The organism is Brevundimonas sp. C43, from assembly GCF_030732185.1.
Lineage (GTDB): Bacteria > Pseudomonadota > Alphaproteobacteria > Caulobacterales > Caulobacteraceae > Brevundimonas > Brevundimonas diminuta_C.
Window position 1 is genome coordinate 388,409 of the sequence record NZ_CP132231.1, and the last position, 57,671, is coordinate 446,079.

43 protein-coding genes, 1 pseudogene and 1 riboswitch (1 of these 45 cut by a window edge) are annotated in these 57,671 nt (G+C 64.4%); of the genes and pseudogenes, 32 read left to right on the forward strand and 12 right to left on the reverse strand.

Annotated elements, in window-relative coordinates:
* The first annotated feature begins 6 nt into the window (after positions 1-6).
* The 10 genes from Q9R14_RS02040 to Q9R14_RS02085 all read left to right on the forward strand — a co-directional run bounded on the left by Q9R14_RS02040 (position 7) and on the right by Q9R14_RS02085 (position 11,262).
* A complete protein-coding gene (locus tag Q9R14_RS02040; RefSeq protein ID WP_306004106.1) occupies positions 7-1,587 on the forward strand; it encodes a cytochrome ubiquinol oxidase subunit I in 1,581 nt (526 codons plus the stop codon).
* Positions 1,588-1,611: 24 nt separating this feature from the next.
* Positions 1,612-2,760 (forward strand): cytochrome d ubiquinol oxidase subunit II, encoded by a 1,149-nt coding sequence (gene cydB / locus Q9R14_RS02045; protein WP_306003305.1) that lies wholly within the window; start codon positions 1,612-1,614, stop codon positions 2,758-2,760.
* Positions 2,761-2,779: 19 nt separating this feature from the next.
* Positions 2,780-2,929 carry a cytochrome bd-I oxidase subunit CydX gene (gene cydX, locus Q9R14_RS02050; RefSeq protein WP_017504187.1) on the forward strand — a complete coding sequence of 50 codons (150 nt, stop codon included), beginning with the start codon at positions 2,780-2,782 and terminating at the stop codon, positions 2,927-2,929.
* Positions 2,916-4,292 (forward strand): oxygen-independent coproporphyrinogen III oxidase, encoded by a 1,377-nt coding sequence (hemN, locus tag Q9R14_RS02055; protein WP_306003306.1) that lies wholly within the window; start codon positions 2,916-2,918, stop codon positions 4,290-4,292. The genes cydX and hemN overlap by 14 nt, the downstream gene beginning before the upstream one ends.
* A gap of 128 nt (positions 4,293-4,420) precedes the next feature.
* Positions 4,421-5,077 (forward strand): OmpW family protein, encoded by a 657-nt coding sequence (locus Q9R14_RS02060; protein ID WP_306003307.1) that lies wholly within the window; start codon positions 4,421-4,423, stop codon positions 5,075-5,077.
* Between the two features lie 89 nt (positions 5,078-5,166).
* On the forward strand, positions 5,167-6,138 hold the full coding sequence (locus Q9R14_RS02065; protein ID WP_306003308.1) for a GAF domain-containing protein: 972 nt from the start codon (positions 5,167-5,169) through the stop codon (positions 6,136-6,138).
* Between the two features lie 137 nt (positions 6,139-6,275).
* Entirely contained in the window at positions 6,276-7,793 is a 1,518-nt protein-coding gene (locus Q9R14_RS02070) for an aldehyde dehydrogenase family protein (protein WP_306003309.1), read from the forward strand.
* Positions 7,794-8,150: 357 nt separating this feature from the next.
* A complete protein-coding gene (locus Q9R14_RS02075; protein ID WP_306003310.1) occupies positions 8,151-8,414 on the forward strand; it encodes a hypothetical protein in 264 nt (87 codons plus the stop codon).
* A 109-nt stretch (positions 8,415-8,523) separates the two neighbouring features.
* On the forward strand, positions 8,524-10,056 hold the full coding sequence (locus Q9R14_RS02080) for a phospholipase D-like domain-containing protein (RefSeq protein ID WP_306003311.1): 1,533 nt from the start codon (positions 8,524-8,526) through the stop codon (positions 10,054-10,056).
* 126 nt (positions 10,057-10,182) lie between these two features.
* Positions 10,183-11,262, forward strand: coding sequence for a serine hydrolase domain-containing protein (locus Q9R14_RS02085; protein ID WP_306003312.1), 1,080 nt, complete (start codon positions 10,183-10,185; stop codon positions 11,260-11,262).
* Between the two features lie 185 nt (positions 11,263-11,447).
* Here the strand turns inward: Q9R14_RS02085 and Q9R14_RS02090 are convergent, their stop codons facing one another.
* On the reverse strand, positions 11,448-11,945 hold the full coding sequence (locus tag Q9R14_RS02090) for a hypothetical protein (protein ID WP_306003313.1): 498 nt from the start codon (positions 11,943-11,945) through the stop codon (positions 11,448-11,450).
* Positions 11,946-12,205: 260 nt separating this feature from the next.
* On the opposite strand from Q9R14_RS02090, the gene Q9R14_RS02095 reads away from it, so the two are divergent.
* The 6 genes from Q9R14_RS02095 to Q9R14_RS02120 all read left to right on the forward strand — a co-directional run bounded on the left by Q9R14_RS02095 (position 12,206) and on the right by Q9R14_RS02120 (position 20,427).
* Positions 12,206-12,634, forward strand: coding sequence for a DUF2975 domain-containing protein (locus Q9R14_RS02095; RefSeq protein WP_242076949.1), 429 nt, complete (start codon positions 12,206-12,208; stop codon positions 12,632-12,634).
* On the forward strand, positions 12,634-12,876 hold the full coding sequence (locus Q9R14_RS02100; RefSeq protein WP_306003314.1) for a helix-turn-helix transcriptional regulator: 243 nt from the start codon (positions 12,634-12,636) through the stop codon (positions 12,874-12,876). Before Q9R14_RS02095 ends, Q9R14_RS02100 begins: the two co-directional genes overlap by 1 nt.
* 858 nt (positions 12,877-13,734) lie before the next feature.
* A complete protein-coding gene (locus tag Q9R14_RS02105) occupies positions 13,735-14,070 on the forward strand; it encodes a hypothetical protein (RefSeq protein WP_306003315.1) in 336 nt (111 codons plus the stop codon).
* Between the two features lie 797 nt (positions 14,071-14,867).
* A complete protein-coding gene (locus Q9R14_RS02110; protein ID WP_306003316.1) occupies positions 14,868-15,077 on the forward strand; it encodes an IPTL-CTERM sorting domain-containing protein in 210 nt (69 codons plus the stop codon).
* Positions 15,078-15,606: 529 nt separating this feature from the next.
* The gene (locus Q9R14_RS02115) at positions 15,607-17,118 is read left to right on the forward strand and encodes a tryptophan halogenase family protein (RefSeq protein WP_371929748.1); all 1,512 of its coding nucleotides are present in this window, start codon (positions 15,607-15,609) and stop codon (positions 17,116-17,118) included.
* A 225-nt stretch (positions 17,119-17,343) separates the two neighbouring features.
* Positions 17,344-20,427, forward strand: coding sequence for a TonB-dependent receptor (locus tag Q9R14_RS02120; RefSeq protein ID WP_306003317.1), 3,084 nt, complete (start codon positions 17,344-17,346; stop codon positions 20,425-20,427).
* 63 nt (positions 20,428-20,490) lie between these two features.
* Here Q9R14_RS02120 and Q9R14_RS02125 read toward each other — a convergent pair whose 3' ends face one another.
* Both Q9R14_RS02125 and Q9R14_RS02130 read right to left on the reverse strand, forming a co-directional pair.
* Complete coding sequence (locus Q9R14_RS02125) at positions 20,491-21,897, reverse strand: tryptophan 7-halogenase (RefSeq protein WP_306003318.1); 1,407 nt, start codon at positions 21,895-21,897, stop codon at positions 20,491-20,493.
* A complete protein-coding gene (locus Q9R14_RS02130) occupies positions 21,894-23,423 on the reverse strand; it encodes a tryptophan 7-halogenase (protein ID WP_306003319.1) in 1,530 nt (509 codons plus the stop codon). The genes Q9R14_RS02125 and Q9R14_RS02130 overlap by 4 nt, the downstream gene beginning before the upstream one ends.
* A 137-nt stretch (positions 23,424-23,560) precedes the next feature.
* Between Q9R14_RS02130 and Q9R14_RS02135 the strand changes: the two genes are divergently transcribed.
* From Q9R14_RS02135 to Q9R14_RS02150, 4 genes are all read left to right on the forward strand, one after another.
* Positions 23,561-24,604: a LacI family DNA-binding transcriptional regulator gene (locus Q9R14_RS02135; RefSeq protein ID WP_371929749.1), complete on the forward strand. Its 1,044-nt coding sequence runs from the start codon at positions 23,561-23,563 to the stop codon at positions 24,602-24,604.
* A gap of 152 nt (positions 24,605-24,756) precedes the next feature.
* The gene (locus Q9R14_RS02140) at positions 24,757-27,282 is read left to right on the forward strand and encodes an exo 1,3/1,4-beta-D-glucan glucohydrolase (RefSeq protein WP_371929750.1); all 2,526 of its coding nucleotides are present in this window, start codon (positions 24,757-24,759) and stop codon (positions 27,280-27,282) included.
* Positions 27,283-27,313: 31 nt separating this feature from the next.
* Positions 27,314-28,618, forward strand: coding sequence for a cation:proton antiporter (locus Q9R14_RS02145; RefSeq protein WP_306003321.1), 1,305 nt, complete (start codon positions 27,314-27,316; stop codon positions 28,616-28,618).
* Between the two features lie 47 nt (positions 28,619-28,665).
* Entirely contained in the window at positions 28,666-30,096 is a 1,431-nt protein-coding gene (locus tag Q9R14_RS02150; protein WP_306003322.1) for a sugar porter family MFS transporter, read from the forward strand.
* A gap of 62 nt (positions 30,097-30,158) precedes the next feature.
* Here the strand turns inward: Q9R14_RS02150 and Q9R14_RS02155 are convergent, their stop codons facing one another.
* Positions 30,159-32,015 (reverse strand): glycoside hydrolase family 9 protein, encoded by a 1,857-nt coding sequence (locus tag Q9R14_RS02155; RefSeq protein WP_306003323.1) that lies wholly within the window; start codon positions 32,013-32,015, stop codon positions 30,159-30,161.
* 207 nt (positions 32,016-32,222) lie between these two features.
* Between Q9R14_RS02155 and Q9R14_RS02160 the strand changes: the two genes are divergently transcribed.
* From Q9R14_RS02160 to Q9R14_RS02180, 5 genes are all read left to right on the forward strand, one after another.
* Complete coding sequence (locus Q9R14_RS02160) at positions 32,223-33,467, forward strand: MFS transporter (protein ID WP_306003324.1); 1,245 nt, start codon at positions 32,223-32,225, stop codon at positions 33,465-33,467.
* Positions 33,468-33,737: 270 nt separating this feature from the next.
* Positions 33,738-34,316 carry a sigma-70 family RNA polymerase sigma factor gene (locus Q9R14_RS02165; RefSeq protein ID WP_306003325.1) on the forward strand — a complete coding sequence of 193 codons (579 nt, stop codon included), beginning with the start codon at positions 33,738-33,740 and terminating at the stop codon, positions 34,314-34,316.
* Complete coding sequence (locus Q9R14_RS02170) at positions 34,313-35,257, forward strand: FecR domain-containing protein (RefSeq protein ID WP_306003326.1); 945 nt, start codon at positions 34,313-34,315, stop codon at positions 35,255-35,257. The genes Q9R14_RS02165 and Q9R14_RS02170 overlap by 4 nt, the downstream gene beginning before the upstream one ends.
* Before the next feature lie 145 nt (positions 35,258-35,402).
* Positions 35,403-38,393, forward strand: a complete 2,991-nt coding sequence (locus tag Q9R14_RS02175; RefSeq protein WP_306003327.1) for a TonB-dependent receptor — start codon at positions 35,403-35,405, stop codon at positions 38,391-38,393.
* A gap of 77 nt (positions 38,394-38,470) precedes the next feature.
* Positions 38,471-39,583: a pectinesterase family protein gene (locus Q9R14_RS02180; protein ID WP_306003328.1), complete on the forward strand. Its 1,113-nt coding sequence runs from the start codon at positions 38,471-38,473 to the stop codon at positions 39,581-39,583.
* Between the two features lie 64 nt (positions 39,584-39,647).
* On the opposite strand, the gene Q9R14_RS02185 is transcribed toward Q9R14_RS02180, so the two are convergent.
* On the reverse strand, positions 39,648-42,161 hold the full coding sequence (locus Q9R14_RS02185; protein ID WP_306003329.1) for an ABC transporter permease: 2,514 nt from the start codon (positions 42,159-42,161) through the stop codon (positions 39,648-39,650).
* Positions 42,158-42,850, reverse strand: coding sequence for an ABC transporter ATP-binding protein (locus Q9R14_RS02190; protein WP_306003330.1), 693 nt, complete (start codon positions 42,848-42,850; stop codon positions 42,158-42,160). The genes Q9R14_RS02185 and Q9R14_RS02190 overlap by 4 nt, the downstream gene beginning before the upstream one ends.
* A gap of 192 nt (positions 42,851-43,042) precedes the next feature.
* On the opposite strand from Q9R14_RS02190, the gene Q9R14_RS02195 reads away from it, so the two are divergent.
* The 3 genes from Q9R14_RS02195 to Q9R14_RS16345 all read left to right on the forward strand — a co-directional run bounded on the left by Q9R14_RS02195 (position 43,043) and on the right by Q9R14_RS16345 (position 44,499).
* Entirely contained in the window at positions 43,043-43,627 is a 585-nt protein-coding gene (locus Q9R14_RS02195; protein ID WP_306003331.1) for an arylesterase, read from the forward strand.
* 102 nt (positions 43,628-43,729) lie between these two features.
* Positions 43,730-43,942: a hypothetical protein gene (locus Q9R14_RS02200; RefSeq protein WP_306003332.1), complete on the forward strand. Its 213-nt coding sequence runs from the start codon at positions 43,730-43,732 to the stop codon at positions 43,940-43,942.
* 173 nt (positions 43,943-44,115) lie between these two features.
* A complete protein-coding gene (locus tag Q9R14_RS16345) occupies positions 44,116-44,499 on the forward strand; it encodes an integrase (RefSeq protein WP_371929777.1) in 384 nt (127 codons plus the stop codon).
* Between the two features lie 360 nt (positions 44,500-44,859).
* On the opposite strand, the pseudogene Q9R14_RS16350 reads toward Q9R14_RS16345, so the two are convergent.
* The 4 genes and pseudogenes from Q9R14_RS16350 to Q9R14_RS02220 all read right to left on the reverse strand — a co-directional run.
* Positions 44,860-44,978, reverse strand: a pseudogene (locus Q9R14_RS16350) (hydantoinase/oxoprolinase N-terminal domain-containing protein); the annotation flags it as partial.
* Positions 44,979-45,276: 298 nt separating this feature from the next.
* Positions 45,277-46,068, reverse strand: a complete 792-nt coding sequence (locus tag Q9R14_RS02210; protein WP_306003334.1) for an acyl-CoA thioesterase — start codon at positions 46,066-46,068, stop codon at positions 45,277-45,279.
* Positions 46,065-47,126, reverse strand: coding sequence for a methionine synthase (locus Q9R14_RS02215; RefSeq protein ID WP_306003335.1), 1,062 nt, complete (start codon positions 47,124-47,126; stop codon positions 46,065-46,067). The genes Q9R14_RS02210 and Q9R14_RS02215 overlap by 4 nt, the downstream gene beginning before the upstream one ends.
* A 29-nt stretch (positions 47,127-47,155) precedes the next feature.
* Positions 47,156-48,142, reverse strand: coding sequence for a DUF1852 domain-containing protein (locus tag Q9R14_RS02220; RefSeq protein WP_306003336.1), 987 nt, complete (start codon positions 48,140-48,142; stop codon positions 47,156-47,158).
* Positions 48,143-48,249: 107 nt separating this feature from the next.
* A riboswitch (cobalamin riboswitch) is annotated at positions 48,250-48,457 on the reverse strand.
* A gap of 915 nt (positions 48,458-49,372) precedes the next feature.
* On the opposite strand from Q9R14_RS02220, the gene Q9R14_RS02225 reads away from it, so the two are divergent.
* The 4 genes from Q9R14_RS02225 to Q9R14_RS02240 all read left to right on the forward strand — a co-directional run bounded on the left by Q9R14_RS02225 (position 49,373) and on the right by Q9R14_RS02240 (position 56,517).
* Positions 49,373-52,678 (forward strand): DEAD/DEAH box helicase, encoded by a 3,306-nt coding sequence (locus Q9R14_RS02225; protein ID WP_306003337.1) that lies wholly within the window; start codon positions 49,373-49,375, stop codon positions 52,676-52,678.
* A gap of 136 nt (positions 52,679-52,814) precedes the next feature.
* Positions 52,815-54,173, forward strand: a complete 1,359-nt coding sequence (locus tag Q9R14_RS02230) for an alpha/beta hydrolase (RefSeq protein ID WP_306003338.1) — start codon at positions 52,815-52,817, stop codon at positions 54,171-54,173.
* Positions 54,170-55,714 (forward strand): GMC family oxidoreductase, encoded by a 1,545-nt coding sequence (locus Q9R14_RS02235; RefSeq protein WP_306003339.1) that lies wholly within the window; start codon positions 54,170-54,172, stop codon positions 55,712-55,714. Before Q9R14_RS02230 ends, Q9R14_RS02235 begins: the two co-directional genes overlap by 4 nt.
* Complete coding sequence (locus tag Q9R14_RS02240) at positions 55,714-56,517, forward strand: SDR family oxidoreductase (protein ID WP_306003340.1); 804 nt, start codon at positions 55,714-55,716, stop codon at positions 56,515-56,517. Before Q9R14_RS02235 ends, Q9R14_RS02240 begins: the two co-directional genes overlap by 1 nt.
* 58 nt (positions 56,518-56,575) lie before the next feature.
* Here the strand turns inward: Q9R14_RS02240 and Q9R14_RS02245 are convergent, their stop codons facing one another.
* Positions 56,576-57,469, reverse strand: coding sequence for an SDR family oxidoreductase (locus Q9R14_RS02245; RefSeq protein WP_306003341.1), 894 nt, complete (start codon positions 57,467-57,469; stop codon positions 56,576-56,578).
* Positions 57,462-57,671, reverse strand: partial view of a glycoside hydrolase family 15 protein gene (locus Q9R14_RS02250; protein ID WP_306003342.1) — the 3' end only. Its footprint extends 1,638 nt past the window's final position; 210 of the gene's 1,848 nt are visible here — the last part of the coding sequence; its start codon lies beyond the right edge, outside the window — the gene reads right to left on this strand; the stop codon is at positions 57,462-57,464. Before Q9R14_RS02250 ends, Q9R14_RS02245 begins: the two co-directional genes overlap by 8 nt.

Sequence of the window (57,671 nt, forward strand, 5' to 3'; positions counted from 1 at the left end):
GCCATGATCGACCTCGCGGTCGTCGACCTGTCCCGGCTGCAGTTTGCGCTGACGGCCCTTTACCACTTCCTGTTCGTGCCCCTGACGCTGGGGCTGTCGTTCATGCTGGTCATCATGGAGTCGATCTATGTGATGACCCGCCGACCCATCTGGCGGACGATCACTCGGTTCTGGGGCGTCTGCTTCGGCATCAACTTCGTGCTGGGCGTCGCGACCGGTATCACCATGGAGTTCCAGTTCGGCATGAACTGGAGCTACTACAGCCACTATGTCGGCGACATCTTCGGCGCGCCGCTGGCCATCGAAGGGCTGATGGCCTTCTTCCTGGAGGCGACCTTCGTCGGACTGATGTTTTTCGGCTGGGACAAGCTGAAGCCGCACGCCCATCTGTTCGTCACCTTCATGGTCGCGCTGGGCACCAATCTGTCGGCTCTGTGGATCCTGATCGCCAACGGCTGGATGCAGAACCCGGTCGGCGCCGCCTTCAATCCCGACACCATGCGGATGGAGGTCACGGACTTCATGGCCGTGGTGTTCAACCCGGTGGCCCAGGCCAAGTTCGTCCACACCGTTTCGGCCGGCTATGTCTGCGCCTCGGTCTTCGTGCTGGGCGTCTCGGCCTTCTATCTGCTGCGCGGCAAGCACGTCGGCTTCGCCAAGCGATCGATGACGGTGGCGGCGGCCTTCGGCCTGGCCTCGTCCTTGTCGGTCGTCGTGCTGGGGGACCAGTCCGGCTACGCCCTGACCGATAACCAGAAAATGAAGCTGGCCGCGCTGGAGGCCATGTGGCGCACCGAACCCGCGCCGGCGGGTCTGACCCTGATCGGCATTCCGTCGATGAAGGATCGCGAGACCCATTACGGCGTCCACGTGCCGTGGATCATGGGGCTGATCGCCACCCGCACCATCGACAAGCCGGTCGAAGGCATCTTCGAACTGGTCGCCACGGCCGAGGACCGCATCGAATCCGGTGTCATCGCCTACGACGCGCTTGAGAAGGTCAAGGCGAACCAAGCCGATCTTGTCGCGCGCGGCGTGTTCGAGACCCATCGCCGCGACCTCGGTTATGGCCTGCTGCTGAAGCGCCACGTCGCCGATCCGCGCCTGGCCTCGCCCGAACTGATCAAGCAGACGGCGTGGGAGACGGTGCCGAACGTGCCGGCCCTGTTCTGGAGTTTCCGCATCATGGCGGGCGTCGGGATGTTCATGATCGCCATGTTCGGCACGGCCTTCGTGCTGTGCACTCTGCGCAAGCATCAGACGAAGTGGTTCCTGCGCCTGGCCGTCCTGGCCATTCCGCTGCCGTGGATCGCCATCGAGTTCGGGTGGATCCTGGCCGAGTTCGGTCGCCAGCCCTGGGCGGTGGAGGGCGTGCTGCCCACCTTCCTGGGCGCCTCGTCCCTGACCGTGCCGCAGCTATGGGCCACGATTATCGGCTTCACCCTCCTGTATGGCGCTCTGGCGGTGGTCGAGGTGCGGCTGATGCTGTTCGCCATCAAGAAGGGGCCGTTCCACGAACAGGAGATGTTTGGCGAACCCAGCCCCGAAGCGCCGACCGAGCGCGTTCCCGCGCCCGCCGTGGCCTGACCCAAGACCTTAGGACATCCGACAATGGATCTTCCCCTCGACTTCGCCACGCTTCGCCTGATCTGGTGGGGGCTGCTGGGCGTGCTTCTTATCGCCTTCGCCCTGACCGACGGTTTCGACCTGGGTGTCGGCGCCCTTCTGCCCTTCGTCGCCAAGACCGACGAGGAGCGCCGCATGGTGATCAACACCGTCGGCGCCACTTGGGAAGGCAACCAGGTGTGGTTCATCCTGGGCGGCGGCGCCATCTTCGCCGCCTGGCCGTTCGTCTACGCCGTCAGCTTCTCGGGCTTCTACCTGGCCATGTTCCTGGTGCTGTCCGCGCTGATCCTGCGGCCGGTGTCGTTCAAATATCGCTCGAAGCGGGCGTCGCCGAAGTGGCGGTCGTTCTGGGACTGGTGCCTGTTCATCGGCGGTTTCGTCCCGGCCCTGGTGTTCGGGGTGGCGGTGGGGAACGTCCTTTTGGGCGCGCCCTTCCATCTGGATGGCGATCTGCGGTCCTTCTACGACGGCACGCCGCTCGGCCTGTTCACCCCTTTCAGCCTGATCGCCGGCCTGTTGTCGGTGGCCATGCTAGTACTGCACGGCGCGGCCTGGCTGTCGGTCAAGGCGGAGCCCGGCCCTGTTATGGAGCGGGCGCGCCTGTTCGGCACGGTCGCCGCTGTGTTGGCCCTAATTCTGTTCGCGGTCGGCGGACTGTATGTCGCTTACGGCGGCCTGGGCTACCGGATCACCGGCGCGCTGGACGTCAACGGCTTTTCCAACCCGCTGCGAACGACGGTCCAAGCCGCGCCCGGCGCCTGGCTGGACAACTATGGCCGCTATCCGTGGATGCTGATCGCACCGGCCTTGGGCTTCCTGGGCGCGCTGGTCGGTCTGGTCGGGATGTGGCGGCGGTCCGCGACGCTGGCGTTCGGCGGATCGTCCCTGTCGGCCGTAGGCATCATTTCCACCGTCGGCCTGTCGATGTTCCCCTTCATCCTGCCCAGCTCGGTCAATCCGCAGTCCAGCCTGACAGTTTGGAACGCGTCATCCAGCCATCTGACCCTATTCATCATGCTGATTTGCACGCTGATCTTCCTGCCTCTGGTGCTGCTCTACACCGCCTGGGTCTATCGCGTGCTTTGGGGCCGGACCTCGACCGCTGCACTCAAGACCAATCCCGACCTGTACTGACCCTTAGGAGCACAGAACCATGTGGTATTTTTCCTGGATCCTGGGGCTTGGCCTGGCCGTCGGCTTCGGCGTGCTGAACGGCCTGTGGCACGAGTTCCATCTCTTTGACGAAGGCGACGCCGGCCTGTCCACGCCCGACGCATCGAAAGAGGGCGATGTCCCCCTCTAGCCCCTCGCGCGCGTCCGTTCGCGACCTGATCGCGCGCTATGACGCCAATGCGCCGCGCTATACCTCCTATCCGACGGCGGCACAGTTCACGCCCGCCGTCGGACCCGGCGAATGGGCCGATTGGCTGGGGCGCCTGCCCTCCGATCGGCCGGTCTCGCTGTATCTCCACCTGCCGTTCTGCAAGCGGCTGTGCTGGTACTGCGGCTGCAACACCCGGGCGGTGAACCGGGCGTGCGTCATTTCCAGCTATATCGATCTGCTATTGCGTGAGGCGGATTTGGTCCTGGCCCGGATCGGCCGGCCGGTCCGTGTCGGCTCGATCCATCTGGGCGGCGGCACCCCGAACATGCTGTCGCCGGACGATCTGGAACGACTATTCGCCGGTCTGTCCGCGCGGTTCGACCTGGGCGACTGTTTCGAGATCGCCGCCGAGTTGGACCCCGAAGTCCTGACGCAGGAGTGGGTCGAGGCGGCGGGCCACATCGGCCTGAGCCGCGCCAGTCTGGGGGTGCAAGACCTGTCGCCGCGCGTGCAGGCGGCGGTCAACCGGCCCGAACGTTTTGAGACCATCCGCTGGGCGGCCGAAGCCTTGCGCGGGCAGGGCGTGACCTCCCTCAACCTGGATCTGATGTACGGCCTGCCGCTTCAAGCCGTCGAGAACGTCATCACCACCGTGGGCCAGGTCACGACGCTGAGGCCGGAGCGGATCGCCCTGTTCGGCTATGCCCATGTGCCGTGGATGAAACCGCATCAGCGGTTGATCAACGACGCCGATCTGCCGGACGGCGAAGCGCGCCTCGCTCAGAGCCAGGCGGCGGCGCGCTATCTGGTCGGCAAGGGATGGCAGGCGATCGGACTGGATCATTTCGCCCTGCCGCACGACGGGCTGGCCGCGGCGGACCGGGCCGGACGGCTGCGTCGCAACTTCCAAGGCTACACCACCGACGCCGCAGAGGTGCTGATCGGCCTGGGCGCCTCGTCGATCAGCCGCACGCCCAGAGGATATATTCAGAACCAAGCGCAGGAACGCGACTGGCGCCGCGCTGTCGAGGCCGGCGACCTGCCGGTCGCTCGAGGCGTCGCCCTGACCGAACGCGACATGTTCGTCAGCGAGATCATCGAGCGGCTGATGTGCGACTTCGTCGTCGATATCGCGCCCATCGTCCGGCGTCGCGGTCGAGACCTGTCGGACGTCGCCGGCGCCTGGTCCCTGCTGGAGCGCATCGTCGACGACGGTCTGGTGCGGATCGACGGGACGGTGGTGGCGGTGACCGACCTGGGCCGCCCCTTCGTCAGGGCGGTTTGCGCCGCCTTCGATCCCAATGCGGCGGCTCTTCAGCAAAGGCATGCGCGGGTGGTGTGAGTGGACAGATTGTCCACCCGCTGAACGATTTGCGCTGGATCAAGGCTGAGGCGTCCACCGGGGCGCACACCCCGCTCAGACGCCTGACAAAGGCCGCACGAGGCGGCCAAGGCCTCAGGAATCAGAAGATGAAGACCAAGACCCTGCTGCTTGCCGCTGCCGCCTTCACCGCCTGCGCGGCGCCGGCCTTCGCTCAGACATCCGTCGCCTGGGAGACCCCCAAGAAGGGCGACTTCCTGGTGAGCGGGCGCGTCACCGACGTCTCATCCCAGGCCGATGACGCCATCGCCACGGCGTCGGGCGCGGACACGGGCCTGAAGGTGAATGTGGACGACAGCGTCATGCCGACCCTGGGCTTCACCTACTTCCTGACCGATCACTTCGCGGTCGAGGCGATCCTGGGCACGACCCAGCACGAAATCCGCGCGCAGGGCGGCGCAACGGACGTGGCCGTGCGTGAGACCTGGGTCCTGCCGCCGGTGGTCACGCTGCAGTATCGCCCGCTGAGCCAAGGGAGCTTCAGCCCCTATGTCGGTGCGGGCGTGAACTACATGCTGTTCTACAGCGGCAAGGACAAGAACGGCTTCACCGTCGATCTGGACAACGGTTTCGGCTACGCGCTTCAAGCGGGCGCGAACGTCGGCATTCAGGGGCCCTGGAGCCTGAACCTTGACGTCAAGAAGGTCTGGTTCGAGACCGACGCCAAGATCAACGACGGCGCCCTGAAGTCCAGCGTGAACCTCGATCCGTGGGTCTTGTCGTTGGGCGTCAGCCGCAAGTTCTAGCCGAAGCCTCCACGGGTCAGCGACCTTTGTCCCATTGACTGGAACGCCGATGCGGCGCTCTCTTTCCGAAAGAGCGCCAGGGAAAATCAATGGTCGCGCAAACGGGAAACGGCCACGGCAAGCTGATCAAACAGGCGCTGGACGCCGCCGGCGGTGAGGCGCGTTCGGCCCTGGCGGCGTCATGGCGACGATCGATGTCGCTTTATGGGCTCGATCCCGAGGATGAAGGCCGGCCGAACACCCTGACAGACCAGGAGTTGCGCGAAGCCCGTGACGCCCTAGAGCCGATGACAAGGGCGGCTCAGGACTCGCTTGACCGCCTGTTCCTGGCCGTCGGCGATACCGGATGCTGTGTTCTTCTCACCAACGCTGAAGGGGTGACCTTGGAACGGCGAGGCGCAGCGGCGGATGATGAGATCTTCCGCCGCTGGGGCTTGTGGCCCGGCGCGGTCTGGTCTGAGGCGGTTGAGGGTACAAACGGCATCGGCACGGCTTTGGCCGAGCGTCGGCCGCTGACCATCCATCGCGATCAGCATTTTCACACCCGTAACACGGCGCTGAGTTGCACCAGCCATCCCATCTACGGACCGACAGGGCGGCTGGCGGGCTTGTTGGATGTCTCGTCGTGCCGGGCCGATGCGACGCAGGGCGTATTGGGCTTGATCGCGGCGGCGGTGGCGGACGCTGCGAGAGCGATCGAGGCGCAAACCTTCCGGCACGCTTTTCCCCACGCGCGCATCGTGCTGACCGACGATGCGGCCGGACGAAACACGGCGGCCCTGCTGGCGGTGGATCAGGACGATCTGGTGGTCGGAGCGACGCGCGCCGCACGCCTCGCGCTCGCGATCACCGACGACCGGATCGCGAACCAGCTGGCGGCGTCGGAGGTTCTGGGCGTCGGCGCAGTAGAAGCCGATCTTCTGAACGCCGAACGCGGCGCGGTGCGTCGCGCGCTAGCCTTGAGCGGCGGCAATGTCTCGGCGGCCGCGCGCGCTCTCGGGGTCAGCCGCGCGACCCTGCACCGCAAGCTGCACAGGCTCGGCCTCTCTAACGCACCTTAGCAAGCCATCTGTCGCAGTTCTGCGACAGGTGTGCGCCGCAGCATGGCAGCGTCGTCTGGCGTCATGCTCTCTGCCGGACGACCTTCTGCTCCAACGACGTCGACAATCGACGCCAGAGGACAACGCAGGAGGCCTTCATGACCAAGCCCGAATTCATTCGCGCCGCGACCCCCAAATTCAAGGCGCGCTACGACAACTTCATCGGCGGACAGTGGGTCCCGCCCGTTAACGGCCGCTATTTCGAGAACACCTCGCCGGTGAATGGTCGGGTCCTGTGCGAGGTTGCACGATCGGACGCGGCCGACGTCGAACTGGCCCTGGACGCCGCCCACGCGGCGAAGGAGGCCTGGGGGCGAACCAGCGTCGCCGAACGCGCCGTCATCCTGAACAAGATCGCCGACCGGATCGAGGCCAATCTGCAAGCCGTCGCAGAGGCGGAGACCTGGGACAACGGCAAGCCAGTGCGCGAGACCACGGCCGCCGACATCCCCCTGGCGATCGACCATTTCCGCTATTTCGCAGGCTGCATCCGGGCCCAGGAAGGCGGGATCTCGGAATTGGACCACGATACGGTCGCCTATCATTTCCATGAGCCGCTTGGCGTGGTGGGGCAGATCATCCCCTGGAACTTCCCGATTCTGATGGCGGCCTGGAAAATCGCCCCGGCCCTGGCGGCGGGCAACTGCATCGTGCTGAAGCCGGCGGAGCAGACCCCGGCGTCTATCCTCGTGGTGATCGAACTGATCCAGGATTTGCTGCCGGCCGGCGTACTGAACATCGTTTCCGGCACGGGTGGCGAGGTGGGCGAGCCGTTAGCCACCAATCCTCGCATCGCGAAGATCGCCTTCACCGGCTCGACCGCCGTCGGTCAGAAGATCATGGGCTATGCGACCCAGAACCTGATCCCGGTGACGCTGGAGCTCGGCGGGAAGTCGCCGAACATCTTCTTCAAGGACGTGATGGATCACGACGACGCCTATCTGGACAAGGCGCTGGAAGGCTTCGCCATGTTCGCGCTCAATCAGGGCGAGGTCTGCACCTGCCCCAGTCGGGCTCTGATCGATGAAGACATCTATGAGGCCTTCATCGAGAAGGCGATCGCCCGGGTGGAGTCCATCGTCCAAGGCGACCCTCTCGACCCCGCGACCATGGTGGGGGCGCAGGCCTCGACCCAGCAGCTCGACAAGATCCTGGGCTATCTGAAGCTCGGCAAGGAGGAGGGCGCCGAGGTTCTGACCGGCGGCGATCAGGCGGCACTCAAGGACGATCTGGCCGGCGGCTATTACATCAAGCCCACCGTGTTCAAAGGCGCCAACCACATGCGGATTTTCCAGGAGGAAATCTTCGGTCCGGTCCTGGCGGTGACGACTTTCAAGACCTTCGAAGAGGCCATGGCAATCGCAAATGACACTGAATACGGCCTAGGCGCCGGGGTCTGGTCACGCGACATGAACACCGCCTACCGCGCCGGTCGCGCCATCCAGGCGGGCCGCGTCTGGACCAACTGCTACCACCAATACCCGGCCCATGCGGCCTTCGGCGGCTACAAGAAGTCGGGCATCGGTCGAGAAAACCACCGCATGATGCTGGACCACTATCAGCAGACCAAGAACCTTCTTGTCAGCTACAGCCCCGACAAGTTGGGCTTCTTCTGAGCTGGGCGTAGGATGGCCGATCTAGGATTGGCCATCCTGCGTACGGTTCCTATCATTAGCCGCTCAGCTGGACGGGCCTGCAACTGATCAAAGTGGCGCTGCTGTGAGCAGCCTGCAGAGGGGACGGTTTTCGAGCCGCTGGACGTCAGCTTTTGAGCTTTGAGGCAATGACCGCTCTTGGCGCGAGGCCGATATTTGGCGTCCTACCTGAGACGTTTGGGGAAACTGCCGTCAGACGTTCGACACATCGAAGCCGGATCAGAAAATGTATGTCGCCATCGGCAGGCCTTCGCCCTAGCCTGACGACGCCGCAATCGAAGGCGGATCAGCCGCCGGGTCAGCAAGAGGAAACACGTCATGCGTATGCTGTATATCGCCGCCGCGGCCGCCTTGGCCTTGTCGGCTTGCTCCGAGCGGACCGAGCAAAACGCCGCCGCTACGGCGGAGAACGCCGGCGACACGGTCGCCTCGGCGGCTAGTGACACAGCCGCGAATGCGGACGCCGCCGCCGACGCAACCACCGATGCAGCCAAGGACGCGGCAGCTAACGCCGATGCCGCCGCCGATACCGCAGCGCGCAAAACCGATGCGGCCGCTGACGCTGCGGCCCGGACCCAGTAAGAGAAGCGTCGCGACGCTCCGGATGTCTGTCGGGGGCGTCGCGACATCTTCAATATGATGTAAGCAGTGCGACCGGCTCACCGGGCGATTTTGGTCGGGAGAAACGGACATGCTGGAAGTCGGAACCACCTGCTGGCGTGCCGAAGTCGCGCCCCGCGCCGCGCTGTTGGTGGACATGGAGCCCTATCTGGCGGCCGCAAAGGCGGCGATGAGCCAGGCGAGTCGGACCATCCACTTCCTGAACTGGGCCTTTGATCCCGACACCGTCCTTGATCACAAGCCAGCGGACGGCTCTGGTCCGCAAACAATCGGCCGCTTCCTCAAAGAGCTGTCGCAAGCCCAGCCAGATTTGGAAATCCGGATCCTGTGCTGGAAGTCGCCCCTAGCCGTTGCGGCCACGCAGCGCTTCTTTCCCTGGCGCAGCCGTCGCTTCTTCGCCGACACGCGCGTCGATTTCCGTCTGGACGGAACCTTGCCGCCAGGCGCTTCCCACCACCAGAAGGTCATCATCGTGGATGACGCCGTGGCCTTCTGCGGCAGTTGCGACATCGGTCCCGACCGATGGGATAGCCCCGAACATCTCCACCCCGACCCGCGTCGGGGGAAAACCGAGAAGGGAACGCCCTGCTACGATTGCCGCCATGAGGTCATGGCGATGGTCGATGGTCCTGCGGCGGCCTCTCTGGGTGACCTTTTCCGCGAACGATGGGCGAGAGCGACGGGAGAGCTGCTTGCCGCCTGGGCTGAAACCGTTTGCGACGTCTGGCCGGACGCTGTGAAGCCCGATCTGGAAAACATTGAGATTGGCGTGTCTCGAAGTCAGGCCCCGTGGAAAGATTTTCCGGAGTTGCGGCAGGGCGAGGCGGCCACATTGGCCGCGATCGCTGCGGCCAAGACGGCCCTCTACATTGAGAACCAGTATTTCACCTCGCCCATCGTCGCAGAGGCTATCGCTCAGCGGCTTGATGAAGCCGACGGTCCGGAGGTGATCTTGGTGTCGACCCAGCATTCGCCGAGCTGGTTCGATCAAATGACCATGGACAAGACGCGCTCGGCCTTTCTCAAACGGCTAGAAGACGCCGATCGGCATGGGCGGTTCAGCGCCTACAGCCCTGTCACGCGCAATGGCCGGATCATCATCGTCCACGCCAAGCTTGCCGTCGTCGACAACCGTTTCGTGCGTATCGGGTCCAGCAACGTCAACAACCGGTCGCAGGGCTTCGATAGTGAATGCGACCTGATCCTGGATGCGGGATCGGACCCCGAAGCGGCGGGAGGGGCCTGCGTCGGCGTATTTCGTGATCGGCTGATTGCGCACTGGCTGGGGTGCGAGAAGATGCGTGTTAGCCAGGCCGTCACGACCTATGGCGGCGTCAGCGCGGCCATCGAACATCTGCGCGACGAAGGATTGGACCGTCTGCGTCCGCTCCGATCACGCCATCACGGCGCCTTCTCCCGGTTCGTCGCCGAACACCACCTGGGCGATCCAATCTCGGCTGCCGACAGCCTGCGACCGTGGCGCCGACCGGCGCAGATGCGACACAAACTTGCGGCGGCGGCGCATCGGCTGGTCCGCGCAGACATTCCGGCCCCGGAAGTGCCGGTGGGCGGTCCCATCGAACCGGGCAACGGTCAGGACTAACCCTCCGCGCTGACGATTGCTTAGTCTTCAAGCCAATCGAGTAGCGGGCGAACCTGTCTCCGTTGTCACTTGGTTGAGCGTGGTGAAGCTTTCTATGAAGGTGGGCGTCCCAACCGAGAACTTCAGATGAATATGCCGCGTCGCCAACTGCTTGCCACGTCGTTAGCGACAGTGGCGCTTATGCTGGCAGGCCAATCCGTTGCAATGGATACGGGGGCTATCGAAGTGGTTGCTGACGGCTTTGCCCAGACACAGAACTTCAATGGCGTGATCGCGGTTGCGATCGCCGGTCGATCGATCATGTCAAAGGCCTACGGCGTGTCCGACGTTCGCAATCATTCCCCGGCCAGCACTGCCTCAACCTACGCCATTGGCTCCATCTCCAAATGGTTCACGGCTGCCATGGTTCTTCGGCTGGCGGAGATCGGATTGCTGCGCCTGGACACGCCTCTATCTACGCTTCTTCCAGATTTCCCTACGAGCAGCGGAGCGACCGTTACCTTGGCGCACCTGCTGTCTAACACGAGCGGGCTTCCTGATCTTTTGATGCCGGCCGCCAAAGCAAATTCCGATCTGCGAACGTCAAATGCTTCTGCGGGAGAAATGGTCACCCGCTTCGCGCCGACGGAAACGAAGTTCGTTCCTGGTTCGGACTTCGATTACGCCTTCATGAATTGGGTGATCGTTCGCGCAGTCATTGAAGCTCAAACCGGCGCACGTTTTGAGGATTTGGCGGAGAGTTTACTGCTCAAGCCAATGGGCTTGGCGAACACAGGGATCGCCAGCCGAGGGTTCGAAGGCGTTCCCGGCTTAGTCCCTGCCTTCGATGGTCAGACCGTCGCCGCGCAGTTGGATATGAGCACATGTTATAGCTACGGAGCAGCCTCTGGAACCTTCTATTCAGATGCTGCTGACTTGCTGACATTCGCAGATCGGCTCCTGAGCGGGTCTCTTTTGACCCCGCAATCGAAGTCAGAGCTTTTGAAGGTCCGATACTTGCGGGAAGGCTACGCTCTGGGCGGGAGGGTGCGCGTAGGGTCTGCTGGACCTGTCGCTTGGGAGACCGGATCCGTGGGGGGATACAAATCCCTTCTCACCTACCGACCGTCGGATCGCCGATCGGTAGTGGTTCTGAACAATACCGATATGTCGCAAACTACGATTAACGACTTCGCCGAGAGCATTTTCGATCTGCCTTCGGTCTAGATTGAGAAGGTCTCTGGAACCGACTCTTCGAACCAAGGGGACATCCGTATCTGTGCGGCCGCTTAGAGTCCGCGTCATATCGAAAGCGAAGCCTGCGACGAAGTACGCGGTTTGCGTGCGCGGTCGGGCATATCTCCCATCCGGTTTGATCCTATCGAGGTTCGGCTTGCATCAAAGCGTCGAGCTCACCCCGCGCGTCCGATCATCATGTCGGCGCCCACAATCACGCTTACTGTGAGGCTAGCCACGAGATAAGCTAAAGCATTAAAGCGCCATGACGCCCCAAGGCGTCGCGAAGCCCAGATCGTGCAAGCGACCAAGGCCGCGGCGGTGACGAAAGGCAAGGTCCAGAAGCCGATGCCGAGCCAATCGCTGACGCGCGCCTCGTCATTGGGCAGGATGAAACTCAATCCCTGCGCGACCACGCGCATGAAAGCCGCAGCATAGAGGATCGCAAACGCGGCCACACTTTGTCTGGTGCGCACCAGGTAGAGCGCGGTCAGGGCCTGTAGGATCGTGACAAGAGGACCGGCGATCGAGATCAAGGCGTGGTCGCCCGCCGATGTCGCGGCTGAGGGAACTGAGCCATTCAGGCCGTAGGACATCTGGTGCCCGAGTATCGTGCCTGCACCCCAGTGCGCGCCCTCGTGGATCACGAAGGTGCCCAGGATCACCAGCGCCAAGAGTCCCGCATAGCCAGCGGTGAACCTAGGCCGAACAGCCCGGTCGGAAGATGTGCCGCTTATCATCGCTTTGCCCTCCAAGCGATGGCTGGCGCCGTCATGACGCTACGCCCTCCGCGTTTAAGTCCGATATAAAGTTGCGGAACATCCATCTTTAAGTCAAGATTAAAAATCGGACATATGCAGGAGCTGCCGTGAGACCGTCGAACCTATCTCGATTTCGTCGTATGTGTGCTCGATTCCGCTGGCTGGCGGTGTTTATGACGCTGAGCGTCGGCTTGCTGGTGTCGTGGGCCGGGGTCATTGTGCCCTCCATCGCTTTGCTGTCTGGAAGGATGGATGCGAGCAGCCTTGTGACACCGATGGTGTGGACAATCTCACCTTTTTGCTACCTGTTCGGCGTCTGGTCGATCGGCCAGGCGATGGGTGATTTGGCCCGCGGCAGCATGTTTACCGCGACAGTAGCCAACGCCTTGAGGCGGGTCGGTCTGGCGCTTGGGCTTGGCGGCGTCTTCAGCGTATTCGTTGCGACCAACCTGCTGCGTTTCTTGGAGCAGATGCGCGGTGGATACCTGCATTTCGACGTTGCGGGTATGACGCTGGGCATGATCGGCGGAGCCCTTTTCCTTCTGGGCCGTGTTCTGGATCAGGCTGAGGCTGTCCAGGCCGAGCTGGACGAGATGATCTGATGCCGGTCCGGGTCACACTCGACAGGCTAATCACCGCTAAGGGCTTGAAGGCTCGTGACTTGGCTCAGCAGGTCGGATTGAGCGAGACACAGCTATCTCTCTTTCGATCAGGCAAGGTCAAAGGCATCCGGTTCCGCACGCTTGCCCGACTGTGCGCTGCATTGGACTGCAAACCAGGCGATTTGTTGGACTATCTGTATGAGCCATCTGACCAAACGATCGGTCCTGACGAGGACAACTAGTCTCTCACTATCCGAGCCAGCCCGATATCGGCAGCGGTTCGGCAGCACGCACGAGCACTGAGATACGAAACTAGCAAGCCCATGATTCCCTGACCAAGTTGCTGGAAGTCTGGTTTTCGACCAGCTCTCGATGTCCGCTTGTGGCGCATTGTGACTGTCGGAATGACAGCCCGTGGCGACTTCCGGTCAAGCCGGAATGTCGATCCTCCCGAATATACTATTGTGGCCAGTGCGTGCTCCCGCACCCAGACCAACCTCACACCCTGTGGGGATCGCAGAAGCCCCGCTTAAACCGGCGGGGCTTTTTGCTGTCCGGGCTTCATTCAGAGCCAGCAACACGCCAGGCTTCCATGCATCTGCAGGTCGTGCTTGCCTAGACCTTCCAACGGATAGATATCCATGCGGTCATTGAGCCCTCGTGGATGGTCCACTCACTGCCAGCATAGATTTCTGCGGCAAGGCGTGGCCATGACAAGAGCGAGATAGGCGTCTCTACCGAACGTCCAGGCAGTAGCTCGACGCCCGCTTGCAGATCGATGAAGCCGGTGGACATCTCGTGGTTTTCAGGCACGAGAAAAACGTGGTGTGTTCTGCAAAACTTATCCGAAGCGAAGCGGTTCGCCCTTCATCGCCGGTCGCCAACAACCGCACTTAGGCTAGAAAATTGACGACCACTTTTGGCGCCAAAGCCTGTGACCGAAATCGACCCGTTGCGGACATTGGCCGCAGCCGCAGCCCACTTAGATACGCGCCTATCGGCGGCGAAGGCTTGGACCGAAATCGGTTTCTAGTCGTGGGCTGAATGCTCGACATTCGCAACCGCGCGTGATCATCTAGGTGGCCCAAAGGAGAATGGTCTTGTTTTTCGCCGCCAGGTTCGCAGCTGCCCAAGTTGCGTCACAAGCTACCCCTTTGGTCGAGGAAGGCGTGTGGCTGGGTCGGCTCTCAACCGCCGTCGCGATCTGCCGTGATTACGGCTACGGGGTGAACTCGACAGCCGCCCGCAGCATCGTCGATGGCTTTGAAGCGAGAGCCACAACAGAAGGATGGACGTCCGAAAATCTCCAAGCCGCTTACAATCAAGGCAGAGAGTTAGAACGCGCAGACTTCAAACTTCTCTTTGACCTCGATGGACCAACGCGCTCTGAGGTTCGTCGCGCGTACAGGGATCACCTCAATCGGACGAAGGTTTGATGCAGGGTGCACTCCGAACGCTTTCCCACCGTCATCTCGGATGTGCGCAATGGCGAACGTTTAGTCGACGCTAGCCTGTCGGCTGGTCGCTGAGCATGCCGATCCGTCGACGGTTGCGCAAAGGCGACGGCCTATTTCTGCTAGCGGCGACGGCGCGCGCCAGTTGGAAGTCAACATTGGTCGAGATTAGAGCTCTGAAATGTCGCTGATCGCGATCGCGTGATGGGCCGGTATCTCGGCCATGTACGTTCCGCCACATCCACCCGAGACTATTCCTTGCCCGCTGGCTGCGGTGCAGAAGGAACTTGTGTATGGCCGCCACTTCAATCGGGTTAGCGTGGGGGATGTCTTCATCGAAACGGACCAGGGGTCCGTGAACTGCAGCCAGAAACACGTTGGAAGCATGTACTGCACCTTCCCGCGGGCGCGTGTACTGACAGTGCAGCAGGGCGAACATCCCATAGTCCGATACGAAATCCCGCGCGGTGCAAGGGTGACATTTGAGTCTCGTGACGGGAGGCATGCTTGCCGATTGGGCCGCTGGATCAGAACGCACGGCGACACGATCGTGCCAGACCTGCCAACTTCTGGCTAAAGGTCTCAACCTGCTCGGCCTTCGACGTCTGAGCTAAGCCGCAAGCGTCGCGGCTCGTACCCGAGCTGCAGCGTTTGGCTCGGCTGGGCGCGGAGATCATCGGTCGGGTCGCCATAGCTTACAGAGCGGTCGTCATCCAACAGCGTTCGTCGTTGTCAAGGTGCCGGAATGTCTGGCGCTTTTTGATTACAAGCCCTCCCCGATGGCTCGCTACGGCGTCGAACTCGAAATGGGGAATGTCATGAATGAGAAGTGTTTGGCCTCTGCCGTGGCTCTTGTCGTTGGCGCGCCCGCTGCTGCTGCGCCGGCAGCAATCCTGACGATGAGCGAATGGGCTATGATCCTGTTGGGCGCATTCTTTGCCGGCGGTGCCGCACTCTACTTTCAGCGTCGTAGAATGATTGGTGGCTAAACAACGCATTGCGACGCTTCGAAGCCCGGCCGCGCAGTTCCTTGGACTGTTCGGTCTGATCGCCCTGACCATCTTCTAGGTGCTGGCGACACCTTGGGCGGCGGCTGGCTTTGTCCAGCCGTTCACCCGAGTGCTTGTCGGCATCTCAGCTCATCTGACCGCGCCGTTGGACAGCCGCGTCACCGTTGATGGCGACGGCCTGCGGTCCTCAGATGGCCGCGGAGTCGTTCAGGTTTTGTAAGGCTGCAACGCCGTCGACGTTTGCGCCTTGCTGGCGGCTGCAATGTTGGCCCACCCGACGACGTTCTTGCGATCGCTCACCGGCGCTGTGCTCATATCTGCTACCCACCCATTGCCGACCTCGGTGAGTGATGAAGGGTAGGGCGTTGCACCTAGCGCCATTCTAGAAATGGCCGAACACATAGACCCAACAAATATGATGATCGATTACGCGCCACTTCGGCCACGGAACAAGCTAATGCCGTTGATGATCCGCAATCTAGCCCGACAATCGTGACCGAGGTGCAACGTGTCTGACCCATCTCCAATCATCGATCGCATCGTCGTTGTCGGCGGCGGCACGGCGGGGTGGATGGCGGCGGCGGCGTTGGCGCAGGCGTTCGAGGGCGCCGGCAAGACCGTGACCCTGGTCGAGTCCGAGGCCATCGGCATTATCGGCGTGGGCGAGGCGACGATCCCGGAAATTCGGAAGTTCAATGCGCGCTTGGGGATCGACGAGGCGGACTTCCTGCGCGAGACCAAGGCCACGTTCAAGCTGGGGATCGAGTTCGACGGCTGGCGACGCGAGGGTGAGCACTATTTCCATCCGTTCGGCACCTTCGGACTGGATATGGAAGGCATCGCCTTTCACCATTTCTGGCTGAAGGCCTGCGCCGAAGGCGGGGCGGAGACGTTGGAAACCTACTCCATAGCCTGGCAGGCTGCGCGCCGTGGCCGTTTCGTTCACCCGCAGGGCGGGCCGCAGTCGCCATTGTCCAGCCTGGGATACGCCTATCATTTCGATGCGGCGCTCTATGCGGCCTTCCTGCGTCGGTTCGCAGAAGGGTTGGGCGTCGTTCGCCACGAGGGGCGGGTGGTCGAGGTCCAGCGGGCGGCGGATGGCGATATCGCGGGCGTAAGGCTTGACGACGGCCGGATCGTCGAAGGCGACTTCTTCATCGATTGCACCGGCTTCGTCGGCCTTCTGATCGAGCAGGCGCTGAAGTCCGGCTATGAGGACTGGACCAACTGGCTTCCCTGTGACAGCGCTGTCGCCGCGCCGTGCGAGCGCGGGGAGCCCCTGTCGCCTTACACGCGATCGACCGCGCGCGAGGCCGGATGGCAGTGGCGCATTCCGCTGCAACACCGGGTGGGCAACGGCTACGTCTATTCCTCGGCGCACATCTCGCATCAGGCCGCCGAGGACGCGCTGATGTCGCGGCTGGAGGGCAAGGCTCTGGCCGAGCCACGTCGCCTGCGGTTCGCCACGGGCCGGCGCAAGGACTGCTGGAAGCGCAATTGCGTGGCGGTCGGACTGTCGAGCGGCTTCCTGGAGCCCTTGGAATCGACCAGCATTCACCTGATCCAGAGCGCCATAACCAAGTTGATCACCCTGTTTCCGTCGCAGAAGAACAGCGAGGGCCTTCGCAGCGAGTTCAACGCGCTGATGGAGGAGGAATTCGTCACCGTCCGCGACTTCCTGATCCTGCATTATAAGGTCAATCAGCGAGCGGGATCGTTCTGGAGCCAGGTGCGCGACATGCCGATCCCGGACCGGCTGGCGGCCAAGATCGCCCTGTTCGAGGAGACGGGTCGGATCGTCAGGCGCGACCATGACATCTTTTCCGAATCGAGCTGGCTGGCGGTCGCGGTGGGGCAGGGGCTGACACCGCACGGCCGTCATCCGATTTCCGACGTTATCAGTCATGACGCCAATCGGGGCCGGCTGTCAGCGATCCGAGACAGCATCTGGCGCACGGCCGACGCCCTGCCGACGCACGAAGATGTTCTGATCACGACGATGAATCGTAAGGCGTTTTGAGGCCGGGCCTGCCGCCTGCAAGCCGTGGCAGCAGACTGGCGTCCGTCGCAATGTTGCGGGCGCACCGCTTCTGAACCCGCCGATAGAAACGCGCCAAGTTTGGCGAGGAGCGTTGACATCGCTGTCAATCGGTAGTCCAACACCCTCGCGGACGGTCGATCAAGGCTGCCGAAACGATTGTGACGGGCTGAACCGTCCTCGGGGGGATCAGAAGTGAAGTTAGAGATGTTCCAAGCCGGCTATGCGCCCGCCGCTCGCAGGCTGCGCCGTTCCGTGTCCGCCCTGGCGTTGACCGTCGCCGTCATTGGCGCGAGCGCCGCCCACGCCCAATCGACGCCGGCGCCGCAGACGACTGCCCCGGCCACGGACGATGCGGCGCAGGTCGACGACGTCGTCGTCACCGGCATCCGCGCGCGGATCGCATCCTCGCAGGCGATCAAGCGCGACTCCGACACCTTCGTCGATGCCGTGACCGCCGACGACATCGGCGCCCTGCCGGACAAGTCGGTCAACGAGGTGCTGCAGCGCATCCCCGGCGTGAACATCAATCGCTTCCAGGGCCCGACCGACCCCGATCACTTCTCGGTCGAAGGCTCCAACGTCATCATTCGCGGCCTGAGCTATGTGCGCTCGGAGTTCAACGGCCGCGACGCCTTCAGCGTGAATACGGGTCGCGCTTTAGGCTTCAACGACGTGTCGCCGGAACTGCTGTCCAGTGTTCAGGTCTTCAAGAACGCGACGGCCGACCGGATCGAGGGCGGCATCGCCGGCGTGGTCGATCTGCGCACCCGCAAGCCGTTCGACAGCCGCAAGTTCGTCTTCGGCGCGACGGCGGAAGGCTCCTATGGCGATTTGCGTGAAAAGCCGGGCCTCGGCTTCTCTTCCCTGATCAGCAACGTCTGGGACACCCAGTACGGCTCGTTCGGCGCCCTGTTGAGCTATGGCGAATCCGACCTGTATTCCGAAGCTTACGGCAGCCACCTCACCGACTTCACCTATCGGTCCGATCTGTCGAACGGCGAGGATCGCCGATACGTCCCTCGCGGCGGCGCGGTGCGGACCCAGCAGTTCGACCGTTCGCGCTCGACGCTGGACGGCTCGCTGCAGTGGGAATCGACCGACGGTCGCGCCAAGCTGACGGGCGAATACATCCGCGCCGACTCCACCTCGGCCTGGGGCGAGCGCGTAGTCGAAGTGGATCTGGGCAGCGGTGGCAACCCGACCCCCTTGCCGGGCCAGTCGTTCACCAATGATTCCAACGGCGTCTTCACCAGCGGTCTGCTGGTCAGCAATGCGCCGAACCTGCAGGTTCTGCCCAAGCGTCAGCGCGATCTGCAAACCCTGACCGAAGACTTCTCTCTGGCCGCTGAATTCCATCCGACCGATCGCCTGTCGATCTGGCTGGATGCGCAGTACAGCAAGGCCAGCGCCGACGATTTGGACATGAGCGTCTATGGCGCCATCACGCCGCTCTACACCCTGATCGGCGAAGGGCGTCACGGCGTGCCGGACATCCAGTTCGTGGACGCCTCGGGCCAGCCGTCGGCCAGCACAAACGATCCGTCGAACTTCTACTATCGTTCGGCGATGGACCACATCGAACAGTCGGACGGTGATCAGACCGCGTTCAAGGCGGACGTCAAATACGACTTCGACAACTCGCCGCTGCGCGCCATCCGCATGGGTGCGCGCTATTCGGACCGCGAGCAGACGCGTCGCTACACCGCCTATAACTGGGGTGCCATTTCCGAAAGCTGGGCCGGCGGCGTCACGCCGTTCCAGACCACAGGTCCGTTGGCCGTCGAAGCCTATGACTTCCCCAACTTCCAGCGCGGCCATAATCCGACGCCGATGAACGGCTTCTATCCGACGGCCGATCTGATTGCGGCCTATCGGGACGGCACGCTGCAGGCGGCCCTGGCTGCAGCCAGCAGCTCGGGCTCGACGTGGCGTCCGCTGGATCAGCGTCCGGGCGCCATCGCCGGCACGCCCTTCCTGCCCGGCGATATCAACAACTCGGCGGAACAGACCACCTCGGCCTATGTCCGGTTCGACTTCGGCTGGGATGACATCTTCGGCGCGGACACCGCCATCACCGGCAACCTGGGTGTTCGCTACGCCAAGACCGACTTCCAGACGCGCGGCTTCATCTCAAGCCCCAACATCGCGCAGAATTTCGGTGATGCGAACGGTTTCGACCCGCGCTTCCCTGGTCAGAACATTCCGGTGACCCAGGCCAATGCGGCGGCGATCGCGCAGTTCCGTTGCTCGACCATCCAGCCGGGGCAGTCGGCGCCGGGCTATTGTCTGCTGTCGAACGACCGTCTGAACCAGCTGGTCGCCTTCAGCGACGGCAGCTTCCAAGAGGTCGAGCGCGGCAACAGCTATGACGACTGGCTGCCCAGCCTGAACGTCAATCTGAAGTACAAGGAATGGGTGTTCCGCGGGGCCGTGTCGCGCGCCATGACGCGCCCGGACTTCGGTGTGACGGCCTTCGCCGCCACCCTGTTCTACACCGACATGAACCAGGTCCGGGACAACGGCGGCGACGTCAACACCGCGCCGCTGCTGACCACCTTCACCGGCGGATCGCAGCTGACGGGCGTGCGCTCGTGGAACTATGACCTGGGCGTGGAATGGTATTTCAAGCCGGGCAGCTCGCTGACCTTCAACGCCTTCTACAAGGACCTGTCGGACATCCTGGCCAGCGGCTCGACCGTCCAGCAGTTCAGCAACGCGCAGGGCGTCTCCACCGACGTCCAGGTGAACCAGCAGGTCAATATCGGCTCAGGCTGGATCAAGGGCTTCGAGGTCGGTTACCAGCAGACCTTCAGCTTCTTGCCAGGTCTGTGGAGCGGGCTGGGGATCGAGGCGAACTACACCTACGTCGAGCCTTCGACCTTCCCCAACGCCGTGACCGAGCCGCGCTATGTGGGTCTGGAACTGCCGCTGCAACAGCTGTCGAAACACACCTACAACTTCTCGGTCTTCTACGAGAAGGATCGTCTGTCGGCGCGCCTGGCCTACAACTGGCGCAATGGCTTCCTGCTGACGCCGCGCGACGACGTGAACCCGTTCTCGCCGATCTTCAACGACTCGACGGGGCAGCTTGACGGTTCGATCTTCTACACCCTGAACGACAACTGGAAGATCGGCCTGTATGGCGCGAACCTGCTGGATGAGGTCACCGTCACCCAGCAGCAGACGTCCTACAACGTCAACGGCGCAAACCAGGCCGGTCCGCTGGCCCCGCGATCCTACTTCCGCAGCGACCGCCGCGTGACGTTCAGCCTGCGCTACACCTTCTAAGACGTCTTCTCTGAGCGAAGACTTGGGGCGTCGATCTGATCGACGCCCCTTTTTCGTTCTGGATCAGCCGCCTTCGCGCAGCCGGTCGATGAACTGAGAATGGGCGGGCAGGGCGGCCAAGGTCCGGTCGAAAGCCATGACCATTCGCCCCAGCGACGCCATGGCGGCCTGGATGTCCATCCGGTCGGCCTGGATGTCGTAACGGCGCGGCATGAGGCTCAGGCTGGCCATCAGCATTATCCAGTGCTGAGCATCATAAGGATCGCCATCTAGGGCGACGCCGCCGTTGCGAGACGTGAACTGAGCGATGCGACGCGCCAGGTCGCCGCCAGCCGGGGCCAGTCGCTGGCCTTGCGATCCGCACAGAAGGATAAGATGGAGTCGGTCCGCGCGGTGCGCGATGTCGCGAACCACCGCCTCATTATAGGCCTCGGCGCAGGCTGAAATCTGCTCGGACGCGCCCGGCAGCGATGCAACCAGTTGTGTCAGCTGTCGCTCCAGTAAAATGCTGTCCAGGGCCAGTCCGTCGCCAAAGCGCGCCGCCGCCGGACCAAGAGCAAGACGACGGCCGGTCCAGGGATGCGTATCCAGGCCGGGGGCGAGGGCGACGTCCGACTGGGCGGCGACATCAACGTCGCCCAACCAGGCCGCCAGCGCCGCCTTCGCAACGTCAACGGTGGTGCGATCTGCGGCGTAGGCCAGGCTGGCGAAACCGCCGCCGGGCAAGGTGCTGCGACTGACCAGCCCTTCGACCAGATTGGCCATATCCAGACGCGGCGTGTGATCGCCGCCCACGTAGCGCATGGTCAGACAGCGGTCGTAGCCCAGCCGCCCGGTCCAGTCGCCGTCGCCGCTGAAAACTCCGTTCGCTCGCGTTTCCAGGGTCATGAAGGCCTCGACTTCACGGACATCATCAGGCGTCTCCCGCACGCCAGCGCGCAGGGCGATGTCCCGCAGTCGCGCCGTCAGAACGCGCGCTTCCAGCATCAGTCTGGGACGAAGAAGGGAGCGCGGCGACTGCCGATCCGGGCTGGGATGGGCATAGCGACCGGCCGCCATCACGCGCGCCTGGAACTGCAACGGCGCCAGAAGCGCGGCGTAGTCGGGGGCGGCGTGCGGCTGACGTGTGGCGCGCAACACCACGTCCGTCAGCGCGACTCCATCGATCCCGGGCAGAGGCTCTTCCTCGGCGACGGCGATGTCTCGCGCCTCGCGCCAGTTTTGCAGCAGCGAGCCAAGGAAGAAGCCGCCGTGGCCGTGCGCCAACAGGTCGGCGCCGTCCGACAACTGGACGAGCGCGCCGTCGGGTTCGGCGATCACGACCTCAGGCTCTTCGCCGAGTGCTGGGAAAACGGCCTCTTCCATCAGAACCGAATGACCGGCAGGCAGCTTCTTGGCCAACAGGGCGGCCGCCGCCCAGGCCGCCAGTCCGGTGCCTCGAACGACCCAAACCTTGTCTGACCCGCTCATCGAATGCCCCCTGCGCGCTGGGCGGCCTGGCGGATGAAGGTCATGTGATCGGGCGTCCGATCGACGGTCGATCGGACGGCGTCGCGCAGGGCTGCCAGCCTGTCGGACAAGACGTGCGGTTCCAGCCGGTCAACGCGCGGATCCCAGCCGTTCGGGACGATGTTCTGCCCCACCAGCACGGCGAGCCAGCTGGGCGGCAGGAAGACGCCGATGTCGTAGTCGGGCAGAAGGCCGCGCGATTTGAAGGCCTCGACCTTGGCCGAAAGGCTGTCGGGCCAGGCCATGCTCCGCATCTCGCGCCAGAACGGTTCGTCGCGCTGGTTGGCGACGTAATGCAGAACCAGGAAGTCGCGGATCCGATCGAACTCCAGGGCCATGATCCGGTTGTATTCCTCGGCGTCCGCCGCCATCCCCGCCCTGTCGGGGAACAGGTCCAGCAGGGTCGTGATCCCCAGCTGGATCAGATAGATGCTGGTGGATTCCAACGGCTCCAGAAAGCCGCCGGATAGGCCGATGGCGACGACGTTTCGGTTCCACAGCTTGTGTCGTCGCCCGGTCTTGAAGCTCAGTCGGCGCGGCTCGGCCAAGGCTGGGCCTTCCAGATTGGACATCAGGGTCGCCAGTGCGTCCTCGTCCGAAATGTGGGCCGACGAGAAGACGTGGCCGTTGCCGGTGCGGTGCTGCAGCGGAATACGCCATTGCCATCCCGCCGCCCGGGCCGTTGCGCGGGTATAGGGACCAACCGTCGCCGTCGTCTGGCACGGCACGGCGAAGGCGCTGTCGCAGGGCAGCCAATGGCTCCAGTCCTCGAACGTCGTCTCCAGCGCCTGATTGATGAGCCGACCGCGAAAGCCCGAGCAGTCGACGAAAAGGTCGCCGGTGATGCGGCGCCCATCCGAAAGGACGATGGCTTCGACATCGCCGGTCGGGCCATTCAGGACGTGATCGACGACCTTGCCCTCGGTGCGGACCACGCCGCGCCCGCACGACACCTGGCGCAGGAAGGCGGCGTAGAGGCTGGCGTCGAACTGAAAGGCGTAGCTGAAGGTGGACAGCATGGAGCCGGGGTCGGAAACCGGCCGCTGGAAGCGGTTCGCCTCGGCCGCCCTGACCGGATAGCTGTAATCGCTGATGTCGGCGGCGGCGTCGCCCATGGCGCGGCGCGCGGCCCAGACATGGTGGAAATCGATCCCCTCGATCGGCTCGCCATAGGCGCCGAACGGATGGATGTAGCTGTCGCCGGGACGTCCCCAGTCCACGAACTGGATGCCCAGTTTGAAGGTCGCCTGCGTCTGGTCGATCAATGTCTGCTCGTCGATGCCCATGGCCGTGTTGAAGGCGCGGATGTGGGGCAGGGTGGCCTCGCCCACGCCGACGATGCCGATCTCGTCGGACTCGACCAATTCGATCGAGACGGCGCTACCCGCCAGACGATGAGACAGGGCGGCGGCCGTCATCCAGCCGGCCGTTCCACCGCCCAGAATGACGATTTTTCGGATCGGACCGGCATCGTTTTGGGTCATCATGCCGACTGTCTAGCAGACCATTTTTCGGCATGACAGCGATAGACAAGCCTGACCATAAGCTGTGTCGGCATCGCCTTTTCGAACGGGGATGTTAGAAGCGGTCCGAGCGACGTTCAGGGGGACGGATTTTGGCGACGGTGACGATCTATGACGTGGCCGCGAAGGCGGGCGTGTCCATCAAGTCCGTGTCGCGCGTGCTCAACAACGAGCCGAACGTCAGCCCCACGCTGCGAACCAAGGTCGAGGAGGCGGCTGCGTCTCTGGGGTATCGGCGCAGTCTGTCGGCGCGCAGTCTGGCGGGAGCTTCGTCGTCCCTGATCGCGGTCCTGGTGGACGCGGATCTGACCATCGAACATTGGAAGAGCGGGCGCGGAAGCGACTATCTGGGGCGTCTGGAGTTCGGCGCCCTGATGGAGGCGCGCCAGGTCGACTATCATCTGATGATCGAGCTGGTGGACCATAACTCTCCTGATCTCGAACGCGATCTGATGGCGCTGCTGAACTCGATCCGGCCCGAGGGAGTCATTCTGACGCCGCCGAACTCGGACAATGCGGCGGTGATGGACGCCCTCGACGCGGCCGGCACGCCCTATGCCCGCATCGGACCGGAAGCGGCGTTCGATCGGGGCTTCTGCATCGAGATGGACGAGCGGCGGGCCGCGTTGGAAATGACCCGCCATCTTGTCGACCTCGGGCACACGCGGATCGCCTTTGTGACCGGACCCGTCGCCTATGGCGCCAGCCGGCGTCGTCTGGCCGGCTACAGGGACGCCATGGCCGAGGCGGGCCTGGAGGTGGCGCCGGCCTGGGTGGTGGAGGGCGACTTCACCTTCAACTCCGGCGCGCTGGCGATGGAGAAACTGCACCAGACCGCGCCCGACATCACGGCGATCTTCGCCAGTAACGACGACACGGCCCTAGGCGTTCTGCAATGTGCGGCAAGGCTGGGGCTATCGGTTCCCGGCGACCTGTCGGTGGCCGGTTTCGACGATTCGCCTGGCGCGGGTTTCAGCACGCCAGATTTAAGCACCATCCGTCAGCCGGTGGCGGAAATGGCGGCCGCTGCGGCCCAGCGGCTGATCCCGCCGCTACGCCGCCTTTTGAACGGCGACGCCCATGCGCGCGTCATCGTTCCGCACGATCTGATTGCGCGTCAATCCACGGCTCCCATCGCGCATTGAAATCAGCGATCTGACAGATGTTGACAGCGCTGTCAGGCCTTTGGCACAGTGGGCGTCGTCCAACGGTGCTTCGGACGTCCATATCGGCCTGAAGGCGCGTCTCCGGGGTTGGCTTGGGCGGCGCGGTGGCCCTAGCGATCAGGTCTCTTTCCATGCGCAAGGCCGCCACCGCCCTGATGATCACCCTCATGTCGAGCGCCTGCGCGATCGACCCCGGCATGGCCCGAGCGGTTCCTGTTCAGGCCGTCACGCCCCAGGTCTCCATTGTGACCGACGCGACGCGCGCCCATCCGGCGCTTTGGCCCCGCGCAGCCTCGCCGGCTGCGATGACGGATGCGGCGACGGAAGCCTTCGTCACCGAACTGATGAGCCGGATGACGCGGGAGGAGAAGGTCGGCCAGACGATCCAGGCGGACATCGCCTCCATCAAGCCTGAAGATCTGCTGACCTATCCGCTCGGCTCGATCCTGGCGGGCGGCAACTCCTCGCCCGGCGGGGACGAGCGCGCCTCAGCCCGTAATTGGGTCGAACTTGCCCGCGCCTTCCGCGCGGCGGCCGCCCAGCGGCCGGGCGCCAGGATCCCGCTGATCTACGGCATCGACGCCGTTCATGGTCACAACAACATCGTCGGCGCCACCATCTTTCCGCACAACATCGGCCTGGGCGCCGCGCGCGATCCCGACCTGATCCGCCGCATCGGCGAAGCCACTGCGCTGGAAGTCGCTGTGACCGGCGCCGACTGGACCTTTGGCCCGACCCTGGCCGTGCCCCAGGACGACCGCTGGGGCCGGACGTATGAAGGCTATGCCGAGAACCCCGAGGTGGCCCAGAGCTACGCCGGTCCCATGACGCTTGGCCTGCAAGGCGCGCTGTCTGCGGATCATCCGCTGGCGGCCGGCCACATCGCCGGCTCGGCCAAACACTTCCTGGCCGACGGCGGCACCACGGGCGGCAAGGACCAGGGTGACTTCGCCGGGTCCGAACAGGAGTTGATCCGCACCCATCTGTCCGGCTATCCCCAGGCCATCGACGCCGGGGTGCTGTCGATCATGGCCAGCTTCTCCAGCTGGAACGGCGTCAAACACTCGGGCAACGAGACCATTCTGACCGACGTGCTGCGCGGCCCGCTGGGCTTCGACGGCTTCGTCGTGTCGGATTGGAACGCCCATGGCCAGCTGCCGGGCTGTTCGAACGAAAGCTGCGCCCTGGCCTTCAACGCCGGCATCGACATGTTCATGGCGCCCGACAGCTGGAAGCCGCTCTACGCCTCGACCTTGGCCCAGGTGAAGTCGGGCGAAATCCCGATGGCGCGCCTGGACGAGGCGGTGCGTCGCATCCTGCGCGTGAAGGTCAAGACCGGCCTGTTCAACGACAGCCGCCCGGTCGAGGGTCATCTGAACGAATTGGGCTCGCCCGAACATAGGGCGTTAGCGAGGGAGGCGGTGCGCAAGTCGCTGGTGCTGCTGAAGAACGAGGGCTCGGTCCTGCCGATCCGCTCGGGCGCGCGGGTGCTGGTCGCCGGTCACGCCGACGATATCGGCCAGGCCTCGGGCGGCTGGACCCTGACATGGCAGGGCACGGGCAATTCGAACGCTGACTTCCCCAACGGCCAGTCGATCTGGGGCGGCATCCGCGAGGCGGTCGCCGCCGGCGGCGGTCAGGCGACGCTCAGCGCCGATGGCTCCTTCGCCCAGAAACCCGACGTGGCCATCGTCGTCTTCGGCGAAACACCCTATGCCGAATTCCAGGGCGATGTTGACACGCTGGACTTCCTGCCGACCGAACCGCTTGAGACGCTGAAGCGCCTGAAGGCGGCGGGTATTCCCACCGTGTCGGTCTTCCTGTCGGGCCGCCCGATGTGGACCAACCCTGAGATCAACGCGTCTGACGCCTTCGTCGCCGCCTGGCTGCCGGGCACGGAGGGCGGTGGGATCGCCGATGTGCTGGTCGGCGATGCGGCGGGCAAGCCGCGCAACGACTTTACCGGAACCCTGTCCTTCAGCTGGCCCAAGACCGCCAAGGGTGAGCCGCTGAACGTGGGCCAGCCGGGCTATGACCCGCAGTTCGCCTATGGCTACGGCCTGACCTATGCCCGCACGGCGCGTGTCGGCGCCCTGTCCGAAGACAGCGGCGTCGTCGGATCCGGCAGCAATCTGGATCGTTATTTCGTCGATGGCCGCTTCGTGGCTCCCTGGTCGCTGATGCTGCGCGACGCGGGCGGCGAGTTCCGTCTGGGTGCTGAAAAGAGCGGCGCCAGTCCGCGCGGCGGCGTTTCGGTGCGCTCCACCGACGGCGCCGGCCAGGAATCGGCGCGCGCCCTGACCTTCTCGCAGAACGGGGGGCAGGCCATCATCGCGGCCCAGCCGGTCGATCTGACGCGCCAGTCGAACGGCGAGATGGCCATCGCCTTCCGCTATCGCGTGGACGCCCGCGCCAAGGGGCCCGTCTTCCTGACGCTCGGCGCCGGTTCGGTCGACATCTCCGGCCTGATCGGCGAAGCCCCCGTCGGGGAATGGCGTACGCTGAAGGTGCGTCTGTCGTGCCTGCGTGACCGCGGCGCCGACATCGCCGCCGTCGATCAACCCTGGGGGCTGCGCACGAACGCCGACTTCGCGGTCACGGTCGAGGATATCCGCCTGGCGTCAAACGAGGGCGACGCCGTCTGTCCGACGCAGTAGGCTGGCGCTCGCCAAGGGGGGAACCGGCCGCATGACGAATGCTGAACTGAGCGTGGCCTTCTTCCTGCAGATGGCGATCATCATCGCCGCCTGCCGCATCGTGGGCTGGCTGGCCAAACGCTATCTCGGCCAGCCGCAGGTGGTGGGCGAGATGATCGCCGGGGTGATCCTTGGCCCGTCGCTGTTCGGCCTCTTGGCACCGGACCTTCAGGCGGCCCTGTTCCCCAAGGAGTCGCGATCGATCCTGTTCGTCGGCGCCCAATTGGGCGTCGGCCTCTACATGTTCCTAGTCGGGCTGGGCTTCCGTCGCGACCACTTCCGGGCCAATGCGAAGAGCGCCGCCGCCGTGTCGCTGGCCGGCATGGCCGCGCCCTTCCTGGTCGCCGTCGCCATTGCGCCCTGGCTGGTCGCTGAGGGACTGTTCGGGCAGGGCATCCAGACCTGGCAGGCCATGCTGTTCATGGGCGCGGCCATCTCGATCACGGCCTTTCCCATGCTGGCGCGCATCATCCATGAGCGGGGGCTCAGCGGCACGCGGTTGGGATCGTTGTCTCTCGCGGCCGGCGCCATCGACGACGCCGGCGCCTGGTGCGTCCTGGCCATCGTCCTGGCCAGCTTCGGCGCGGGACCGATGGTGGCGGTGACCGCCATCGCGGGGGGCGGGGCCTTCGCCCTGTTCATGCTGACGGTCGGACCGAAACTGCTGGCGCCGTTGGGGCACATCGTTGAGCGGGAAGGGCGATTGAGCCCCACCGTTCTCGGCATCGTGCTGATCCTGTTCATGCTCAGCGCCTGGGCCATGGACGCAGTCGGCATTCACGCCGTCTTCGGCGGCTTCATCCTGGGCGTCGCCATGCCGCGCGGCCTGCTGAGCGACGAGGTCAAGCGTCAGCTAGAGCCGTTCGCGGTGCTGGTGCTGCTGCCGATGTTCTTCACCTTCTCGGGGCTGAATACCCAGCTGACCATGGTCAACAGCCTGGGGCTGCTGGCCGTCACCGTCGTCATCCTGCTGGGCTCGATCCTGGCCAAGGGCGGCGCCTGCTGGGCCGCCGCGCGCCTGACGGGTCAGGACAACGCCACGGCCATGGGCATCGGCGCCCTTATGAACGCGCGCGGCCTGATGGAGCTGATCATCATCAACATCGGGCTGCAGCGCGGGATCATCGGCCCGGCCCTGTTCTCCATCCTGGTGCTGATGGCCATCATCACCACCCTGATGGCCTCGCCCCTGTTCGAGTGGGTTTACGGCCGGAAGGCAAGGGCGCGGGGCGAGCTAGGCGGGTTGAACGAGCCCGATCCCGAATTGCCGGGTATCACGGAACGCCAGCAGGCTTAGGAACAAACGCTCGAACCATTTTGCGGGCATTCGGAGGTAAGATTGAAATGGCAGGACCGACGGGGGGCTCAGGCCCCGACATCGCGGGCGACGACCGCGTCAACATGGCCTTCATCGCCCTGATCGTGGCGGTCGCCACCATCGGCGGCTTCATGTTCGGCTATGATTCAGGCGTCATCAACGGCACCCAGGACGGGCTGGAGGCGGCCTTCAACCTGTCGGCTTTGGGCACCGGTTTCAACGTCGGCGCCATTCTCTTGGGCTGCGCCGTCGGCGCCTTCATCGCGGGACGTTTGGCCGACGCCATCGGCCGTCGCACGGTGATGCAGATCGCCGCCGGCCTGTTCATAATCTCCGCCTTCTGGGCGGGCGCGGCCGACAGCTCGGCACACTTCATCATTGCCCGGTTCATAGGCGGCCTGGGCGTGGGCGCGGCCTCGGTCCTGTCGCCGGCCTATATCTCCGAAGTGACCCCGGCCTCGATCCGCGGCCGACTGTCGTCGGTGCAGCAGATCATGATCATCACCGGCCTGACCGGCGCCTTCGTGGCCAACTACGCCCTGGCCAAGACCGCCGGCGGATCGACGGCGGAGTTCTGGCTGGGCTTCCCCGCCTGGCGCTGGATGTTCTGGCTGCAGGTCATCCCCGCCGCCGTCTATCTGATCGCCCTTCTGGTCATCCCGGAAAGCCCGCGCTTTCTGGTCGTCAAGAAGAAGGACGCCCAGGCCGAGGCCGTTCTGTCCAAACTGTTCGGTGCGGGCGCCGGTGCGCGCAAGGTTCAGGAAATCCGCGCCTCGCTGGCGGCCGACCACAAGCCCAAGTTCGCCGACCTGCTGGACCCCGCGACCAAGAAGGTGCGCCCGATCGTCTGGGCCGGGCTGATCCTTGCCGTGTTCCAGCAGCTGGTCGGCATCAACATCGTCTTCTACTACGGCGCGGTGCTGTGGCAGTCGGTCGGCTTCTCCGAAAACGACGCGCTGCAGATCAACATCCTGTCCGGCGTCCTGTCGATCGCCGCCTGTCTGGCCGCCATCGCCGTCATCGACAAGATCGGCAGAAAGCCTCTGCTTCTGATCGGTTCGGCCGGCATGTTCGTGACCCTGGCCGTCGTCGCCTGGTGCTTCTCCAAGGCCGCGCTGGTCGACGGATCGCTGCATCTGGACGATCAGACCGGCATGATCGCCCTGATCGCGGCCAACGCCTATGTGGTCTTCTTCAACTTCAGCTGGGGCCCGGTCATGTGGGTCATGCTGGGCGAGATGTTCCCGAACCAGATGCGCGGTTCGGCCCTGGCCGTCGCCGGCTTTGCACAGTGGATCGCCAACTTCGCCATCTCGGTCAGCTTCCCGTGGATGGCCGCCACCCTGGGGCTGGTCTTCACCTATGGCTTCTACGCAGTCAGCGCCCTGATCTCCTTCTTCCTGGTCCAGGCCTGGGTGAAGGAAACGCGCGGTCGCGAACTGGAAGAGATGGCCTAGGCATTTCACACGCTAGCTTCCGCCGTCCGAAGAACGGCGGAAGTCTTGGGCTCGCGACAACCTCAATGGTCATCGATGAAGGCGGCGACCCAGACCAGGGGCGCGTTCCAGTTGATAGCGACTTCGTTCAGGGCATAGGCGTTGATGTCGTCGGCCCAGCAGGTCTGGGCCGCGCATTTGCCGACCAGGGTCTTGGCGACATCATCGACCATGGCCTGATTGTTCGGCCCGCCGGACAGGGCCCCTGCCGGCGGCAGCGGATAGGCCGGGTCGGCCTGATGCGCCCAGAAGCGATGGTGCGGGTTCTGAACGGGCCGGTCGCCGTAGCCCGTCACGTAGGACCGATTCATCGGATTGCGGCCCAGGATATAGTCCAGTGACCAGATCACCGCGTTGCGGAAATTCCAGTCGCCGGTGTAGTCGAAGGCGGAACCCAGGATCACCGCCCGGCTCATCAGGGCGCCGTTCGAACCCCATTCGTATTTCACGCCCGACACCGGCAGGCCGTAGCCCTGACCATAGCCGGCGTCGACATAAGCGCGGGCGGCCGTCACGATATTGGCGCGCACGGTGACCAGATCCTCTGGCGGCAGAACGTCCGGCACGGTCGCCAGCGTCAGCGATCCTAGCGACGCCGTCCAGGAAAAGCCCGGATCGCCAGTCGCGCTTTTGCCCGACAGCGGCCCGCCCAGATAGTAGGGCGAGGTCTTCAGCGCGTTCAGATAGGCCGGATTGCGCGTGGTGGCCAAAAGCTCGGCCGTAGCCCAATAGAATTCGTCCGAGAAGTCTTGGTCTCCATAGGCGCCGCCGCCGGCGAAATTCTCTCCGGCCCGAACGTCGCGATTGCGAAGCGCCGCGCGGAAGGCGCGCTGCGACGCCGTCAGACATTGGCGCGCGAAGGCCGGATCGATCTCGCGCCAGATCCGCGCGCACTGAGCGCCGACCGCCGCGAGATTGAGGGTCGCGGCCGTGCTGGGCGGATAGAGCAGGCGCGGCTGGGGATCGTCGGCCGGCGCCATCGGCAGGCCCGTCCACTGCGCATCGTGCACCTTGTGATGGACCATGCCGCCGGCGTGGATCTCGGTCAGGGGCAGCGGCTGACCCGGCGCCTGGGGGCCGACCGGGACCTTCAGCTTCACCCCGTCGGCGATCTGCATCTTCAGCAGGAACTCGATCTCGTATCGGGCCTCGTCCAACAGATCGTTGACGCCGTTTCCGGCCTCGGGAATATCAACCTTGCCGTCCGCGAAGGCGCTTGCGCCGGGGCCGCCCTTAGTCGTGGCGCGTTCATAGGCGTTCAACAACATCCAGACCGAGATGCCGCCGTTGACGACGTATTTTCCGTGGTCGCCGGCATCATACCAGCCGCCGGTGACGTCCAGCGTATAGTCGCAGCCGGGCCAGACCACGCCGGCCGTGTCCGCGCCCGAGAAACAGGCTGCGACCTCGTGCGGATGCCCGGCCGCACGCGCCAGATCCGGCCGCGCGACATGATCCGCCAGGATCGGAACGCCCGCCCGGTTCTGATAGAAATAGGCCAGGGCATCGTATTTCAGCCGAGCATGCGGATGCTGTTGGATCGAGAAGGGTCGGCTTTCGTGCGATCCCAGGATCAGCCGATAGCCTTCGCCGTCGGTCTGCAGCGACTGAAAGTCGACCGTATGCACGGCTTGACGAGAGGCGGCGTCCTGGCCGAAGACCTTGGACATGCCTTGGGCCACGTTGGCGCCCGCCTGGTCCACCACGCGCCAAGGTAGGGGGCGGGTGGCACGATCCTCGACCGTTGCCGTCTTTGGCCCTTGGGTTTCAAAGCCGACCTGGTTCATCCGCACGGCGCTGGCCTCCGGTTCCGCCTGTGCCGCACCGAAGGCGGCCGCCAGGGCCACGGCCGCGACGCTCGCGCTCGATCTGTTTCTCACCCCAACCTCCCTCCACGCCTGTGTTCTTTCACGAGCGCCGTCCATACGCCGACGTGGCGCACGATCCTCACGAAAACCCTAGCATCTGACAGCGTTGTCACAAGTGATTTGCTGATCGTATTTTGTTGCAGCTACTCACGCCGGATGACGCCATGATCGCGCTAGCAAGCGTGTCGGGCCACGTGCCATAGAGGCGGGGCCCGCTCGATGGAGGAGTGTGAAGTTTCCAACCGTTCTCAAACCCGCCGCACGTCTCTGGTCCTGGCGGCGTATCTGGTGCTGTTCCTTGCCGCCTTCATCGGTTTAGCGCCCCTGTTCCAAATCGTCGCTCCGCTCCACGCCGCCGCTCTTGACGCCGGGGGTAAAACGGAAATCCTTAGCCGGGCCATGGTCTGGGGCGCGATCACGGCCGCCGTGGCCAATATCGCAATGGGCGCGATCAGCGACCGGACGCGCTCGCGGTTTGGGCGTCGCCGACCTTGGATTGCGCTCGGAGCGGTGCTGACGATTTTAAGCTACTTTGGCATATGGCGGTCGTCGACGCCTGGCGAATTCGTATGGGCCTTGGTCGGATTTCAACTTGCGTTCAACGTGCTCATGGCTCCGCTCTCAGCTGTGTTTGCGGATCGCGTGCCGATTTTGCTGAGAAGTACGGTCTCGGCGATGCTTGGACTGTCGTATCCGCTCGCTGTCGCTCTGGGCTCCAGTCTGATGGCGCTCGGTCCGCAGCACGAACCCGGCAGGTTAGCGCTTCTGGCGGGTATTCTTATCGGTGCGGCCGCTTTCTTCCTCATCGTTTTCGATGAGCCGTCTTCGGAAAGACAAGGCAGTGCGCCGTCAGCCTACTCTGGCAGGACCGGAGATCTGCTAGCCCCGTTCAGATCCCGCAATTTCGCGACGGTCTGGACTGCTCGCCTCCTGATTGCGACGGGTTATGCTCTCGTCAGCATTTACCTGCTGTATTTCGTCACCGATGCCGCTGGATGGCCCGGGCGTAGTCCGGAACGGTCACATGCAGTGCTGACGGGCATAGCGTTTGCGAGCGTCGTAATAATTGCTATCACAATGGCGCTGTTCGGGCCGCGCATCACGCGGCGTCAAACCATTGCTTTCATTGGAGCAGTGGCCCTTAGCATCGGGGCCCTCGCCTTGGCGATCACACCATCATGGACAGTCGTGATGCTCGCCTTCGCGCTCTATGGAGTGGGGCAGGGGGCCTATGGATCCGTGGAAATGGGCTTGATGGCGGACGCCCTTCCCACCCAAGACAATCGGGGTCGGGATATGGGCCTCAACAACCTGGCAGTGGCCTTACCGCAGGCGATGGCCCCAATCGCTGCCCTTATTCTGGAACATGTAGGTTTCGATATCCGAGGCCTCTATGTCGCAGCAGCAGCGTGTTTCGCTGCTGCTGCGGTCGTTATGACCCTATTTCGGTCAGCCCGGACGTGAACGTTGTTGGATTAACTGCGCGCACTGAGGGGCTGTCAGTTTGCCCCTTTCAACAAGCAAGTTGCCCAAACCGCCGAAATATCAGGCTCAGGCCGCCACCTGCGCGGCCTGAGCGTGGCTTTGATCTGGTCTTGCAAATCAATCAATGCTGTCAGCGCCATCCGTACAACGTCAGGCACTGCGCGCAGTTATCCATTTAACGTGCACCACCTTCCGAATGCCGATTTTTGACGGAAACGTCGCTGCCACGCATCGTACCTCCGAGGGAGGGTGGATTTGGCTCAAGACGGTGGGAAATCAGAACAAGAACGGGTTCGCTGGTTGGGGCGTGAAATCCTGCCCCACGAGCAGGACGTTCGCGCTTGGCTTCGACGATCGCTTGTGACCTCCAACGATGTCGATGATGTAATTCAGGAATCGTATTGCCGATTGGCCAACCTGAAGGCGGTCGAGCAGATCGAGAGTCCTCGCGCCTATTTCTTCCAGACCGCGCGGTCCGTCGTGCTTGAGCAGATGCGCCGCGCGCGGATTGTCCGGATCGACGCCGTGACGGAAATCGACGCCCTGCGCATCGAGTGGGACGAACCGTCGCCCGAGCGTATCGCTGGGGGACGCAAGGAACTCGAACGCGTAATGAAGATCGTAGCCACATTGCCCGAACGCAGCCGACGCATCTTCGAGATGCGCCGCGTGATGGGGCTGTCGCAAAAGGAGATCGCGCGCCAGTTGGGCGTAACGGAGAACGTGGTCGAGAACGAAGCGGCGCGCGGGCTGAAAGCCGTGCTGGCAGGCTTGGCCAAGGCTGACGCCACTGTCGCCCCATCATCGACCGGGGAGCGGCGGGCATGAGCCGTGAAGCCTCCACAGAGATCGACGCGGTGGCGGCCGATTGGGCCGCTCGACTGGACGCAAACGTGATGAGCGCGTCCGACCAGGCGGCTTTGGACGACTGGCTCGCTGGCGACAGCCGTCGTGAGGGCGCTTTATGGCGGGCGCGAGCGGTCATGGCCTTGATGGTCGAGCCTATGCCTCAGACCCAAACGCACCGCGCGCCGGCGAAGCCCGACCGCCGCGTGCTTCTCGGGGGAATGGGATTGGCGGCGGCCGTCGCGGCCGGGGTCGTCCTGACGCCGATCTTGTCGCGCCAGCGCTATCGCACCCTGGTGGGAGAAATCCGCCGCGTACCTCTGGCCGACGGGTCTATGGCGGCGATTAACACCGACACGACTTTGGACATCCGCTTTCAGAAGGCCGAACGCGCCGTGACCCTTGACCAGGGAGAGGCTTGGTTTCAGGTCGCAAAAGATCGAGCGCGGCCTTTCGTTGTGGCGGCGGGCGATGTCCGCGTCCAAGCGGTCGGCACTGCCTTCTCCGTTCGCCGCAAGTCCGGCGGGGCCGAAGTTCGCGTAACGGAAGGCGTCGTGGAGGTCTGGAGCGACAAGGGCGCTGGAAAAATGCGCCGCCGCGTCGCCGCCGGTGAACAGGTGTTCGTCAGCGACCAGGCCGGCGCATCCAGTCCGGTGAAGCGTCCGCTGGAAATGGACCGGGCTCTGTCTTGGCGAGAGGGGCAGATTGTTCTGGATGGCGACACGATCGGCGCGGCGGCAGCTGAGTTCAACCGCTACAACAACCGCAAGATCGTGATCGTCGATCCGGATCTGGAAGGCCGTACCGTGGTGGGATGGTTCCGCACCAATGAACCGGAAAGCTTCGCCCAGGCGGTGGGCGTCGCCCATGACGCGAGCGTAAAGTTGAGCGCAGATGTCATCATGTTGGGTGGCGCGGGATAAATCTTTTTCGTCCGGCGACGGAAAGTCGATCGTCGAACATCGAGACTCTCGGAACCCTCGAAGAAGGGTCCGGGAACCAGGAAACAGAAAAAGGGAGGGCCGACGCATGGCCATGTCGCGAAACCAAGGCGCGAAGGCGTCGCTGATGATTGCCGTTAGCACGATGGCGCTGGCCGGCGCCGGGTCAGTTCAGGCCCAGGCCAGACAATTCAATGTCCCCGCGCAGCCTGCCTCGACCGGCGTGCCGGCCTTCGCACGCCAAGCGGATCTTCAAATCCTGGCGTCGACCGACGCGGTCGCAGGACAGCGAACCGCCGCTGTGCAAGGCGTCTATTCGGTTGATCAGGGCCTGGGTCGGCTCCTGCAGGGCAGCAACTTGGTGGTGGCCTCCAACAACGGCCGAACGGCAGTGCTCGCCGGCGCGAGCGTCGCTCCCCAGACCGTCGCCCAGGGGAGCGAGGTCGAAGACCAGGCGGATGAAGTTGAAACTATCGTGGTAACCGGTTTCCGTGCGTCATTGGGCAGCGCGCTGACGGCCAAGCGACGAGCCCATGGCGTCGTGGATGTGATCAAGGCCGAGGACATGGCCGATTTTCCGGACGCCAACCTTGCGGAGTCCATTCAGCGGGTGCCTGGCGTCTCTATCGCACGCGACGCCGGCGAAGGCCGTCAGATCACGGTGCGCGGCCTTGGTCCGCAGTTCACGCGCGTCCGCATCAACGGCGTGGAGGGACAGAGCACTGCGTCGGGCACCGACAGCTCAGGCGGCGCCAACCGCAACCGAGCCTTCGACTTCAACGTCTTCGCATCCGAGCTTTTCAACAGCATTACGGTCCGCAAGACCGCTTCGGCCGAAACGGAAGAGGGGTCGTTGGGCGCTACGGTCGATCTGCAGACCGGTCGTCCGTTCGATTACGCCGGGGCCAACCTCGTTGTGTCGGGCCAATACGGCTACAATGATCTGTCCCAGGAATGGGACCCGCGGTTCGCGGCACTCGCCAGCAATACCTGGATGGATGGGCGTCTCGGAGCCCTCGTCTCAATGGCCTACACCAAGCGTCGGCTTCTGGAGGAAGGACATGGTTCCGGCGGCTGGCTGAACGGGACTGAGGCTGGGGGCTATAACCCCGCATCACCCTTTGCCGATGCGAGGCGGGCCGATGTCTATACGCCTCGTTTTCCGCGCTACGGACGCCTGACGCACGATCAGGAGCGCTTAGGCCTGACGGGATCGGTGCAGTTCCGGCCGCAGGAACAGACGCTGATCAATCTTGATCTGCTCTACTCCGACTTCAAAGCCACGCGTCAGGAAAATTGGCTGGAAGCCCTGTCCTTCGCGCGCAACGCGTCGCAGGGCGGCCGACCGGAAATCATCGTGCGAGACGGCGTCATCGATGCCAACGGCGACATGGTCTACGGCCTGTTCGACGACGTCGATGTGGAGACGGAAACCCGCTACGACGAGCTCGACACCAAATACACACAAGGCACGCTGAGCCTGGAACACGCGTTCAGCGACCGGTTCAGGATCAAGGGCTTGGTGGGCTATTCCAAGTCTGATTTTGACAATCCGATACAGACGACCGTCATTCTGAACCGAGAAAATTCGGACAACTACTCATACGACTATCGCGAAAACCGCAACGCGCCATTGATCCGGTTCGGCTATGACATGACCGACCCGCTGGCCTACAACTTCGGGGCGGCGCGCTCGGAAATCCGCCTGCGACCGCAGGGCGTCACTAACACGATCAAGACCGCGCAACTTGACGGCGGCTACGATCTGACCCCGTCACTGACGCTGAAGGCCGGGGTGAACTACAAGGAATATGAGTTCGACTCCTGGGCGCTGGCGCGGGTCAACGAGGGCGTTGTGCCGCAACTGCCCGCCGGCGTGACCCTGGCCAGCCTGACCGAGTTGGTCAGTGGTTTTGGTCGCAATCTCGGTGCGCCAAACGGCACGGTCACGAACTGGATCGCGCCGAACCTCAACGCCTTTGCCGACCTGTTCAACATCTACAGCGGCACGGGACTGTTCGAACTCAGCGGCGCCTCCAACGCCAATGCCCGCGGCAACATCCGCAATGTGACTGAGAAGGACTCCGCGGCCTACCTTCAGCTCGACTTCGACACCGAACTCGGCGCCGTGCCGGTACGCGGCGACATTGGTGTGCGCTACGTCAAGACGAAGCAGAGCTCGACCGGCTATCAACTGGTTGCCGGCGCCGCGCAGCAGACGACCGTCGATCGCGACTATGACGACGTTTTGCCGGCACTGAATCTGACGGCGGAGGTTACACCGGACTTCCTGGTGCGGTTCGGCGCCGCCAAGGTCATGACCCGTCCAAACCTGGGCAGTGTAACGCCGGGCGGCAGCCTCAGCACGGTCGGCGTGTTCAGCGTCAGTTCGGGCAATCCGTATCTGGATCCCATTCGCGCCACGACCTACGACTTGTCGGCGGAATGGTATTTCGCGCCTGACGCCCTGCTGTCCGTCGGCCTGTTCTACAAGGACATCGAAAGCTACATTCAAACCTCTCGGACGTCTCAGCCCTTCAACCAATCCGGCTTGCCGCTGGAGTTGCTGAACGGCTTGGGAGTTTCGCCCAGCGACGTCTTCCTGTTCAGCCAGCCAGTGAACACCGAGGGCGGTCCGCTGAAGGGGATCGAGGTCAGCTACCAACAGCCCTTCACCTTCCTGCCCGGACCGTTCGACAATCTCGGCGCCATCTTCAACGTCACGCTGGTGGACTCCAAGATCAGCTATATTTCCTCGCGATCACCGACGGGCTTCGTTGAAAACGATCTGCTCGGCCTTTCGAAGACCGCCTACAACGCCACCCTCTATTACGAAGACGATCGGTTCAGCGCCCGCGTCTCGGCTGCCTATCGCGATCGCTATCTGACCGCGGTCCCTAGCGGCACCAGCACCAATGACATCGATGGCGTGCGCGACATCGTGACGGTGGACGCCTCAGCCTCGTATGCTTTGACGGACCGCATCAAGGTGACGTTCGAGGGCCTGAACCTGACCGACGCCTTCAATGAGCAGTACACCGATAGTCGCCGGGACAGCATCTACGTCTATTCGCACACTGGAAGGCAGTACAACTTCGGCGTCCGCTACACCTTCTAAGACACTCCCAACTCCTCCGGGAGACTGGGCGCTGGCCGACCTGTCGGCCGGCGCCCTATTTTTCATCAGGGGCTCTCATGCGTTTGTCATTCTCGCGCCGTCAGGCGCTTGTCGCCGCAGCAGCTTTGCCGATGATGGCACCTGCGTCTTCTTGGGCCGATGTGGCGCCCTACGATGCTGTGCTGGGGACCAGCGACGCCGGTCGTCGGGTCGGCGCGCCTTCCTATCCAACCCTTTCCGCCGCCATCGCCGCCGCACCGGCGGACGGGCGAAAGCCTTTTCGCATCCTCATCACGCGCGGCATCTGGACCGAGCAGGTCATCGTCGACAAACCCTTCATTCATCTGATTGGCGAAGATCGCTCGGCCTCGGTCATCAATCATTTGGCGGCGTCGGGACTTGCGGCGCCGGATGGCCGGATGTGGGGCACGTTCCGCACCCCGACCCTGTTCGTGCGGGCGCCCGACTTTCACGCCGAGCGCCTGACGATCAACAACGCCTTCGACGGTCTGGCGGAAATGACCAAGCCCAACGGCCTGCACTCGCACAATGGCGCGGGTCCCCAGGCCGTGGCCCTGATGATGGACAAAGGGTCGGATCGCGCCGTGGTCCGCGACTGCGACATCCTCAGCTACCAGGACACCCTGTTCCCCGACGCGGGCGCGACGTTGTTCGAAAACTGCCTGATCACCGGCAGCTATGACTTCATCTTCGGCGCGGGGCGTGCCTGGTTTGAACGTTGCGAAATCCGATCGCGACTGCGTCCCGCCGATCCGGTCGAAGGCTATATCGTCGCTCCAAGCACGCCGATTGAGCAAGACTACGGCTTTGTCTTCCACGATTGCCGTCTCACCAGGGATGCCGGTGTTCCGCGCCATTCCGTGTTTTTGGGACGCCCCTGGCGACCGTCCAGCACCTTCCCTGATGGTCGGTACGGCGATCCGAAGTTTGTCGGCGCAGCGACCTTCCTCGACTGCTGGATGGACGACCATATCGCGCCGGCGGGCTGGACCGAGATGTGGTACACCGACCGCGACGGCAATCCCCGCACCATGCTTCAGCCCGAAGACGCCCGTTTCGCCACCTTCGGCTCGCGGGGGCCTGGCCGCGCCGACTTTTCGCGGGGCAAGCGTCTGACGATCGAGCAGGCGAGGCGGATCGATAGAGCCGCCGTCATAGGACGACGCTAGCCGATATGCAGCGTGCTCAATTTTCCGAACCGGCATCCATGCGAGCTGGACGTTACCATTCCAATCAATCCGACCGAAGAACCGGCGCCGGGCGACGCGATAGGGCGTGCAGGGCCGCCACGCCGCCGCCCAGAGCCGCGACGCCCGTGGCCCCGCTGAGGAGAAGAACGACGCCGGTCCAGTCCACGCTCCAGGTCGCCTTGAAGGCGAGCGTCACGACCGGCCAGGCGCCGGCGGCGCCGAGAAGAAGGCCGGCGAGACCGGCGATGGCGCCCACCAGGCTGTATTCCACGAGGTAGGCGGTCAGGATCTGGGCGTGGGAGCCGCCCAGCACTTTAAGCACGGCCGCCTCGCGCGCCCGCTCGCGCACGCCCGCCGCAATGGCTCCAATCAGAACGAGCAGGCCCGCGAGACCGGCGACGGCCGCGGCCCCGCGAATGGCCAAGGCGAGGCGGTCGAACAGGGTTGCGGCGGCCTCGAGCTGCTCGCGCACGCTGATGATGTTCACCTCTCGGAAGTCCGCGCCCAGCGCCTGCGTCAGGGCGCGTTCTTCGGCGGGCGAGGCGCGGGCGATGGCGACGCTGCGCGGATTGGCGCCTTCGATGGCGGCGGCGTTGAGGACCAGCAGGAAGTTGGTCCCGAACCCGCCCGGCTCGGTCCGACGAAGGGCGGCGATGCGCACATCCATCTCGCGGCCCAGCAGCTGCAGGGTCAGGCTGTCGCCCACCTTGAGATCGGCGGCCTTGGCCAGATCCTGCGAGAGCGCGATCTGAGGCGGACCGGCATAGTCGGCGGCCCACCATTTGCCGGACACGACATTCGCATCGTCCGGCGAGCCGGCCAGGGCGGTCAGGAGAATATCCTGATCGAAGGCCCAGCGTTCGCCTTGAGGCAGGGCATCTACGTTGACCGGCGCGCCCTTCAACCGCACGATACGCCCGGTCAGCAGGGGCAGGCGCCGATAGCGATCCGGTCCGGGCGTCGCCATCACCTTCGCCACCGCCGCATCGAACGCCGCGCCGCGATCAGCGGGAATTTCGGTGAAGACGACGGATGGGGCTGATCGTGGCGCGACCTCGGTGATCTGGCCCAGCAGGCTGGACTGGATCAGGACCACCATGGCCAAAAGCGCGACACCGAGGCCGATGGCGGGGGAGGCGGTGCGCGCCGCCGAGCGCGGGCCGGCGAGATTGGCCAACCCCAGCCGCACCGCCCCGCCGGCGTGTCGTCTCAAACGCCCGGCCAGGAAGGCCGCCGCACGGCCGAGCGCCCACAGAAGGGCGAAGGCGACGACCGTGCCGCCGATCAGGGCGGCCGCTGCAAGTTTGGACGGCGCTGTCCAAAAGGCCAGACCCGCCAGGCCGATGGCGGCCAGGACAGCGAAGGCCAGTTCGACGCCGAGAATAGGTCGGTCGGTAAGCTGGCGACGGAACAAGGCGGAAGGCGGCGTGGCGCGGGCGCGGGCCAAGGGCGCGAGCGCGAAGGCTGCGGCCGCCAGAAGGCCGAACGCTCCGGCCTTGACCAGTGGCGCCGGATAGACCGCGAAGAGGGCGGGGATGGGCAGGCTGTCCTTCGCCAGCACGCCGATGACGAGCGGCGCGACGGCCCCGATCACGAGCCCGATGGCGACCCCGACGGCGGCCAGCACGCCGATCTGGATCAGATAGATGTCGCGGATCAGCCCGCCCTCGGCGCCGAGCGCCTTCAGCGTCGCGATCGATGGTTTGCGCCCCTCCAGATAGGCCGAGACGGCGCCCCCGACGCCGAGTCCGCCGGCCACCAGGGAGGCCAGACCGATGAAGCCCAGGAAATACTCCAGCTGATCGATCAGCCGTCCGGCGCCGGCGGCGGCCTCCGATCGGTCTCGCGCCTCGAGCCGGCTTTGCGGAAACCGTTTTTCGACACCCGCGATGGCGGCCTTGGGGTCGACGTCGGCAGGAAGGGCGATACGCACCGCCTCGCCGAACAGGCCGCCGGGGGCGAGCAGGCCGGCCTGTTCGACGGCGGGGACGGTCGTGACCACGCGCGGCCCGAGCGCAAAGCCCCGACCCAGGCGGTCGGGTTCGGCCAGAAGGACGGCGCGGGCGACGAACCGCGCGCCGCCGACGGTGAAGGTGTCGCCGAGCTTGAGATTCAATCGGTCCAGCAGGCCCTGCTCCACGACGGCCCCCGCTAAGCCGTTCTCGACGCGCAAGGCCGTAGCCAGATCAGGGGCGCCCGACAGTTCGACCGCGCCGACCAAGGGGTAGGCGGCGTCGACCCCGCGCATATCGACCAGACGACGCTGACCGGTTCCGGTCTCGGCCATGCCGTTGGCTCGCACCGAATAGGCGGCGGGCCCCAGGGCGGCGAAGGCTGCGCGTTGGTCAGGGCTGAACCGGCCCTGGTCGAGGCTGAAGACGACGTCGCCGCCGAGAATCTCGCGCGCCTGACTGGCCAGCCCCTGGCGGAAGGCCTCTGCAGTCGATCCGGAGGCGGCGATCGCCGCCACGCCCAGCGCCAGACAGGCCAGAAAGATTCGAAAGCCTGCAATTCCGGAACGGAGTTCGCGGCGGGCGAAGCGGACGGCGAGTCTCATGCAGAGGCCAAGTCCGGGGCGACGACCTGTCCATCGCGCATCGTGACAATCCGATCCGCACGCGCGGCGAGACGGTCGTCATGGGTCACCATGACCAGGGCGGCGCCGCTATCGCGCACGAGGTCGAACAGCAAGTCGGCGACCAGAGCGCCGTTGGTCCCGTCCAGATTTCCGGTCGGTTCGTCAGCGAACAGCAGTTCGGGCCCGACCGCCAAGGCGCGGGCCAGGGCGACACGCTGCTGCTCGCCGCCGGACATCTGGTGCGGATAGTGCGACCGCCGGACGCCCAAGCCGACCCGCTCCAGCCAACTGCGCGCCAAGGCCACAGCCCCCGGCCTGTGGGCCAACTCCAGCGGCGCGGACACATTCTCCTCGGCCGTCATATTGGGCAGGAGGTGGAAGCTTTGAAAAACCAGAGCGGCGCGCCCCCGACGCAGGCGGGCGCGGCCGTCCTCGCCCAGCGCGGCCATATCCTGACCGAACAGCATGGCTCGGCCCCAGGTCGGGGTTTCCAGCCCTGCGGCGATGGAAATCAGCGAGGATTTGCCCGATCCGGAGGGGCCGACGATGGCGACCGTCTCGCCCGGCGCTACGATCAGGTCCACGCCGCGAAGGATTTCCACGGGTCCCGCCGCTGAGGGCAGGGTGAGGACGACGCCGTCGAGGACGAGCGGAGCGGCTGAAGCCATCGATATGTCGCCTGCTGGATTGGGAGGAGGAAAGCTGGTCCCTATATGGGGGTGCAGATCATGACTCCAAAGCCCCCTTCGCCCATGCCGTCCATGCGCCGCCGCTCGCTCCTGACCGGAGGGGTGGGGCTCGTTCTTGCCGGATGCAGCGCCTCGAAAGAGGACACGTCAAAAGAGCCGGCTAAGCCCTCGGTGTCGCCTTCACCCACGCGCGCACCTTCGGACGGGCCGGAAAAGATCGTGACGCTGCTGGGCGATTCCATCACCGCCGGCTTCGGCCTGCCTTCGGCCGAGGCTCTGCCCGTGCGGCTGGAAGAGGTGTTGAGGGCCAAGGGGCTCCGGGTGAGGGTTCGCGGCGCCGGGGTTTCGGGCGACACGACCGGCGGCGGGCTGGCCCGGGTCGGCTACAGCGTCCAGGACGACACCAACCTGTGCATCGTGGCCCTGGGGGGCAATGACATGCTTCAGGGCGTGGATCCCAAAACGGTCCGATCCAATCTGGAGGCCATCATCACCTCGCTGAAGGCGCGCGATATTCCCGTCCTGCTGGCGGGGATGAAGGCGCCGCCCCAATACGGCGCCTATGCCGCCGAGTTCGATCGCATCTTCGCGGACCTGGCGCGCAAGGAATATGTTCCAACCTATCCCTTCCTGCTGGAAGGCGTGGCCCTGGATCGCCGCTACAATCAGCCAGACGGCATTCACCCCAACGCCGAAGGCGTGCGCGTCATCGCCGACGGATTGGCGCCGGTCGTGGCAAAAGCACTGTCTGTGTAGTCAAGGACGCGGCGACGTCATGAGATCGCACTAGGCCCCGATTGCTCATCGCTTTGTGCGACTGAGCTGACTGTTGTTTGAAAATCTCTGTCTGAGCGTCCTATGCCGAAATCCAACGACACCGTGCATCTGCGCTTCACGCTAAAGGGCGAAACCGGTCCATTCTGGCAGACCAATGCAACAGTGGCCTCGGTCGCCAATGGAACCGCCCTGCTCGACGGCTTGGATCGCCAGATCGCCGCCCGGCTCGCTGATTTTCGCCGAGCCGGAGAGGGCCGCTGGACGCTCGATTTTGAAGTCCGGGCGCGACCGTGACCACTTCGCTATCGTATTTACTCTGTATCGCATGCCTAAATGCCGCAGACTAACAGGTGGTGTTGGCTGGCACCGCTGCTGTAAATTAGCGACCAAGGCGCATCGATGCGGTCCGCTAGAACGGTCTCTAGACCAAAGCGTCTTTCAGTGAGCCACTCCTTCGCCAGCGTTCAATCGTTGCCCAGCAGAAGACCGGAAGGCCGGCATTGTTCGAGATCACAGAGCCAGCGCGCGATGCGATCGGGGCTCGGCTGAGGGTTCGCGGCCAAGGTGAAGATGACTGGCTGTTCCTAAGCGTTAGTCGGCTGGGCCAGCACACTGGAACGCGGCAGTACGCGCGGATTGGGGATCAGCGGGTTTGCATGATCGACCTGGAACCCCAGGGTTACGGGACCCACAGCCTCAGGCGCACAAAAGGCTCGCTCGTCTACAAGAAGATCGGCAACCTCCGCGCCTGTGAGCTCTTGCTCGGTTACAGGAAGCTGGAGAGCACCGTCAGCTACCTCTGTATCGAAGTGGACGATGCACTGGAGATGTCAGAGCGGATCGATCTCTGACTTACGACTGGCCCGAAAACGGGCCCGGTCATCGTTGCCTAAGGGTGGGTAGCAGATATCAGCCATCCAGCGTTTTGGATTTCGGCTGTAGATTACGAAGCAAACCATTGCCGCGCCCAAAAGAGTGATTGCTGCAACCTTCGAGTAGGGGAGTTATAGTGCGACACTCGAAATCAGCGGGCCAGACGCAATGAACATCGGCGTGATGACATTCTTCCACACGGCTGAAAATTTTGCCCGATGGGATGAGCGAACAAAGCTCCGCGATGGGGCGACTTTGGTCCTAGCCTGAAGCGTTGAAAGCGGACGTCAACATTCAAGGCTGGGTGTAGTCACGGTGGGCGTTGGCTAGGGGTGCTAGGGATTGACCGACAGCAGCTTGCGCGTCTGCAGCGTGCCGTCGGGGCGCGGGCCACGACATCGGTGAAGGTGCCGCCCCGGTCGATCCAGAAGTTCCAGAGCGGGTTCGATTTTATCATGGTCCGAACTTTAAGCCGGTGCTGCCTGCTAAACTAGCCCAGCCCATGGCGCGTCCGATTTACGCGGATCTTATGCTTGCCCCTGTCCTCACAGCATCGAGCGCGCCGTTATTACAGTCGGAGGTCAGCGGTGATCAGATGTCGCCGAACATCGAGTGTCGCATTTCAAAAAAACGGATACTGCAACGGTCAGGACGGTCGTTTCACCAGTCTGTCGCAGCCCGCGCTACATTCGTCTTGATCCCCAAGATCGTCTCGATGTGGATTAACTGATCCTAAAGCGGTGGTTGCCTCTTGCCTACCCAAGACCACCATCTATCGCACCCAAGCATCCATCTAAACTCCGCCCGGCCTTGATTGTCTTCGGCTTGCCCGCGTCATCGACGGCGACCATTAAGAACTCGGCCGTGGTCGAACGCCGCCGTTCTCCTGTCAGGAGGCGTTCGGCCCAGAGCTGCACCTCTACCGAAAGCGAGCTCCGCCCGACCATCTTCACGCGCGAGACCAGTTCGACCATGTCGCCGCCGTCGATCGGGGCCTTGAAGTCGATGCGATTGGTCGCGGCCATGACCATGACTTCGCGCGCATGGCGGGTCGCCGTGACGAAGGCGGCCTTGCCCATGAGCTTGAGCGCGTCGCCGCCGAACAGGGTGCCGTAGTGGTTGGTCGTGCCGGGAAAGACCATCTCTGCGGTTCTCAGCCAGCCGTCGTCCGCCTCGCCTGCCTCTTCAAGGGGCGCCAAGGGATGGTCATCGCCCGCCGGCCTCAGGGCGACCATGTTGAAGGCGCCGCGCGTGCACAGGCGGCGCTCGCCGCTCAGCAGGCTTTCGGCGTGCAGTTCGACTTCGACGCCTAGGGACGAGCGCCCGATCCGGACGACGCGGCCGACCGCCTCGACCATCTCGCCGATCCGTGCCGGCGCCGCGAAATCGATCCGCTCGCATCCGGCCGTGACGACGGCCCGTCGCGCATGACGGCTGGCGGCCAGAAAGGCGACCTTGTCGAGGTGGGCCAGACCAACCCCGCCGAACAGGGTGCCATGATGGTTGGCGTCGCCGGGGAACACCATGTCGATCAGGCGCACCGTCACGGCTCGGACCTTTCATCGCCGTAGTAGAGATCGCGGGACAGTTCCTCGCGCACGATGTCGGCGCCGGCGCTCAAGGCGCGCAGCTTGCCGTTGGCAACACGGCGCGACAGGGGCGCCATGCCGCAGTTGGTGGCCGGATAGAGTTTGTCGGCGTCCACGAACTGAAGCGCCGTGCGCAGCGTATCGGCGACCTGTTCGGGCGTTTCGATCGTGTCGGTCGCCACGTCGATGGCGCCGACCAACACCTTCTTGCCCCGGATCAGTTCGATCAGATCCATCGGCACGCGCGAGTTTTGGGCTTCGAGCGAAATGATGTCGATGCTGGAGGTCCGAAGCTTGGGGAAGGCCTCTTCGTACTGCCGCCATTCTGAGCCGAGGGTCTTCTTCCAATCGGTGTTGGCCTTGATGCCGTAGCCGTAACAGATGTGGACCGCCGTCTCGCACTTCAGCCCCTCGGCCGCCTTTTCCAGGGTCGCCACGCCCCAGTCGTTCACCTCGTCGAAGAAGACGTTGAAGGCGGGCTCGTCGAACTGGACGATATCGACGCCGGCGGCCTCCAATTCGCGCGCCTCTTCATTCAGGATCTTGGCGAACTCCCAGGCCAGCTTTTCGCGGCTGCCATAGTGGTCGTCATAGAGGGTGTCGATCATCGTCATCGGCCCCGGCAGGGCCCATTTGATCGGCTGGTCGGTCTGGGCGCGCAGGAATTTGGCGTCCTCGACGAAGACCGATTTCGGCCGGCTGACGGCGCCCACGACCACCGGGACGCTGGCGTCGTAGCGATTGCGGATTCGCATGGTCTTGCGGTTCTCGAAGTCGACGCCGTCGAGGTGTTCGATGAAGGTCGTGACGAAATGCTGGCGCGTCTGTTCGCCGTCACTGACGATGTCGATGCCGGCCCGGCGCTGATCGTCGAGCGACAGGCGCAGGGCGTCGTGCTTGGCCTCGATCAAGTCGTCGCCCTGCAGCTTCCAGGGGGACCAGAGCGTCTCGGGCTCGGCCAGCCAGACGGGTTTGGGCAGGCTGCCGGCGGTCGAGGTCGGGAGAAGGGTTTTCATGAGGTACTGCTCTGAAATGCGGAAACTGATCAGGCGGCGGCGAAGGCGGCCGACCATTGGTCGAGACGGGCGCGGTGCGGCTTGATGAACCGCTCCTCGACGAAACGGCCTTGTTCGACGGCCAGCCGGCTGCGCTCGTCGCGGTCGTAGACGATGCGGGTCAGCGAATAGTCCTGCGCCTTCAGGCTGGGCTTATACTGCTCGGTCGCCGGGGAGTTGGCGTTGTAGATCTCGGGCCGATAGATCTTCTGGAAGGTTTCCATCGTGGCGATGGTGCTGGCCAGTTCGAGGTCGGTGTAGTCGCCGGTCAGGTCGCCGATATGGTACAGGGCGAACGGCGCCACGCTGCCCGGTGGCATGAAGTAGCGGACCTTCATCCCCATCTTCGCGAAGTAGTCGTCGGTTGGGGAGAACTCGTCGTTGTCGTACTCTAGCCCCAGCACGGGGTGTTCGGCGCCGGTGCGGTGATAGGTCTTGTTGCTGGAGACGCTGAGGCAGATGACCGGCGGCTTGGCGAAGTTGTCGCGGTAGGCGCGCGACGCCAGAAAGTGCCGGAACAGCTTGCCGTGTAGATCGCCGAAATCGTCCGGCACGCCGCCGTTCGGATGCGCCTTCAGGTGCTCGGACAGGACCACGCTGAAGTCGTAGTCGCGGACGTAGGAGGAGAAGTTGTTGCCCACGATCCCCTCGATCCGCCGGCGCGTCGCCTTGTCGTCGATGGTCGTCTGCAGGATTTCGATCAGCGGAAAGGCGTCGTCGCGCTCCGAGCAAAGGCTCATCTCGACCGAGACGATCTGAAGCTCCAGCGCATAGCGATCGCCCCTCGGATTGTCGTGGTGCGCCAGCGAGTTGAAGCGGTTGTCGATCATCCGCAGGGTGTTGCGCAGATTGTCTCGGCGGCTCTCGCCTCGCGCCAGGTTGGCGAAATTGGTCGTGATCCGCGTCGTCTCGGCGGGACGATAGTCTTCGTCGAGCGCGGTCCGCTTGATCCTGAAGGTGAAGTCGCTGCTCGCCATGGTCTCTGCCGTTGATGCTGTGGCGAGACAGCGGACAGGGACGCGCGACCACTCGCGCGCAGTCGTCCCGTCGCGGCGTTCATGCGACCTGACCGGACACCCCGCCGGAGGACGTTATCTGTCGGGGCAGGTCTCCTGGCTCACGGGTCACGGCTTCGGGTCCGGCCTTCCCAACGTCAGAAGACGTCAGTGACACGAAATGGACCTTCGGCTCGCCGCTCACAGTTGCGGGGGCAGCGCCGGCATCACACCAGCTTCCCTCTTAGCTCCGCATCGCTGGAGGCGACGCGCAGAACCTCGACCTATTCATGAGACGCGCACCCGACGTCGAAGTCAAGAAACGCATAAGGATATCCTTATGGCTTCTGGCGGCTTCTACCATCGCTCCTGCTATTCAGCTTTCCGGGGTCATGGCTCCAAGAGCCCATCAAAGATTGAACAGCATCTCTTTGGATCCCGGTCTGCCACAGACGCCGCCGGGAAGTTCGTCGTCCGACAATACTGAGGCTGCGCGAAGGCACGGGCGAAGCGCTCGAGGTGCTAGCTTATGCGCTGATAACGATAACGAATCCTCGAGGTTGGGTGGAAATGAGGCACCCTAATTCGAAGAGGTTCTGTCAAGACCGCAGATTGCGCTAGCCCAATCACTCAGGGGCTTGAACCCTCTGGGCGGCGCCCATCGGGCGCGCTGCGCGTTGTCCCGACGATGAAGCAGCCCTTTCGATACCCTACGACTCCAGACGGCCGCTATTTCGTGGTACGAGGCCGGCTTTGGCGATGCGCCAATCCAGCGTTGTCGGCTGCGGCGAGGGACGAACTGGTGCCTCATCTGATGTCGGCGCGCCGGGCGGTGCGGACGGCCTTGGCGGCTGAGGATCCAGATGCTCTGGCCGCATCGCGGCGGAGCGTGGACAAAGCCAAGGTGGGGCTGGGCGAGCGGGGGCTGGTTTGGTGGAGCGACGGCTCACCGGATCTCAATCGGCGCATGGTGCGCAACACCCCCCTACGCGGATTGGTTCGCCAGTTTGTCCGAGACGCGCGACTGATGACAGCATTCCATCGTTTCGTTGTGGCTTAGGCTATGCGTGCGATACGGCCACGGCCGAAATAGCCGCCGCACGAAAAGATCCTGCAACTTCCTTTTAGGGCGGTTCCGTCGCGCTGGCGGCTGAAACGACTGGGGGTACGAAAGCGGGCGCAACCCCCGGCCGGCCTTCGGGTTGAGCTAGGATGAAATCGTCACCTGCCGACACCGATCTTTCCGCCACGGGCCAACAGGTCCTCGTTGGAGGGCCAGCTCCGGAGCAGGACGACGGCAAGCGTTGGAAGATGCCGGCGGCGGCTGTGGCGGCCGGACTTGCCGAGATGAAGACAAAGCGATCGCAGGGCGTGGTGTTCATCGCCACCAGCGAACGCCGCGCCGATGAGATTGCGGCGGCGCTCTCGCCGATGGTGAAGGACGCCGAGGTGCTGGTCCTGCCGCCCTGGGACTGCCTGCCCTACGACCGCGCCGCGCCTTCGCGAGAAAGCATGGGGCGCCGGATGGCCGTCCTGGCCGCCTTGAACGAAGCCAACGCAAGGCCCGTGTTCCTGATCGCCTCGCCCGATGCGATCGTGCAGCGGACGTCGTCGCGCGAACGGATCAAGACCCGCTTGTCGCTCGCGGCGGGCGAGGCGCTGGATCGCGAAGCCCTGGAGTCGTTTCTGACCGATACGGGCTATGCAGCGGATGAGCGGGTCGACGAACCTGGCGAGTATGCTCTGCTCGGTGCGGTGGTCGACGTCTTCCCGCCCGCGTCTGCCACACCTTATCGCATCGCCCTGGACGAGGCGGACCGGATCATCGAGATCCACGCCTTCGATCCCGTGTCGCAGCGCCGGGGCGCCGAGATCCAGACGATCTGTCTGACCCCGGCGGCTGAGTGGAGCGACCGGTCGCCCGAGGATGATGAGGCCGATCATCAGGACAGGGGGCCGTCGATCAATGCTGAGACCTCGACGACCCTGTTTGATTTCCTCGACAAGCCGATGATCCTGACCGACGTGGGCGTCGAGGATCGGTTCGAACGCATTCGCACGCATGTGGCCGAAGCCTATGACACCCGCCTGCGGTTCAGCGAGGGCGCGCGCCCTCCGAAACCCGACAGCCTCTATTTGACGGAGAAGGACGTTCGTCAGGCGTTGAAAGGCGCCAAACCCCTGAGCGTCGAGGGTTGGGCGCCCACGCCGGCCTTCGCGCTGGAGAAATCGCCAGGGCGGGCCCTTAAACAATTTATCGCCGAGCGGCGCGAGGCGGGCGATCGCATCGTCCTGACGGGATTGCCCCATGAGCACAGGATCATCCTGCGCCTGCTGCGTCGCCACGATATCGATACGCCCGTGGCGCTAGAGAGCTGGAGCGCGATCGCGCCACTGGAGCCCGGGCAGATCGCCGTCGTAACCGCCGATCTGGACACAGGTTTCCGGCAATCGGCGACAGGTCTTGTCGTCCTGACGCCTTCGGACGTCTTCGGCGGCCGGATCGCGCGAGCATCCGGTGACATGAACGATGCGTTCGGAGAGACAGAACTGCGGTTGGACGATGTGGTCATCCATGAAGACCACGGACTTGGCGTCCTGAAGGCTTTGGAGCGGGTCGCTGCCGATGGCGTGGAGCGCGACGTTCTGCGCATCGAGTATCATGGCGGAGGAACCATTCTCGCGCCGATCGAGGAGTTCGGCAAAATCTGGCGCTACGGCTCGGAGCCGGACGCGGTGTCGCTGGATCGGCTGAATACCCAGGGGTGGCTCAAGCGTCGCGCGAAGGTGAGCGCGCAGATCGACGAGGCCGCAGCTGCTCTATCCGCCCGGGCCGAAGCGCGCGCGTCGCTGAGGACCGAGCCGATTACTGCGCCGCGTCAGGCGCTGGCCCGCTTCGCCGCCGGTTTCGCCTTCCCCGAAACGGCCGATCAGGCGCGCGCCATCGAGGCGGTCCTGTCGGACCTAGGATCCGGCAAGCCCATGAATCGGCTCGTCTGCGGCGATGTCGGTTTCGGCAAGACCGAGGTCGCCCTGCGCGCCGCAGCGGCCGTGGCCCTTGCCGGCAAACAGGTCATCGTCGTCGCCCCGACCACCGTCCTGGCGCGTCAGCATTTCGAGGTGTTCAAGAGACGATTCAAGGACACGGATATTCAAATCGGCCACCTGTCGCGCGCCGCAGACAGCGCGGAGGCGCGGGCGGTCAAGGCAGGGCTGGCGGACGGCTCCATGCGCGTCGTTGTGGGTACGCAGGCGCTGGCGTCGGAGAGGTTGGCGTTTTCCGACCTCGGGCTTGTCATCATCGATGAGGAGCACCGCTTCGGCGCGCAGATGAAATCTGCCTTGGCGGAGAAGGCGCCGCATCTGCTGTCGATGTCGGCCACCCCGATCCCGAGGACCCTGCAAAGCGCCATGGTCGGCATTCAGGACGTCAGCCTGATCGCCAGTCCACCTGCCCGACGTCGGCCCATCCGAACCTTCATGACGCCGTTCGACGCCGGGGGGGTTCGCCTGTCGCTGATGCGCGAGAAGGCGCGGGGCGGCCAGAGTTTCGTGGTCGTGCCGCGGATCGAGGATATGGAACCCTTGGCGGAACGCTTGAAGACCCTGACGCCCGAGCTGTCGGTGGTCTCGGCGCACGGCGACATGTCCCCGTCCGCGATCGACGAGGTTATGAGCCGGTTCTCCGACGGCGAGGGGGACGTGCTTTTGGCGACGAACATCATCGAGACGGGCCTGGACGTGCCGCGCGCCAATACGATGTTGATCTGGCGGCCGGACCGGTTCGGCCTGGCGCAATTGCATCAGCTGCGCGGGCGTGTCGGCCGGGGGCGGCGACAGGGGTTCACCTATCTGCTTTCCGATCCTGAAACGCCGATGGCGGCGGCCACGGAAGCCCGCCTGCAGACGCTGGAGGCTCTGGACCGACTGGGGGCGGGCTTCGCGATCAGCGGGCGCGATCTGGACCTGCGCGGCGGCGGCGATCTGGTGGGCGAGGAGCAGGCCGGACATGTCAGGCTGATCGGCTCGGCCCTCTATCAGGCTGTTCTGGCTCGGGCGCTCTCGCCTGCAAAAGGCGATCCCGATCCAGACCAAGTCTCTCCCAGCCTGAACGTCGGCGCGACAGGACATCTGCCGGCGGACTACATCCCAGACGAAACCGTGCGCATCAATCTGTACGCCCGGTTGGCGCGCGCCACGACGGCGGAAGATATCGACGCCCTGCGAGACGAAGCCGAAGATCGGTTCGGTCCTTTACCCGACCCGGCAGAGGATCTGTTCACCGGCCGTCGCCTGGCGGCGCTCGCGCGTGATGCCGGCGTCACGGAAATCGTATCCGGGCCTAAGGCGACGGCGTTGCGGATCGCAGCGGCGCGTCGACCCGGCATGGAAGCGTCCTTGCCGTTGCGAGATGATCGACGCTGGTCCGAGGATCGCATGATCGTCGACGCCGCCAACGATCAACCGCACGACGCAGTCTTCATCGAGAAGCTTTTGACCGAATTGGCGGCGGCCTGAGGGCAGGGCGGGTTCGAGCCGGTTCGGCGTCCAGGTTCTGTTTTGTTGGGAGCAATTCCGCCGGTGGCGCGCTGATCGACGACCGCCGACCGATAAGGACGGGGTTTCGCGCCTTCGCTTTTGAAAAAGCCCCTGTATGCCCACAGACACCCGCCTCACTGTCGTCTTCCTTCATTCCTTGGGCTCAAGCCGCCACGATTGGGACGTGGTGATCGAGCGGCTTGCCGATAAAGTGCTTCCGGTCGCGATCGATCTTCCAGGGTTCGGAGACAGGGCGTCGGAAGGCTATGGCGATGTCCAAGCCGTGCTCGAGGACCTGAGCCGCCGGCTGACCGATCTCGCTCTCGCGCGCTGGATCCTTGTCGGCCACAGCATGGGCGGCAAGTTTGCGACCTTGATCGCTGCGCGGGCGCGCGACGGGGCGGCGGGTTTGAGCGGGTTGCTGGGCGTGGTGCTGGTCGCCGGATCGCCACCCTCGCCGGAGCCGATGGACGAGAACAGGCGCGCGGATATGCTGACTTGGTTCGATGATCCGACCAGGATCGAGGATCGGGGACGCCAGTTCATCGACGCCAATACGGCCGCTGGTCTGCCGCAAGCCGCTTTCGATCAGGCGCTGGCCGATTTCACGCGGTCCAGTCCCCAAGCCTGGCGCGGATGGCTGGCCGAAGGATCGCGCGAGGACTGGTCCGATCAGGCCGGCGTCCTGCCTTTCCCCGCCCTGATCATCGCCGGCACAAAGGACGGCGATCTGGGCGAGGCGGCGCAGCGGCGTGTCAACGTTCCCCATTACCGCGCGGCCGATGTGGCGGTCGTGCCGGATGCGTCGCATTTGATCCCTCAGGAACAGCCGGACTGTCTCGCGGGCCTGATTCTAAAGTTTGTCGCGAAAGTCAGTTCAGTCGCGTTGCCTCCAGCCTTCGTGGATCTGATGGCGTCCGATCGCGTGTCGGATCGCACACGACGCGCAATGCTGAACCGTCACTTCGGTCCGGTCCAAGCCGACGGCGGCGTCCTGAACCCGACCCAGCGCGCCGTTTTGTCGGCGATGATGGCGAGTATTTTGCCGGATGCCGGCGATCCGGATGATTTGGCGCGGCGTCTGGATGTGGGGCTCTCCAGCGGACAGGGCGATGGGTGGCGGTTCGCCGATCTTCCGTCGGACACCGAGGCCTGGCGACGCGGGCTGGATGAGATCGCCGCCATGGCGCCGGAGTTCGCAATCCTGGCCCCTGATCGCCAGGACGACATCCTGCGCTCCATTTCACAGGGCGAATGGCCCGAGCCGGGCGGGCTTTCGGCGGACGCCATGAAGCTCTGGTTCGAGGACGTCGTTTCCGAGGCCGCGCGCCTGTGGATGTCGCTGCCGGCGACTTGGGCCCAAATCGGTTACGACGGTTTCGCCACGGGCGGCGAAGGCCGGTTCCAGGGATATGACCAGACGGCGGCGGACCACACCGAACCCTGGCGTCTGCCGATGGAGGGCGTGGGTTGAGCGCGCCTGCAAGGACGGCCGGCGAAACCGATGTCGTCATCATCGGCAGCGGCGCCGGAGGGGCTCCGATCGCGGCTAGGCTGGCGAAGGCCGGGCTGTCAGTCACGGTGCTGGAGGCGGGGCGGGCTTTCGATCCGGCGGAACATACGCCCGACGAAACGACGGCCGATCTCTATTGGATGGAGGAGCGCCTCAGCGGGGGGCGCGACCCGACCGCCTTTGGGGCCAACAACTCCGGCCAGGGCGTCGGCGGCTCGCTGCTGCACTGGGGCGCCTTCTGCCCGCGACCCGATCCCCGTGATCTGACGCTGGCCTCGGAGACCGGGCGCGGACGCGACTGGCCGTTCGGCTGGGACGAACTGAAACCTTACGTCGAGAGCGTGGAGGCGGTGATCGGGGTCTCGGGCCCGGCCGACTATCCTTGGGGCGGCCGACAGTTCGCCTATCCGCCTGTGCCGCGCAACGCCCCGGCGGACGCCATGGCCCGTGGCGCAAGGGCGGTCGGGCTCAAGGTTGCGGATGCGCCGGCGGCCGTGCTGTCTCGCGATCGAGCGGTTGGGACGACACCCCACCGCATGGCCTGCGTCAACTGCGGCGCCTGCCATCAAGGATGCCGGACCGGCGCCAAGGGCGGCGCGGACAACAGCTTTCTGCCGATGGCCGCAGCCAACGGCGCCAAGATCATCGCCAACGCGCGGGCGATCGGCGTCGAGCGTCACGCCGGTGGACGGATCAATTCCGTGATCTATCGTCGCGACGGCCAGGATCATCGGCTGAACTGCCGGGCGCTGTTCCTTTGTGCGGGCGGTGTCGAGACGCCGCGCCTGCTGCTGAACTGGGGATTGGGCAACGCCGGCGGCGAAGTCGGCCGCAACTTCATGACCCATGTGGCGACCCAGGTCTGGGGGCGGTTCGACGCCGACATGTCGATGAACCGCGGCTATCCGTCTTCCCTGATCAGCGAAGAAATGGTGCGTCCCTCGGACGCGAACTTCGCCGGCGGCTATCTGATCCAAAGCCTTGGCGTCATGCCGGTCACCCTGGCGGGCGGGTTCGCGCGCGGCGCGGGCCTCTGGGGCGCGCCGCTGGTCGATAGGCTGCGCAACTATCGCCGGCTCGCCGGTATCGGCATCAATGGAGAGTGTCTACCGAATGACGTTAACCGGCTGACATTGTCCGATGAAGTCGACGCCGCCGGGCTGCGCAAGGCGCGGATCGACTTCAGCTATGGCGAGAACGAGCGGCGGCTGGACGCCCATGCCCGGCGCGTCATGACGGAGATTTGGACCGCCGCCGGCGCTGAGGACATCTTCGCGGTGGCCCGGTCGGCCCACACCATCGGCGGCTGCCGGATGGGGGACAAGTCGGACGGGGCGGTCGTCGACGCCGACGGGTGCAGCGTCGAGATCGACAATCTGTATGTCTGCGACAACTCCATCTTCCCCAGCGCGCTGTCGGCCAACCCGGCCTTGACCCTCATGGCCGTCGCCCTGCGCACGGCCGATCGCTTCCTTGAACGTCAACGAACAGGAGATTTGTGATGGACCTTGGGATCAAGGGGCGGATCGCCCTCATTTCCGGCGCCGATTCCGGCATGGGCAAGGAGACGGCGCGGCTGCTGCTGGAAGCCGGCGTAAAGGTCGCCCTGACCGACAAGCCGGACGGCACGCTGGATGAAGCCGTCCAGGAGCTGTCCGGCTTGGGCGAATGCATCGGCGTGACCGGCGATGTGACCAAGGCCGACGATGTCGAACGCCTATGGGCGGAGGTCCGAGACCGCATGGGCGATCCGGACATCTATGTGAACGTAGCGGGCGTGACCGGCGCGACCGGCGATTTCCTGGATGTCGATGACGCCGGTTGGCTGGAGACGCTGGACATCAATCTGATGGGCGCGGTGCGGATGTGCCGCCAGGCCATTCCGGCCATGCGGCGTTCGGGCTGGGGCCGTATCGTCCTGTTCGCGTCGGAGGATGCGGTCCAGCCCTATGTCGATGAACTGGCCTATTGCGCGTCGAAGGCCGGCATTCTCAGCCTGGCGAAGGGTCTGTCCAAGGCCTACGGCTGCGACAATGTGCTGGTGAACACGGTCTCGCCTGCGTTCATCGCCACCCCGATGACCGACGCCATGATGAAGAAGCGCGCCGAGGAACGCGGCGAAACCTTCGAGGAGGCGATCAAGAGCTTCCTGAAGGAAGAACGCCCCGGCATGACGCTGGATCGCAGGGGCAAGCCGGAAGAGGTGGCCGCAGCCGTCGCCTTCCTGTGTTCGGAGCGCGCCAGCTTTATCAACGGTGCGGGCATCCGAGTGGATTCCGGCTCGGTCGCCACCATCGCCGGCTAGTCGTAGGGCCGAGAAAGAGAGACCGGCGGCGGGACGAAGCCGCCGCCGGTTGTCCTTGTCAGGCGACGCCCATGCCGCCGGTGACGCCGAAGACTTCGCCGGTGATGTAGCTGCCTTCCTGCGAGGCCAGCAGCACATAGACCGGGGCGATCTCGACAGGCTGGCCCGGACGACCCAGCGGCACCTGTTCGCCAAACTTCATCACGGCGTCCTGCGGCTGTCCGCCGGACGACTGCAGCGGCGTCCAGAAGGGGCCGGGCGCCACGACATTGGCGCGTATGCCCTTTTCGATCAGCTGCTTGGACAGGGCCTTGGTGTAGGCGACGATTCCGGCCTTGGTGGTGGCGTAGTCCAGCAGGATGGCCGAAGGCTCGTAGGCCTGGATCGAGGCGGTGGTGATGACCGAGGCGCCAGCCGGCAGATGCGGGACAGCCGCTTGTGCGATCCAGTGCATGGCGTAGAGGTTGGTCTTCAAGGTCTTGTCGAAGTCTTCCGACGTCACCTGTGAGATGTCCTCACGATACTGTTGGCGGCCGGCGTTGATGACCAGGATGTCCAGTCCGCCCAGCTCGGACACGGCCTGTTCGACCATCTGTCGGCACCAGTTTTCATCCGTGATGTCGCCGGGCAGGTCAATGGCCTTGCGGCCCTCAGCCTCAATCAGGGCGATGACTTCGGCGGCGTCCTTGCGCTCGGACGGCAGATAGGAGAGGGCCACGTCGGCGCCTTCCCGGGCATAGGCGATGGCGGCCGCCCGGCCGATGCCGCTGTCCGCGCCGGTTATCAGGGCCTTGCGTTCTTTCAGCTTGCCGGAACCCTGATAGCTGTCCTCGCCATGATCGGGCTTGGGGTCCATCTCGCGCGCTTCGCCGGGCACGGGCTGCGGTTGGCGCGGGAAGGGCGGCTTTGGATATTGCTCGCGCGGATCCTGAAGGGTCAGGCGATCAGTCATGGAACGTCTCCGTTTCGGGCTGGGGGGAAGTAGTCTGCGCCTTGCCGACGGCGCTCAGGGCGGTCAGATGCGCGAGGTGGCTTAGTCCCTGCGGCATGTTGCCCAGGTAGGCGCCGGTGTCCGGGTCGATCATCTCGGTAAGCATGCCCCAGCGGCCGCTGAGAGCTTCGCGCAGGCCGTCGATGCGGGTGCGCGCCTTGTC

What these genes read in the sequence shown, in the direction of transcription:
- Q9R14_RS02225 (WP_306003337.1), top strand. Translation starts at nt 49,373, where the DNA reads ATGAAATCGTCACCTGCCGACACCGATCTTTCCGCCACGGGCCAACAG.
- Q9R14_RS02185 (WP_306003329.1), bottom strand. Translation starts at nt 42,161, where the DNA reads ATGAGACTCGCCGTCCGCTTCGCCCGCCGCGAACTCCGTTCCGGAATT.
- cydX (WP_017504187.1), top strand. Translation starts at nt 2,780, where the DNA reads ATGTGGTATTTTTCCTGGATCCTGGGGCTTGGCCTGGCCGTCGGCTTC.
- Q9R14_RS02145 (WP_306003321.1), top strand. Translation starts at nt 27,314, where the DNA reads ATGACGAATGCTGAACTGAGCGTGGCCTTCTTCCTGCAGATGGCGATC.
- hemN (WP_306003306.1), top strand. Translation starts at nt 2,916, where the DNA reads ATGTCCCCCTCTAGCCCCTCGCGCGCGTCCGTTCGCGACCTGATCGCG.
- Q9R14_RS02220 (WP_306003336.1), bottom strand. Translation starts at nt 48,142, where the DNA reads ATGGCGAGCAGCGACTTCACCTTCAGGATCAAGCGGACCGCGCTCGAC.
- Q9R14_RS02075 (WP_306003310.1), top strand. Translation starts at nt 8,151, where the DNA reads ATGCGTATGCTGTATATCGCCGCCGCGGCCGCCTTGGCCTTGTCGGCT.
- Q9R14_RS02175 (WP_306003327.1), top strand. Translation starts at nt 35,403, where the DNA reads ATGATTGCCGTTAGCACGATGGCGCTGGCCGGCGCCGGGTCAGTTCAG.
- Q9R14_RS02120 (WP_306003317.1), top strand. Translation starts at nt 17,344, where the DNA reads ATGTTCCAAGCCGGCTATGCGCCCGCCGCTCGCAGGCTGCGCCGTTCC.
- Q9R14_RS02190 (WP_306003330.1), bottom strand. Translation starts at nt 42,850, where the DNA reads ATGGCTTCAGCCGCTCCGCTCGTCCTCGACGGCGTCGTCCTCACCCTG.
- Q9R14_RS02080 (WP_306003311.1), top strand. Translation starts at nt 8,524, where the DNA reads ATGCTGGAAGTCGGAACCACCTGCTGGCGTGCCGAAGTCGCGCCCCGC.
- Q9R14_RS02130 (WP_306003319.1), bottom strand. Translation starts at nt 23,423, where the DNA reads ATGATGACCCAAAACGATGCCGGTCCGATCCGAAAAATCGTCATTCTG.
- Q9R14_RS02065 (WP_306003308.1), top strand. Translation starts at nt 5,167, where the DNA reads ATGGTCGCGCAAACGGGAAACGGCCACGGCAAGCTGATCAAACAGGCG.
- Q9R14_RS02215 (WP_306003335.1), bottom strand. Translation starts at nt 47,126, where the DNA reads ATGAAAACCCTTCTCCCGACCTCGACCGCCGGCAGCCTGCCCAAACCC.
- Q9R14_RS02100 (WP_306003314.1), top strand. Translation starts at nt 12,634, where the DNA reads ATGCCGGTCCGGGTCACACTCGACAGGCTAATCACCGCTAAGGGCTTG.
- Q9R14_RS02200 (WP_306003332.1), top strand. Translation starts at nt 43,730, where the DNA reads ATGCCGAAATCCAACGACACCGTGCATCTGCGCTTCACGCTAAAGGGC.
- Q9R14_RS02125 (WP_306003318.1), bottom strand. Translation starts at nt 21,897, where the DNA reads ATGAGCGGGTCAGACAAGGTTTGGGTCGTTCGAGGCACCGGACTGGCG.
- cydB (WP_306003305.1), top strand. Translation starts at nt 1,612, where the DNA reads ATGGATCTTCCCCTCGACTTCGCCACGCTTCGCCTGATCTGGTGGGGG.
- Q9R14_RS02245 (WP_306003341.1), bottom strand. Translation starts at nt 57,469, where the DNA reads ATGACTGATCGCCTGACCCTTCAGGATCCGCGCGAGCAATATCCAAAG.
- Q9R14_RS02085 (WP_306003312.1), top strand. Translation starts at nt 10,183, where the DNA reads ATGAATATGCCGCGTCGCCAACTGCTTGCCACGTCGTTAGCGACAGTG.
- Q9R14_RS02180 (WP_306003328.1), top strand. Translation starts at nt 38,471, where the DNA reads ATGCGTTTGTCATTCTCGCGCCGTCAGGCGCTTGTCGCCGCAGCAGCT.
- Q9R14_RS02110 (WP_306003316.1), top strand. Translation starts at nt 14,868, where the DNA reads ATGGCTCGCTACGGCGTCGAACTCGAAATGGGGAATGTCATGAATGAG.
- Q9R14_RS02230 (WP_306003338.1), top strand. Translation starts at nt 52,815, where the DNA reads ATGCCCACAGACACCCGCCTCACTGTCGTCTTCCTTCATTCCTTGGGC.
- Q9R14_RS02140 (WP_371929750.1), top strand. Translation starts at nt 24,757, where the DNA reads ATGCGCAAGGCCGCCACCGCCCTGATGATCACCCTCATGTCGAGCGCC.
- Q9R14_RS02150 (WP_306003322.1), top strand. Translation starts at nt 28,666, where the DNA reads ATGGCAGGACCGACGGGGGGCTCAGGCCCCGACATCGCGGGCGACGAC.
- Q9R14_RS02170 (WP_306003326.1), top strand. Translation starts at nt 34,313, where the DNA reads ATGAGCCGTGAAGCCTCCACAGAGATCGACGCGGTGGCGGCCGATTGG.
- Q9R14_RS02060 (WP_306003307.1), top strand. Translation starts at nt 4,421, where the DNA reads ATGAAGACCAAGACCCTGCTGCTTGCCGCTGCCGCCTTCACCGCCTGC.
- Q9R14_RS02070 (WP_306003309.1), top strand. Translation starts at nt 6,276, where the DNA reads ATGACCAAGCCCGAATTCATTCGCGCCGCGACCCCCAAATTCAAGGCG.
- Q9R14_RS02160 (WP_306003324.1), top strand. Translation starts at nt 32,223, where the DNA reads ATGGAGGAGTGTGAAGTTTCCAACCGTTCTCAAACCCGCCGCACGTCT.
- Q9R14_RS02095 (WP_242076949.1), top strand. Translation starts at nt 12,206, where the DNA reads ATGACGCTGAGCGTCGGCTTGCTGGTGTCGTGGGCCGGGGTCATTGTG.
- Q9R14_RS02240 (WP_306003340.1), top strand. Translation starts at nt 55,714, where the DNA reads ATGGACCTTGGGATCAAGGGGCGGATCGCCCTCATTTCCGGCGCCGAT.